This window comes from Gluconacetobacter takamatsuzukensis, assembly GCF_014174275.1.
Classification (GTDB): Bacteria; Pseudomonadota; Alphaproteobacteria; order Acetobacterales; family Acetobacteraceae; genus Gluconacetobacter; species Gluconacetobacter takamatsuzukensis.
Genome location: NZ_JABEQK010000002.1, coordinates 343,269 through 398,305, shown reverse-complemented (window position 1 = coordinate 398,305; position 55,037 = coordinate 343,269). Strand labels below are relative to the sequence as shown.

General features: G+C 67.9%; 56 protein-coding genes and 3 tRNA genes (2 of these 59 cut by a window edge). 24 read left to right on the top strand and 35 right to left on the bottom strand.

Features of this window, described 5'->3' with window-relative positions; translation table 11 throughout:
* The 4 genes from HLH27_RS04160 to HLH27_RS04145 all read right to left on the bottom strand — a co-directional run.
* Nucleotides 1-123 carry the 5' end (the start) of an HPr family phosphocarrier protein gene (locus tag HLH27_RS04160; RefSeq protein WP_182948031.1) on the bottom strand. The gene continues 195 nt to the left of window position 1, outside the view, so the window shows 123 of its 318 coding nt (coding positions 1-123); its start codon is at nt 121-123; its stop codon lies beyond the left edge, outside the window.
* Nucleotides 124-129: 6 nt separating this feature from the next.
* On the bottom strand, nt 130-585 hold the full coding sequence (locus HLH27_RS04155; RefSeq protein WP_182948029.1) for a PTS sugar transporter subunit IIA: 456 nt from the start codon (nt 583-585) through the stop codon (nt 130-132).
* A complete protein-coding gene (gene rapZ, locus HLH27_RS04150; RefSeq protein WP_182948027.1) occupies nt 582-1,637 on the bottom strand; it encodes an RNase adapter RapZ in 1,056 nt (351 codons plus the stop codon). Before rapZ ends, HLH27_RS04155 begins: the two co-directional genes overlap by 4 nt.
* A gap of 133 nt (nt 1,638-1,770) precedes the next feature.
* Nucleotides 1,771-2,223 (bottom strand): HPr kinase/phosphorylase, encoded by a 453-nt coding sequence (locus HLH27_RS04145; RefSeq protein ID WP_182948025.1) that lies wholly within the window; start codon nt 2,221-2,223, stop codon nt 1,771-1,773.
* 93 nt (nt 2,224-2,316) lie between these two features.
* On the opposite strand from HLH27_RS04145, the gene HLH27_RS04140 reads away from it, so the two are divergent.
* A complete protein-coding gene (locus HLH27_RS04140; RefSeq protein ID WP_182948023.1) occupies nt 2,317-2,640 on the top strand; it encodes a RidA family protein in 324 nt (107 codons plus the stop codon).
* Between the two features lie 44 nt (nt 2,641-2,684).
* Here HLH27_RS04140 and HLH27_RS04135 read toward each other — a convergent pair whose 3' ends face one another.
* From HLH27_RS04135 to HLH27_RS04120, 4 genes are all read right to left on the bottom strand, one after another.
* The gene (locus HLH27_RS04135) at nt 2,685-3,197 is read right to left on the bottom strand and encodes a UPF0262 family protein (RefSeq protein WP_338029835.1); all 513 of its coding nucleotides are present in this window, start codon (nt 3,195-3,197) and stop codon (nt 2,685-2,687) included.
* A 145-nt stretch (nt 3,198-3,342) separates the two neighbouring features.
* The gene (locus HLH27_RS04130; RefSeq protein ID WP_182948021.1) at nt 3,343-4,098 is read right to left on the bottom strand and encodes a 2-keto-4-pentenoate hydratase; all 756 of its coding nucleotides are present in this window, start codon (nt 4,096-4,098) and stop codon (nt 3,343-3,345) included.
* Between the two features lie 55 nt (nt 4,099-4,153).
* Nucleotides 4,154-4,585 (bottom strand): YjjA family protein, encoded by a 432-nt coding sequence (locus HLH27_RS04125; RefSeq protein ID WP_182948020.1) that lies wholly within the window; start codon nt 4,583-4,585, stop codon nt 4,154-4,156.
* Between the two features lie 104 nt (nt 4,586-4,689).
* Nucleotides 4,690-4,998 (bottom strand): YggT family protein, encoded by a 309-nt coding sequence (locus tag HLH27_RS04120; RefSeq protein WP_182948019.1) that lies wholly within the window; start codon nt 4,996-4,998, stop codon nt 4,690-4,692.
* Nucleotides 4,999-5,125: 127 nt separating this feature from the next.
* Here HLH27_RS04120 and HLH27_RS04115 point away from each other — a divergent pair.
* Together HLH27_RS04115 and HLH27_RS04110 are read left to right on the top strand one after the other, a co-directional pair.
* Nucleotides 5,126-5,201 (top strand) — tRNA-Ala (locus HLH27_RS04115).
* Nucleotides 5,202-5,714: 513 nt separating this feature from the next.
* Nucleotides 5,715-6,047, top strand: a complete 333-nt coding sequence (locus HLH27_RS04110; protein ID WP_182948018.1) for a hypothetical protein — start codon at nt 5,715-5,717, stop codon at nt 6,045-6,047.
* A 76-nt stretch (nt 6,048-6,123) separates the two neighbouring features.
* On the opposite strand, the gene HLH27_RS04105 is transcribed toward HLH27_RS04110, so the two are convergent.
* Genes HLH27_RS04105 through hemE form a run of 5 tightly spaced genes read right to left on the bottom strand, consistent with a single transcriptional unit; the run spans nt 6,124 to nt 9,959 of the window.
* Complete coding sequence (locus tag HLH27_RS04105; RefSeq protein ID WP_182948017.1) at nt 6,124-6,789, bottom strand: SOS response-associated peptidase; 666 nt, start codon at nt 6,787-6,789, stop codon at nt 6,124-6,126.
* 4 nt (nt 6,790-6,793) lie between these two features.
* Complete coding sequence (locus HLH27_RS04100) at nt 6,794-7,678, bottom strand: aldose 1-epimerase family protein (protein WP_182948016.1); 885 nt, start codon at nt 7,676-7,678, stop codon at nt 6,794-6,796.
* Between the two features lie 51 nt (nt 7,679-7,729).
* Nucleotides 7,730-8,179 (bottom strand): protoporphyrinogen oxidase HemJ, encoded by a 450-nt coding sequence (hemJ, locus tag HLH27_RS04095; protein ID WP_182948015.1) that lies wholly within the window; start codon nt 8,177-8,179, stop codon nt 7,730-7,732.
* Nucleotides 8,176-8,895: an HAD family hydrolase gene (locus tag HLH27_RS04090; protein WP_182948014.1), complete on the bottom strand. Its 720-nt coding sequence runs from the start codon at nt 8,893-8,895 to the stop codon at nt 8,176-8,178. The genes hemJ and HLH27_RS04090 overlap by 4 nt, the downstream gene beginning before the upstream one ends.
* On the bottom strand, nt 8,892-9,959 hold the full coding sequence (hemE, locus tag HLH27_RS04085; protein ID WP_182948013.1) for a uroporphyrinogen decarboxylase: 1,068 nt from the start codon (nt 9,957-9,959) through the stop codon (nt 8,892-8,894). The genes HLH27_RS04090 and hemE overlap by 4 nt, the downstream gene beginning before the upstream one ends.
* Nucleotides 9,960-10,390: 431 nt before the next feature.
* Here hemE and HLH27_RS04080 point away from each other — a divergent pair, with 431 nt between their 5' ends.
* Nucleotides 10,391-11,029 carry a Maf family protein gene (locus HLH27_RS04080; protein ID WP_182948011.1) on the top strand — a complete coding sequence of 213 codons (639 nt, stop codon included), beginning with the start codon at nt 10,391-10,393 and terminating at the stop codon, nt 11,027-11,029.
* A gap of 249 nt (nt 11,030-11,278) precedes the next feature.
* Nucleotides 11,279-11,354 (top strand) — tRNA-Ala (locus tag HLH27_RS04075).
* Between the two features lie 74 nt (nt 11,355-11,428).
* Here HLH27_RS04075 and HLH27_RS04070 read toward each other — a convergent pair.
* Together HLH27_RS04070 and HLH27_RS04065 are read right to left on the bottom strand one after the other, a co-directional pair.
* Nucleotides 11,429-14,008 (bottom strand): ABC transporter permease, encoded by a 2,580-nt coding sequence (locus HLH27_RS04070; protein WP_338029834.1) that lies wholly within the window; start codon nt 14,006-14,008, stop codon nt 11,429-11,431.
* Nucleotides 14,005-14,763: an ABC transporter ATP-binding protein gene (locus tag HLH27_RS04065; RefSeq protein ID WP_182948009.1), complete on the bottom strand. Its 759-nt coding sequence runs from the start codon at nt 14,761-14,763 to the stop codon at nt 14,005-14,007. The genes HLH27_RS04070 and HLH27_RS04065 overlap by 4 nt, the downstream gene beginning before the upstream one ends.
* A 109-nt stretch (nt 14,764-14,872) precedes the next feature.
* Between HLH27_RS04065 and HLH27_RS04060 the strand changes: the two genes are divergently transcribed.
* On the top strand, nt 14,873-15,448 hold the full coding sequence (locus tag HLH27_RS04060; RefSeq protein WP_182948007.1) for an arylesterase: 576 nt from the start codon (nt 14,873-14,875) through the stop codon (nt 15,446-15,448).
* Nucleotides 15,449-15,618: 170 nt separating this feature from the next.
* Here HLH27_RS04060 and HLH27_RS04055 read toward each other — a convergent pair.
* The 6 genes from HLH27_RS04055 to mnmE all read right to left on the bottom strand — a co-directional run bounded on the left by HLH27_RS04055 (nt 15,619) and on the right by mnmE (nt 21,283).
* Nucleotides 15,619-15,694, bottom strand: a tRNA-Lys gene (locus HLH27_RS04055).
* 85 nt (nt 15,695-15,779) lie between these two features.
* Nucleotides 15,780-16,673 (bottom strand): ParB/RepB/Spo0J family partition protein, encoded by an 894-nt coding sequence (locus HLH27_RS04050; protein ID WP_182948005.1) that lies wholly within the window; start codon nt 16,671-16,673, stop codon nt 15,780-15,782.
* Nucleotides 16,670-17,551, bottom strand: coding sequence for a ParA family protein (locus tag HLH27_RS04045; protein WP_182948003.1), 882 nt, complete (start codon nt 17,549-17,551; stop codon nt 16,670-16,672). The genes HLH27_RS04050 and HLH27_RS04045 overlap by 4 nt, the downstream gene beginning before the upstream one ends.
* Nucleotides 17,478-18,098, bottom strand: coding sequence for a 16S rRNA (guanine(527)-N(7))-methyltransferase RsmG (gene rsmG / locus HLH27_RS04040; RefSeq protein WP_182948001.1), 621 nt, complete (start codon nt 18,096-18,098; stop codon nt 17,478-17,480). Before rsmG ends, HLH27_RS04045 begins: the two co-directional genes overlap by 74 nt.
* Nucleotides 18,098-19,960: a tRNA uridine-5-carboxymethylaminomethyl(34) synthesis enzyme MnmG gene (gene mnmG / locus HLH27_RS04035; RefSeq protein WP_182947999.1), complete on the bottom strand. Its 1,863-nt coding sequence runs from the start codon at nt 19,958-19,960 to the stop codon at nt 18,098-18,100. Before mnmG ends, rsmG begins: the two co-directional genes overlap by 1 nt.
* Nucleotides 19,961-19,975: 15 nt before the next feature.
* A complete protein-coding gene (mnmE, locus tag HLH27_RS04030; protein WP_182948156.1) occupies nt 19,976-21,283 on the bottom strand; it encodes a tRNA uridine-5-carboxymethylaminomethyl(34) synthesis GTPase MnmE in 1,308 nt (435 codons plus the stop codon).
* A 132-nt stretch (nt 21,284-21,415) separates the two neighbouring features.
* Between mnmE and HLH27_RS04025 the strand changes: the two genes are divergently transcribed.
* Both HLH27_RS04025 and HLH27_RS04020 read left to right on the top strand, forming a co-directional pair.
* Nucleotides 21,416-21,889 carry a methylated-DNA--[protein]-cysteine S-methyltransferase gene (locus HLH27_RS04025; protein ID WP_182947997.1) on the top strand — a complete coding sequence of 158 codons (474 nt, stop codon included), beginning with the start codon at nt 21,416-21,418 and terminating at the stop codon, nt 21,887-21,889.
* A gap of 35 nt (nt 21,890-21,924) precedes the next feature.
* Nucleotides 21,925-22,896, top strand: coding sequence for a quinone oxidoreductase family protein (locus tag HLH27_RS04020; RefSeq protein ID WP_182947996.1), 972 nt, complete (start codon nt 21,925-21,927; stop codon nt 22,894-22,896).
* A gap of 177 nt (nt 22,897-23,073) precedes the next feature.
* On the opposite strand, the gene rho is transcribed toward HLH27_RS04020, so the two are convergent.
* Nucleotides 23,074-24,375, bottom strand: a complete 1,302-nt coding sequence (rho, locus tag HLH27_RS04015) for a transcription termination factor Rho (RefSeq protein WP_182947994.1) — start codon at nt 24,373-24,375, stop codon at nt 23,074-23,076.
* A gap of 241 nt (nt 24,376-24,616) precedes the next feature.
* Nucleotides 24,617-25,591 (bottom strand): magnesium/cobalt transporter CorA, encoded by a 975-nt coding sequence (gene corA, locus HLH27_RS04010; protein WP_182947992.1) that lies wholly within the window; start codon nt 25,589-25,591, stop codon nt 24,617-24,619.
* Nucleotides 25,592-25,753: 162 nt separating this feature from the next.
* Between corA and trpB the strand changes: the two genes are divergently transcribed.
* From trpB to HLH27_RS03975, 7 genes are all read left to right on the top strand, one after another.
* A complete protein-coding gene (gene trpB, locus HLH27_RS04005; RefSeq protein WP_338029833.1) occupies nt 25,754-27,007 on the top strand; it encodes a tryptophan synthase subunit beta in 1,254 nt (417 codons plus the stop codon).
* Nucleotides 27,004-27,825, top strand: coding sequence for a tryptophan synthase subunit alpha (gene trpA / locus HLH27_RS04000; RefSeq protein ID WP_182947991.1), 822 nt, complete (start codon nt 27,004-27,006; stop codon nt 27,823-27,825). Before trpB ends, trpA begins: the two co-directional genes overlap by 4 nt.
* Before the next feature lie 159 nt (nt 27,826-27,984).
* Nucleotides 27,985-28,860, top strand: coding sequence for an acetyl-CoA carboxylase, carboxyltransferase subunit beta (gene accD, locus HLH27_RS03995; protein ID WP_182947989.1), 876 nt, complete (start codon nt 27,985-27,987; stop codon nt 28,858-28,860).
* Between the two features lie 9 nt (nt 28,861-28,869).
* The gene (locus tag HLH27_RS03990; protein WP_182947987.1) at nt 28,870-30,183 is read left to right on the top strand and encodes a bifunctional folylpolyglutamate synthase/dihydrofolate synthase; all 1,314 of its coding nucleotides are present in this window, start codon (nt 28,870-28,872) and stop codon (nt 30,181-30,183) included.
* 148 nt (nt 30,184-30,331) lie between these two features.
* Nucleotides 30,332-31,297 (top strand): nucleoside hydrolase, encoded by a 966-nt coding sequence (locus HLH27_RS03985; protein WP_182947985.1) that lies wholly within the window; start codon nt 30,332-30,334, stop codon nt 31,295-31,297.
* Nucleotides 31,298-31,434: 137 nt separating this feature from the next.
* On the top strand, nt 31,435-31,893 hold the full coding sequence (locus tag HLH27_RS03980; RefSeq protein WP_182947983.1) for a carboxymuconolactone decarboxylase family protein: 459 nt from the start codon (nt 31,435-31,437) through the stop codon (nt 31,891-31,893).
* Nucleotides 31,886-32,770 carry a sigma-70 family RNA polymerase sigma factor gene (locus tag HLH27_RS03975; RefSeq protein ID WP_182947981.1) on the top strand — a complete coding sequence of 295 codons (885 nt, stop codon included), beginning with the start codon at nt 31,886-31,888 and terminating at the stop codon, nt 32,768-32,770. The genes HLH27_RS03980 and HLH27_RS03975 overlap by 8 nt, the downstream gene beginning before the upstream one ends.
* 134 nt (nt 32,771-32,904) lie before the next feature.
* Here the strand turns inward: HLH27_RS03975 and HLH27_RS03970 are convergent, their stop codons facing one another.
* The 4 genes from HLH27_RS03970 to HLH27_RS03955 all read right to left on the bottom strand — a co-directional run bounded on the left by HLH27_RS03970 (nt 32,905) and on the right by HLH27_RS03955 (nt 35,801).
* Nucleotides 32,905-33,411 (bottom strand): peptide deformylase, encoded by a 507-nt coding sequence (locus HLH27_RS03970; protein ID WP_182947979.1) that lies wholly within the window; start codon nt 33,409-33,411, stop codon nt 32,905-32,907.
* Nucleotides 33,412-33,427: 16 nt separating this feature from the next.
* Nucleotides 33,428-34,426 carry an asparaginase gene (locus HLH27_RS03965; RefSeq protein WP_182947978.1) on the bottom strand — a complete coding sequence of 333 codons (999 nt, stop codon included), beginning with the start codon at nt 34,424-34,426 and terminating at the stop codon, nt 33,428-33,430.
* 22 nt (nt 34,427-34,448) lie between these two features.
* A complete protein-coding gene (locus HLH27_RS03960; protein ID WP_182947976.1) occupies nt 34,449-35,234 on the bottom strand; it encodes a hypothetical protein in 786 nt (261 codons plus the stop codon).
* Between the two features lie 75 nt (nt 35,235-35,309).
* On the bottom strand, nt 35,310-35,801 hold the full coding sequence (locus HLH27_RS03955) for a transcriptional repressor (RefSeq protein WP_246375418.1): 492 nt from the start codon (nt 35,799-35,801) through the stop codon (nt 35,310-35,312).
* Nucleotides 35,802-36,034: 233 nt separating this feature from the next.
* Between HLH27_RS03955 and HLH27_RS03950 the strand changes: the two genes are divergently transcribed.
* The 4 genes from HLH27_RS03950 (at nt 36,035) to HLH27_RS03935 (ending at nt 40,216) form a co-directional block, all read left to right on the top strand.
* On the top strand, nt 36,035-36,889 hold the full coding sequence (locus HLH27_RS03950; protein WP_246375416.1) for a metal ABC transporter solute-binding protein, Zn/Mn family: 855 nt from the start codon (nt 36,035-36,037) through the stop codon (nt 36,887-36,889).
* Entirely contained in the window at nt 36,886-37,734 is an 849-nt protein-coding gene (locus HLH27_RS03945) for a metal ABC transporter ATP-binding protein (RefSeq protein ID WP_182947972.1), read from the top strand. Before HLH27_RS03950 ends, HLH27_RS03945 begins: the two co-directional genes overlap by 4 nt.
* Before the next feature lie 50 nt (nt 37,735-37,784).
* A complete protein-coding gene (locus tag HLH27_RS03940) occupies nt 37,785-38,600 on the top strand; it encodes a metal ABC transporter permease (protein ID WP_182947971.1) in 816 nt (271 codons plus the stop codon).
* Nucleotides 38,601-38,833: 233 nt separating this feature from the next.
* On the top strand, nt 38,834-40,216 hold the full coding sequence (locus tag HLH27_RS03935; RefSeq protein ID WP_182947969.1) for a methyl-accepting chemotaxis protein: 1,383 nt from the start codon (nt 38,834-38,836) through the stop codon (nt 40,214-40,216).
* 52 nt (nt 40,217-40,268) lie between these two features.
* Here HLH27_RS03935 and HLH27_RS17185 read toward each other — a convergent pair whose 3' ends face one another.
* Together HLH27_RS17185 and HLH27_RS03930 are read right to left on the bottom strand one after the other, a co-directional pair.
* Entirely contained in the window at nt 40,269-40,394 is a 126-nt protein-coding gene (locus HLH27_RS17185; protein WP_275943885.1) for a hypothetical protein, read from the bottom strand.
* 23 nt (nt 40,395-40,417) lie between these two features.
* Nucleotides 40,418-40,915 carry a flavin reductase gene (locus HLH27_RS03930; RefSeq protein WP_182947967.1) on the bottom strand — a complete coding sequence of 166 codons (498 nt, stop codon included), beginning with the start codon at nt 40,913-40,915 and terminating at the stop codon, nt 40,418-40,420.
* 105 nt (nt 40,916-41,020) lie between these two features.
* Between HLH27_RS03930 and HLH27_RS03925 the strand changes: the two genes are divergently transcribed.
* From HLH27_RS03925 to HLH27_RS03915, 3 genes are all read left to right on the top strand, one after another.
* Complete coding sequence (locus HLH27_RS03925) at nt 41,021-42,076, top strand: enoyl-CoA hydratase/isomerase family protein (protein WP_182947965.1); 1,056 nt, start codon at nt 41,021-41,023, stop codon at nt 42,074-42,076.
* Between the two features lie 70 nt (nt 42,077-42,146).
* The gene (locus HLH27_RS03920) at nt 42,147-43,565 is read left to right on the top strand and encodes a protein adenylyltransferase SelO (protein ID WP_182947963.1); all 1,419 of its coding nucleotides are present in this window, start codon (nt 42,147-42,149) and stop codon (nt 43,563-43,565) included.
* 171 nt (nt 43,566-43,736) lie between these two features.
* Nucleotides 43,737-45,185, top strand: coding sequence for a sugar porter family MFS transporter (locus HLH27_RS03915; protein WP_182947961.1), 1,449 nt, complete (start codon nt 43,737-43,739; stop codon nt 45,183-45,185).
* Between the two features lie 123 nt (nt 45,186-45,308).
* Here HLH27_RS03915 and HLH27_RS03910 read toward each other — a convergent pair whose 3' ends face one another.
* A complete protein-coding gene (locus HLH27_RS03910) occupies nt 45,309-47,282 on the bottom strand; it encodes an alpha/beta hydrolase family protein (protein ID WP_182947959.1) in 1,974 nt (657 codons plus the stop codon).
* 164 nt (nt 47,283-47,446) lie between these two features.
* On the opposite strand from HLH27_RS03910, the gene HLH27_RS03905 reads away from it, so the two are divergent.
* Nucleotides 47,447-48,028, top strand: coding sequence for a DedA family protein (locus HLH27_RS03905; RefSeq protein WP_182948151.1), 582 nt, complete (start codon nt 47,447-47,449; stop codon nt 48,026-48,028).
* A complete protein-coding gene (locus tag HLH27_RS03900) occupies nt 48,025-48,969 on the top strand; it encodes an SDR family oxidoreductase (protein WP_182947957.1) in 945 nt (314 codons plus the stop codon). The genes HLH27_RS03905 and HLH27_RS03900 overlap by 4 nt, the downstream gene beginning before the upstream one ends.
* A gap of 42 nt (nt 48,970-49,011) precedes the next feature.
* On the opposite strand, the gene trmB is transcribed toward HLH27_RS03900, so the two are convergent.
* The 5 genes from trmB to dnaK all read right to left on the bottom strand — a co-directional run.
* Nucleotides 49,012-49,746, bottom strand: a complete 735-nt coding sequence (gene trmB, locus HLH27_RS03895) for a tRNA (guanine(46)-N(7))-methyltransferase TrmB (RefSeq protein ID WP_182948149.1) — start codon at nt 49,744-49,746, stop codon at nt 49,012-49,014.
* Nucleotides 49,747-49,780: 34 nt separating this feature from the next.
* Nucleotides 49,781-50,968, bottom strand: a complete 1,188-nt coding sequence (metK, locus tag HLH27_RS03890; RefSeq protein WP_182947955.1) for a methionine adenosyltransferase — start codon at nt 50,966-50,968, stop codon at nt 49,781-49,783.
* Nucleotides 50,969-51,134: 166 nt separating this feature from the next.
* On the bottom strand, nt 51,135-51,911 hold the full coding sequence (gene dapB, locus HLH27_RS03885; protein ID WP_182947952.1) for a 4-hydroxy-tetrahydrodipicolinate reductase: 777 nt from the start codon (nt 51,909-51,911) through the stop codon (nt 51,135-51,137).
* Nucleotides 51,912-52,067: 156 nt separating this feature from the next.
* Nucleotides 52,068-53,192, bottom strand: coding sequence for a molecular chaperone DnaJ (gene dnaJ / locus HLH27_RS03880; RefSeq protein ID WP_182947950.1), 1,125 nt, complete (start codon nt 53,190-53,192; stop codon nt 52,068-52,070).
* Nucleotides 53,193-53,383: 191 nt separating this feature from the next.
* Nucleotides 53,384-55,037, bottom strand: partial view of a molecular chaperone DnaK gene (dnaK, locus tag HLH27_RS03875; RefSeq protein ID WP_182947948.1) — the 3' portion only. The gene runs 251 nt beyond the window's last position; 1,654 of the gene's 1,905 nt are visible here — the last part of the coding sequence; its start codon lies off the right edge, out of view; the stop codon is at nt 53,384-53,386.

Below are 55,037 nucleotides of genomic sequence, written 5' to 3'. Positions count from 1 at the left end.
CACCGTCACCAGCCGGGCCGCCGCGCGGGCGTGCAGGCCCCGGCGATTGACCATGGTCGCGGTCACGGACAGGACGTCGGGGTCCTGCGGGTCGAGCCCGGGGGACGTGTCGGTGCCGGACATGCGGCCTCAGCCGACCGCAGCCGCCCGCTGCTCGCCCAGCAGGCAGCTGCGGGCGCCGCCCAGGCATTGCGGCGGCAGGTGCGAGGCGGTGGAGATATATTTGCGGCCCGCGCCCTCGGCCAGGTCGGCGCATTCTTCCAGCGTGTGGGCGTTGCGGATCTGCGCCAGCTTGACCAGCATGGGCACGTTGACGCCGGCCAGGACCTCGACCCGCGCGTTTTCCATCATGGAAATGGCCAGGTTGGAGGGGGTGCTGCCGAACATGTCGGTCAGCAGCAGGACGCCGTCGCCCGTGTCGACGCCGGCAATCATCTTTTGCAGATCCACGCGGCGCAGGACCGGGTCGTCCCCGGCTTCGACATTCAGCGTTGCGAGCTGTTCCTGCGGTCCGACCACATGTTCCATCGCGCGCCTGAGTGTTTCGCCCAGCGCGCCGTGGGTAACGAGGACCATACCGATCATGAAGAATATCGCCCTTCCACGACGTCCGTCACAGGCTCCTTCGGCCGGCTGGCCCATCGCCAACGATATCTGCCCTGCCGCGCCAGTTCGCGATGCATGACGATGACCGACCATGCACCCTGTTCGTCCGTCCCTGATGAGGGGAGATCGGACGGCACCGCACCAATGTCAATACGAGGCGCCTTTCCCGGCCTGTCGCATGTTCCCGCGCATTCCGCAAGCCGTTCGGCCAGGGCCTCGACGATCGTGACCGAGCGGTGGCGGCCGCCGGAGCAGCCGATGGCGATGGTGGCGTATTTCTTGCCCTCGCGCACGAAGCGGGGCAGCACCAGCCCCAGCATGCCGTCGATCTGGTCCAGGAAGCGCGGATAGTCCGGGTCGGCGGCCACGTAATCGGCGACCTCGGGGTCGAGGCCGGTCATGGCCGCCAGTTCGGGGACGTAATAGGGGTTACGGAGGAACCGGGCGTCGAACACCATGTCGGCCTCGCGCGGGAGACCGGCGGGAAAGGCGAAGGACATCAGCGCCACCGTCAGCCCGCCGCCCCGATGGTCGCTGCGGGGGGCGAAGCGGGTTTCGATGACCTGCCGCAATTCGGGCGGCGGGAGGTCGGACGTGTCGATCACCATGTCGGCCGCCGCGCGCAGGCGGGCCGTAAGTTCGATTTCCGCCTCGATCCCGTCCTTGACCGCGCCGCGCATCGCCAGCGGGTGGCGGCGGCGGGTGGCGGTGTAGCGGCGCAGCAGCACGCTTTCCTCGGCCGTCGCGTAGATGAGTTCGGCCTGGAGGGCGGGGTTGACGCGCAGGCGGCCCACCGCCGCCAGGACCGCCGCCGCGTCGAACCCCCTGGTGCGGGAGTCCACGCCGATGGCCACCGGCTGTTCGGCGCGGGTCACGATTTCGTCCAGCATGCCCAGGGGGGGATTATCGATGACCTCGTACCCCAGATCTTCCAGGATGCGCAGGATCGACGATTTTCCCGCGCCCGACAGGCCGGTGACCAGCAGGATGCGGCGTGGCGCCGGTGCTCCGTCGAGTGAAGAATCCGTCACGGGAAATCCTGGCTGAACAAAGGGCCGGACACCTTCGGGCCTCGGAGCGGCCTGCCTGTCAGGCGGGGCTTCCGACACCGCGTCCCCCACGCATGGGACACCGAAAGAACCGACATGGGAAGAGGCGTATGGATTACAATTGCTCGAAGGTTAAAATCTTGCAACGACCGGCCAACCCGTCAAGGGCCAGGTTGATCCGTGCCACGGCCGAGGGCAATGCCGGGTCCAGCCGGATTTCCGGCAGGCCGGTCAGGGAATCCTGCGCCGAGGCGGGCAGCCGGTCGGGCCTGTCCTGCGGCCGGACCAGCCGCACCGCCAGCACCGCCCGCGCATCGGCCAGGAAGGGCAGGCGCGCCAGACCCATGCCCCGGACCTCGATCAACCCCGCAAGCGCCGGGGGCGCCGAGGCGCGGCCGCCCTCCAGCACCACGCGGTCGTCGGCCACCAGGTCGTAGCCGGCATCGAGCAGGCGCAGCAGCAGGTCCGACTTGCCGATGCCCGATGGGCCCAGCAGCAGCACGCCCTGCCCGTCGCGCGCGGCACAGCTTGCGTGAACCTGAACCTTTGGCGAGCGTAATTGTTCCATATCCGGTAAAATGCCCCCCCAGGGTTGAAATTCACCCTGAACTGAATATGACGTTTTCGTTATCAATGTCCGAGGTGGGAGATCACGCACGGCATGACGGACCGGGAGATCCATGTGCGACACCTGACCGGAATCGATCCGCGAACCGAGGGAAAGCCGCCCGGCCTGATGGAACAGTGCCGCGTGGCCCTGGACCGGGGGGCCCTGGCCCTGGCCCGCGACGGATACCGGCTGGAGGATGTGACGCGCATTGTCTTCCTGATGCGTGACACGGATGGTTTTCCATCCTGCTTTCCGCTGTTGCGCGATGCGTTCGGCGCGGGGCGGCCCGGTACCACGCTGCGGCTGGTCCCGGGATTCGACACGCCCGGCACGCGGATCGAGATCGAGCTGGTGGTCGGCCCCGCGCAATTCTGAGATCCTGCCTGGCAAGATACCCGTTCGGCAGGTCCTGAACCGTGTCAGCGCCGTTGCTGGAGGATGCTGGCCAGCGTGAACAGGCGGCGGGCGGTTTCGTCATCCATGTCGATCTTGCCGCGCAGGCGCTCGACCATCAGCGCCGCGCCGTCATTATGCAGGCCGCGGCGGCCCATATCGATGGCGCGGACGCGCATCGTGTTTCCCTCGCGCACGGCCTCGTCGAAACTGTCGACCAGCAGGACGTAATCCTTGATCAGGCGGCGGAAGGGCGTCAGCGAAATGCGGTAGATGCGCAGCGGCTGGTCGCGCGCGTCGCGCACGTCGAAGACCAGCCCGTTGGTCTGGACCGACAGGTGCAGGATGAAGGGGCCGACCAGCCCCTCGGGCAGGAAGCGGGCCGTCTGTTGCAGGTCGGCGATGGCCTGGTTGACGTCGTTCTGCCGCGCCCGGCTGGTTGTCAGCGCATTCTCGACGTCTTCGAGCACCACGCGCGCCAGCACCGTGGAGCCGGCCGGCCCGCCCGCATGCGGTGGGTTGTCGGGTAATGGATGCACTGACCCCCCTTTACTGCCCCGGTCTGCTCCCGCCTCGGGAGCCATGGACGGCGCCATATTACACATCGTGCGCGGCGCCGGCACGCGGGGCGACAGGACAACGCCCCGGTCGCAGTCCGGCTTCCGGCCCGCCCTGTTTCAGATTTCAGTCACAGGTCAGTGAGAGCGAACCCAGATGAGTGAATGCGGCACGGACCCGGGTGCCGGGTTCGACGAAGATCGTCCCCGATGTCGACCCTGTCGTGACGACGGTGCCGGCGGCCAGGCCCCCGGCGTGACGGGCGGCGTGCGCCGCCAGCCACACCAGCATGCGGATGGGGTCGCCGGCCGAGTTGCCGCCGACATGGTCGACCGCCACGCGGCCGTCGATGGTGAGGGTCACGCGCTCCTGCGTCGGTACCAGGGCGTGCCAGTCGGTAAGGGCCGGGCCGACGAACAGGGCGCCGTGGCTCTGCTGGTCGGCCAGATGGTCGAACGGGGGCTGGCTGCCGGGGGTGGCGAAACGGGTGTCGAGGATTTCGATGGCCGGATGTACGGAGGCGATCGCGTCACGCACATCGTCCGCCGTGTACGGCGTTTCGCGCGGCGGCAAAGCGCGGCCGAAACGATAGGCGATCTCGGCCTCCACCCCGATCAGGCGGCACAGGCCGCGCGGCAGGATTGTCGCCGTGTCGAACAGGGTCGCGTCCAGGATCGGGGCGGTCGCCGGTTCGGAATCCGGCGAGCGGGCCCCGACCTTCCACCCGGCGATCCGGCCGCCCAGCGCGCGGAGCGTGGCATGCTGGATGCGATAGGCTTCGTCCGGCGATGCGACATGGTCGTGATCGGGGAGGTTTTGCAGCGGCGGGGCCCCGGCGCGGACCCGGAGGAAGGCCTGGGCCGTCCGTTCGACGGAGGCCATTACGGCCGGGCCGCCCGGTGGCCGGAACGGGCCCGGCGCTGGTGATCGGGGCCGGTCACAGCAAGGACTGCGACCGGCTGAGCACCATGTTGCAGACTTTCTGCGTCATCTGCTGCTTGACGCCCTGCCCGGCCGACGCCAGCGAGAAGCTCTTGCCGTTTCCGGTATCCAGCAGGCCGCGCTGGCCGGCCTGGTAGGCGCTGTCGCCCTGGCCGCTGATGCCGGCCTTCTGGCCCAGGGCGCTCATGACCGGCGAGGCGGTGCTGGCGCCCAGGTAATTGTTCTGCACGCAATAGCCGAGCAGCCCGACCAGGTTGCTGGACCCGGCGGAGGAAACCGACGGCAGGCCCATCGACCCCATCATGCCCTGCCCCATGTCCGACATGCCGGGCATCGACGGCATCTGGGCATGCGCCGGGCGGGCGCCGGAGAGCGATACGGCCGCCATGACGGCCGCAAACGACAAGGGAACGAAATGACGGTTCATGCATCACATCCTTATGTCTGGCGGTCCGACGATCATAACCTGTCCATATGGCCAGAATATGAATAACGACGTCGTGGCAGGCGAATAAAATCCGACCGGCCGGTTCAGAACCCCGGATTGAAGGCCATCGTGTAGTAAAGCTGGCGGACCAGCGGCGTGAGCAGGTACTGGATGGCCAGCAGCAGCACCAGCGGGCTGAAATCCATGTTGCCGGTGGCGGGGAGGATGCGGCGGATCGGCCGCAATGCGGGCTCGGTCAGCCGATCGAGGAACCGGCCGATCGACCAGACCATCTGGCTGCGGGTATCCAGGACGCCGAATGCGTACAGGAAGCTGAACACGCAGGAGATGATGACCACCCAGGTATAGAGCCTGATGAGATTGAGCAGCAGGCCGAAGATAAGCGTGAGCAACGTGTTGATCCCTGCATTGGACGGGCGGGGAGTCTATCGAAGCCTACCAGCGCATACAACACCGGCAGGGGCCAATCGCGCTTGACAAACATCCTGCACCCGCTATTTATCCACCCCGTCAGGCAGTGGGGCTGTAGCTCAGTTGGGAGAGCGCCTCGTTCGCAATGAGGAGGTCAGGGGTTCGATTCCCCTCAGCTCCACCACTTGCCTCGATATTTCAAGATAAAAATCAGTATGTTGGCTTCCTGCCGTCGGCACGATCGAGGATCGACTTGCCGGCCCCCCGAAGCATGCCCGGATGGTGTTCATCGTCGAGATGTCGGGCCGAGGGGAAGAGGGATTTCCCTAATCGGGCGCGCCGGCCTATTTTCCTGATGCGGTATAGGGCGGACCGGAATGGGGCCGGCCGATTGCGACGAACGGGAAAGGGTTGGGTGGTGAGAATAGGTTTCCTGTCTGCGGCACTGGCCATTCTGCTCGCTGGGTGTAACGGGATGACGCATAGCAGTTGCCCGAACGATATTCCGAACCAGAGCGCCGATCGTACGGGCGCCAAGGCCGTTTTCCAGACGTGCAACTGAGGCCGGAGATAGCCGGTTTGCTCGGCGGCCCGGTGCGGCGCCAAGCAGTATAGCCGCTTTCCTGCCCCCTGCCCCATTATCGACGCGATCGGGTGGCATGGAAAATGGGACTGAAACACACAGGGAGCCGTTAGGGTGAGACGTGGATTTTTCAGCGGGGTCAGTGCGTTCGTGATTGCGGGTGTGCTGGCGGTAGGGATGTCGGGGGCGATGGCGGCGGATTCGTCGTCGTGCCGGTCGGGGACCTGTCAGGCGGCTGCGAAAGACTGGCGGACGGTGCGGAACGGGACGGTCGGCGCGGCCCATGACACGGCGCGGTGGAGCAGGAATAGCTGGCACACGGTGCGCAACGGCACGGTGGATGCGGCCCACGCCACCGGACAATGGACGAAGAAGACCGGCCACAAGGTCGGCAACTGGGGATCGAGCGCCGCAAAGGAAACCGGCGACTTCTTCACGGGCCACTGACGCACTGAGCTGCCCCAGCAAAAAGCCCTGAACGAATCAAGGTTTTTTTGTTCTTTTTTTCAAAAAAGAACGTCTTCTACGCCTCGTCCACCGGCACCAGCAGATCCGGCCCGTCATGCCCCACCTTGTTGACCCGTGTCCCGACACGCCATGCGCGAAGCATGTCGACGGGCGCCGGGGCCAGCAATTGTTCCGCGATGGCGGGTGGGGCGTTGAACCAGATGTCGCGGTCCTGGTCGGCGATGAGGACGGGCATCCGGTCGTGAATGGCGCGGGTGGCGGCGTTGGCCTGGGTGGTCACGATGGCGAAGCTGCGCAGGATATCGCCTTCATATTCCCAGGATTCCCAGATTGCGGCCAGTGCCAGCGGCTGGCCGTCCTGCCGGGCGAAGGCCCAGGGCTGGCGGGGTGGGGGGCCGGCCTGCCATTCGTAATAGGCGGTTGCGGGCACCAGGCAGCGGCGGGAGCGAAAGGCGGCGCGGAACATGCCGGAGGTGGCGACGGTTTCCGCCCGGGCGTTGATCGGCTGGCGGCCCATATCGTGGGCCCAGTTGGGCACCAGCCCCCATAACAGCAGGTCCAGCCGGAGATCGTGACTGACCGGGTGGCGGCGCACCACCGCCGTCGGCTGGCGGGGTGCGATGTTCCATGAGGGCATCCAGTCGGGCGTGGGGCCGGCGGCGATATGGAAAGCCTGGCGCATCTGTTCCAGCGACAGGGTGTTGGCGAAGCGCCCGCACATGGGGTCAGGCGGGTATGGCGGGAGAGTCGACCGTGACCGACCAGGAGGCGTGCCATTCCTCGCCCGGGGCGAGATGCAGCAGGCCGGGCTTGTTTGTGAATTCGCCCGAGAAACCCTGGGGGGTTGCGAAACCGTACCAGGGTTCGATGCACAGGAAATCGGCCCCCGGCTTGGTCCAGAGGCCCAGTTCGCGGAATCCTTCCCACGCCACCGTGACACCTGTGCCGTCCGGGGCGTGAAAGCGGACGCTGCGGCTGGCGGGAGCGTCCATGATGATGGCATCGTCGACGAACAAGGCGTCGGACAAGGCCAGCGTGCGCCCCTCGATCGGGGTGGGAAAGGATTCGGGCTGGAGCAGGCCGCCGGCGACCCGGCGGATGGGGGCGGGTTCGGGCCGTTCGAATGTCAGCACATGGTCGGTCTTTGCGGAACCTTGCTGCTGCGGCCACGCAAAGGCGGGATGGGCGCCCAGCGAGGCCGGCAGGGTGCGCGCCGGGTCGGGATTGTGCAGGCGGTAGCGCACGTGCAGCGTATCGCCCTCGGCCTGGTAATCGAGCGTCAGGGCGAAGCGGTACGGAAAAATCGTGTGGGAGTCCGCATCGTCGGTCAGGGTGAGGGTGCAGCCGTCGGGGCGGCGGTCGTGCCATGCGAAGGCGCGGTCCCGGGCGAAACCGTGCTGGGTTATGTGGAAAGGCTGGCCGTCGATGCGGGCCGTGTCGTCGGGCAGGCGGCCGACGATGGGAAACAGGACCGGGGAGCGCCGGGGCCAGGCCGGCAGGCCCGCCCACAGGCGATCTTGCCCTGCCCCGTCGGCCAGCGACTGCAATTCCGCGCCCTGTGCGGCGACGCGGGCCTTGATCCGGCCCGAACCGAAGACGTGATCCGTCATTCGCATGTCCTCCGTATACCGGCCCGTTTTTCTGATCAGAACGGTTTCTGGTCAGAACGGGCGGACGATCACCATGATCACCACGACAGCCATCAGGATGGTCGGAATTTCGTTTGCTGCACGATAGAAATTTTCCGGCCGGGTGTTTCGGTCCTCGGCGAAGGCGCGGCGCCAGCGGGCGCAGGCACCGTGGAAGCCGGCCAGGCCCAGCACTGCCGCAATCTTGAGATACCACCAGCCGGCATGCCAATCGACGGTGCCGGGGGTCAGCACCAGCAGGGTGCCGAACAGGAAGGTGCAGATCATGGCCGGGTTCATGATCTGGCGCAGCAATTTGCGCTCCATCACCTTGAAGCGCGCGCTTTCGGCCGAGCCGGGTGTCGTCTGGCAATGATAGACGAACAGGCGCGGCAGGTAGAACATGCCCGACATCCACGCGATCAGCGACATGACGTGCAGCGCCTTGAACCATGCCAGCCAGGGCAGGAAACCCAGGATCACGACCGGGCTCCATGGGCTGACTGGGCCGCCTGGATCCGCTCCAGGAACGGGGCGAATTCCGACAGATGGCCGATGCGGAACAGGCCCGGCCAGTCGGGTGCCGGCAGGTCGAGCGGGCGCAGCAGCACGCAGGCCATGCCGGCGGCCCGTGCGGCGCTGGCGCCGGTATCGGTATCTTCCAGCACCACACATTCCTCGGCCGGCACGCCTTCGGTCTGGGCGGCGTGCAGGTAGACGGCCGGATCGGGCTTGGGCTTGCCCATGTCGCGCGCCGAGTGGACGCGGTCGGCCACGAACCGGTCGAGGCCGGTGCGGGCGAATTTGACGTCCATTTCGGCGATCGAGGAATTGGAGCCGACCCGGACCGGCAGGTCGAGCCCAATGACGGCCGTGAGCATGTCGTGCGCACCGTCGATGACGCGGGCTTCGGCGCGCATCAGGTCGACCAGCTTGTATTGTACCACCGTTGCCCAGTCGTCGGGCAGCTTGCGGCCGGTTTCCGCCTCGGCCTCGACCTTGATGCGGGTCAGGGCGCGTCCGGCCAGGCGACGCACCGCTTCCTCGTCGTCATATTCCACGCCGATCTGGCGCAGTTCCTGCGCCACCAGCCGGCAGGACGGGCCCTCGCTGTCGATCAGCACGCCGTCGCAATCGAAGATCACCAGCCGGAGCTGGCCGTCGGGACGGACGGCCCTGGGCAGCGCGGGGGCGGTCATGGCCCGATGTCCCGGACCGCGCGCACCAGTTCGCCCACATGTTCGGGCGGTGTGGCCGGAACCACGCCGTGGCCGAGATTGAAGACGTGCGGCCGGCCTTTCATCGCATCGCGGATCGCCTGGGCTTCCCGCGTCATCGCCTCGCCGCCCGCCAGCAGCAGCAGCGGGTCGAGATTGCCCTGGAGCGCGATGTCGCCGGGCAGCAGGCGCTGCATCGCCGTCATGTCCGCGCCGGTGTCGAGCGCGAGGACGCGGACCCCGGTTTCGCGCGCATATTCGGTGGCCATCACCCCGGCCAGGCGCGGGAAGCCGATGACCGGAACGCCCGGCCGGCGGGCATGGATTTCCTGCACGATGGCGCGGGTGGGGGCGATGACGTGGCGGCGGAACTGGCTGGGGGGCAGCAGGCCGGACCAGCTGTCGAACAGCATCACCGCCTCGGCCCCCGCATCGATCTGCGCCACCAGCATGTCGGCCGTGGCCTGGGTCAGGCGGGCCATCAGCCGGTCGAACAGCAGCGGGTCGGCATAGGCCATGCCGCGCGTGGCATCGAATTCCCGCGAGCCGTGGCCTTCGACCATATAGCACGCCACCGTGAAGGGGGCGCCGGCGAAGCCCAGCAGGGTGGTGCGGCCGCCCTGGGCCGCGCCGATCGGATCCGGGCCGTCGAGGATGGCGCGCAGGCGGGTCAGGGTTTCCATCACCGGAGCCGTGGCGTCGGGCACCCGCTTCGGGTCCAGCCGGTCGAGATCGGCCTGGCTGCGGATCGGCCCCAGCACCGGGCCGGTGCCGTGCACGAATTCCAGCGACTGGCCCATCGCCCACGGCAGGATCAGGATGTCGGAAAACAGGATCGCCCCGTCCATGGCGTAGCGCCGGATCGGTTGCAGGGTGATCTCGGTCGCCAGGTCGGGCGTCATGCAGCGGGTGATGAAATCCGCCTGGTCGCGCAGGGCGCGGAATTCCGGCAGGTAGCGCCCGGCCTGGCGCATCAGCCAGAGCGGCGGCGGCCAGACGGCCTCGCCCTGCAGGACCCGCAGAAGGGGTTTGGTTGTATCCGTCATCGCCTGTCCGCCGTCACATCGTTCATCACGGGACTATCCCGTACTTTTTCCGGGGATGACAGGACCGCGAGGGAAGGTGCGGTACGTCGTCACCAGATTTCCGGACCAACCTCTAAACATGAAATAAGAAGAAAGAAACGCTGAGGAGGTAGATAGGGCCTGTGGATGACGGGGTACCCGCATTTCCAAAAACGTACCCCGTCTTTCCCACAAGGTGTACAGTTCCATTCACACGGGGATTCATAAGGTTAGATGAGTTATCCCGAATGTGCCGACATGGGGCTGTGTACAACCCACCGTGTCGGCGGCTGTGAGGGTTGTCCACGGTACTCGGTACGATCAAGAAGCGTGTGGAGTACTATCCCCATGTACCCCAGTACTCGTTCGGCCCGATCACAGGGTTTCTTTTTTTCAGTACGGAGAGCCTGCGCATGAGCGACTCGTCATTAGTACTAATCGCGACTCTTCTACAGGCCGAGTCGCCCCGGATAGTACTGGCCAGCCAGTCCGTCACCCGGCGCAACCTGCTGGAACAGGCGGGAATCCGCCCCGAAACGCGCCCTGCGCGCATCGACGAGGCCGCCGTGCGGGAGTCGGCGCATGCCGAGGGCCTGTCGGCCGGCGATTGCGCGCTGATGCTGGCCGAGCTGAAGGCGCGGCGCATCCAGGAGCCCGATTGCGTGGTGATCGGCGCCGACCAGATCCTGGAATGCGACGGCGTGTGGTTCGAGAAGCCCGCCGACCGGGCGGCGGCGCGTGCCCAGTTGCTGGAACTGCGCGGGCGGGCCCATGTGCTGCACAGCGCGGTGGTGGTGATGCGCGACGGACAGGTGATCTGGCAGCATGTCGCCCGGCCGGAACTGACCATGCGCCGGTTTTCGGAATCCTTCCTCGATGCCTATCTGGATCTGGAAGGGGATGCCGTCCTGTCCTCGGTCGGGGCCTATCGGCTGGAGGGGGTGGGGATTCATCTGTTCGAGCGGGTGGTGGGCGAGCATGCGGCCATTCTGGGGCTGCCCTTGCTGCCGCTGCTGGGGTTTTTGCGCCAGCATGGGGTGGTTCTTGCGTAGGGAAGGATGTTCTTTTTTGAAAAAAAGAACCAAAAAACCTTGATTCGGTCGGGAGCCTTGTGCTGGGGCACGCGATTGTCCTGAACGGATCGAAAGTCTTTTTGCTTCTTTTTCTTCAGAAAAAGAAGGGACTTCCCTTTCGCCATGCGGGGCGGAAAAAATATCGAGGGACGGGCTTGCCAAGGAAACAGGGCACGGCTATACCCCGCCCACCCGCACGTCATCACTGACGGCGCGGGCCGGTTGGACGGGGCCATAGCTCAGTTGGGAGAGCGCCTGAATGGCATTCAGGAGGTCGTCGGTTCGATTCCGATTGGCTCCACCAATCCTTCCGGCCCCTTTTTTCCAGACAATTCGAATGGCCGCCGGGCTGGGAAAACACTGTGTTTTCCTTGCCCCTTATCGTGTCCTGCCCCGTAGCGGGCGCAGGGCGCGATGCCAGACCAGCATGGCGCACAGGGTCGTGGCCGCCAGCGTGCCGGCCATCATGCCGCCCACCGCCGGCCAGTCCGCCGTCCAGGGCAGGTGCAGGAACTGGCGCATGACCAGCCATGCGGCCGATGCGCCCAGCAGGATGGCCGATAGACCGGCCGTGAGCCCCAGCAGCGTGAATTCGATCAGCCAGATCGTGCGGATCTGGCGCGGGCCGGCGCCCACCGCCTGCAGGATGGCGGCGTTGGCGACCCGCTGGCGCCAGCCGGCGGCCAGGGTGGCCGCCAGGACCAGCGCACCCGAGGCCATGATGATGGAGGCCGCGACGCCGAGTGCCGTGGCGATCTGGCCGGCTAGCGCGGTCAGGCGGGCCAGTACGTCGGCGACCCGGATGCCGGTGACGCCCGGCAGGGCGTCGGTGATGGCGGCGAGCGTGGCGGCATCCTGATCGGCTCGGCCGTCGGTGGCCAGCGTGGCGACGAAGGTGTGGGGGGCGTGCGACAGCAGCCCCGGTGACACGACGAAGGCGAAATTGAGCTGGAGCGACCGCCACGCGACGGTGCGCAGGCTGGCCACCCGGACATCGATCGCGCGGCCCAGCACGTTCAGCCGGATGGTCGAGCCGACATGCACGCCCCACCCTTCGGCCAGCCCGGCATCCAGCGACAGCAGGGGCGACCCGGCATAATCGGCCGGCCACCATGTGCCCTCGGCCAGCCTGGTGCCGGGCGGCGGTGTGGCCGCCACCGTCAGCCCGTGATCGCCGCGCAGGGCCCAGCTTGTCTGCGGCGTCGCCTTGACCCGTTCGGCCGGCACGCCGTCGACCGCGACGACGCGGGTGCGCATGGAGGGCAGTTGCTGGACCGCGCGGACCGAGGGCTGGGCCCGGGCCAGGCTGTCGAACCGGTCGAGGTCCGTGGGCTGGATGTCGATGAAATAGAAGGCGGGGGCGTTCTGCGGCATCTGGTCGCGCAATTGGGCCATCATCGCGCCCTCGGTCAGCAGGATGGCGGCCATGGCGGCCAGTCCGGCACCCAGCGCGACGACCATCCGCGTGGTCGCCGCATTGCGATGGGCGAACAGGGCCAGGGCCAGCCTGGGCACGCCGCGCGCCGTATCGAGCCGTGCCAGCAGCATGGACACGGCCCCGCGCAGCATCGTGCCGGCCAGGAGCAGGATGCCGGCGGCGAACAGGACGACGCCGAGGAAGCCGGCCGCGAAGAGGGGGCTGTCGGCCAGCCGGATCGTGAGCAGGGCCGACAGGATCGCGCACAGGACCAGGGCTGCGCCGACGCGCCAGGACCGCACGCGGGCAGCGCCGTGTGGGGTCTGGTCGCGGAACAGGGAGGCCGGGCTGGTCGTGCAGGCGCGTGCCAGCGGCAGGATGACCGACAGGAGGGCGACCAGCACGCCGAACAGGCCGGCCGTCAGCACCGGAAGCAGCGGGGGAATCGGTGTCGTCTCGATGGGCAGCAGGCCGCCGAGCATCCGCGCGGCCAGCGGGGGCAGCAGCAGGGCGGGCACCATGCCGGCGCCGATGCCGATGCCGCACAGGGCGGCGATCTGGAGGCCGAAGGTGCGGCGGATCAGCGGCCCCGAGGCGCCGAGGCAGCGCAGGATGGCGATGGTCCGGCCGCGCCCCTCCAGCCACGAGGTGACGCCGGTCGAGACGCCCAGCCCGCCCAGAAGCAGGGCGCATAATCCGATCAGGGCCAGGAAGCGGGCCATCTGGTCGACGGTGCGGGTCAGGGCGGGGGCGGCGTCGGCTTCGCCGCGGATTCGCCAGCCCTGGTCGGGGAAGCGGGCGGCGATCGCGATTGCCAGCGCATGGGCGCGGGCGGGACGGTCTGCCGCCGGGCCGCCCAGTGCCAGGCGCATCATGTGCGTGACCAGGGCGCCCGGCTGCATCAGACCGGCTGCGTCCAGTGCCGGGAGGGTGGTCATGACCGTGGGGGCCAGCGTGACCGTGCCGGCGCCGTCCGGCGCGCGGTCGAGGCTGCCGGCGACGTGGAAGCGGGCGGTGCCGATCCGCACGGTCGTGCCCACCTTGAGCCCCAGCCGGTCGATGACCAGCGGGTCGGCCAGCAGGGCGGGCAGGCCGTGCTCGGGCGCCAGGGCCCGGTCGAGCGGCGCCTGGGGGGTAAGGGCCATGGTGCCGACCAGCGGGTAGGCGTGATCGACCGCCGAGAGTTCGACCAGCATTCTTGCATCGGTCTGGGCATCTGTCCGGGCATCTGCCTGGCCCGTGCCGCGCGGGGCGTAGAGCATCGAGCGCATGCGCAGCACCTGCGATACCCGGGCCCCGTGCGCGGCGGCGAAATCGGCCAGGTCGACGGGGAGCGGGTCGCTGCTTTCGATCGACAGGTCGCCGCCCAGCAGGGTCCGCTGCTCGCCCGCGATGCCGTCGCGGATCATGTCGCGCAGGCTGCCCACCCCGCCGATGGTGGCCACCCCCAGCGCCAGGCAGGCCAGCACGATGCGCATGCCGCCGATTCCGCCGCGCAGGTCGCGCCAGGCCAGGCGGGCGGCCAGGCGCCACAGGCTCACGATGCGGGCTCCCGCACCGGGTGGTCGGCCAGCACGCGGCCGTCATCGACCCGCAGGCGGCGGTCGCAGCGGGCCGCCAGGGCGGGGTCGTGGGTGATGAGGACGAGCGTGGTGCCGTATTGCCGTTGCAGGCTGAACATCAGGTCCATCACCGCCGCGCCGGTGCGGCTGTCGAGATTGCCTGTCGGTTCGTCGGCCAGCAGCAGGCGCGGCCGGGTGACGAAGGCGCGGGCCAGGGCCACGCGCTGCTGTTCGCCGCCCGAAAGCTCGCCCGGCAGGTGATCCAGCCTGTGGCCCAGCCCCACCGCGTCCAGCGCCGCGCGGGCGGCGGCGGCACCGTCGGGGCGGCCTGCCAGTTCGAGCGGCACCAGCACGTTTTCCAGCGCCGTCATGGTGGGGATCAGCTGGAAGGACTGGAAGACGATGCCCATCGTCTGGCGCCGGAAACGGGCCAGCGCGTCTTCGTCCAGCGCGCCCAGCGTGGTGCCGGCGATGCGGATCGTGCCGCGGGTCGGGCGTTCCAGCCCCGCCAGCAGCATCAGCAGGGATGTCTTGCCCGAGCCGGAGGGGCCGACGATGCCCAATGCCTCGCCCTCGGCCACGCGCAGGCCGACATCGTGCAGGATCGTCAATGCCCCCTGCCCTGCATCGCCCCGGCGCGGATTGACCGCGCCGGCACGGGTCGGCACTGTCAGCCACAGATCCTGTGCCTCGACCAGCGTCGTCCGTCCATTCGGGAGCCCGTCGCCGTCCATGCGTTTTCCTTCCCACAGGGTATGGTCCTGCCTGCACGCTACACGCCGCCTGCACCGGGCCCGAACGGTTTTTGGCTTTCTGGTCGCCTGTGTGTGGGCGGGTTTCGCCATGTCGGTCCATGCGGCCGACCGGCCGGTGCGGATTCTGGCGCTGGGGGATTCCCTGACCGCCGGATATGGGCTGGCACATGCGGACGGTTTCGTGCCGCGCCTTCAGGCCGCGCTGGATGCGCGCGGCGATGCGATCACGATCCTGGATGGCGGCGTGTCGGGCGATACCAGCATCGATGCGCTGGCGCGGCTGGACTGGGCGCTGGGCGATAATCCGGACGCGGTGATCGTGGAACTGGGCGGCAATGACGGGTTGCGCGGGCTGGACCCGGCGCGGATGGAACAGAACCTGACGGCGATCCTGGACCGGTTGCAGCAGGCGCATCTGCCGGTGCTGCTGTCGGGCATGTATGCGCCGCCCAATATGGGCGCGGGCTATGGCCAGGCCTTTCGCGCCGTGTTCGAGCGGCTGTCGCACCGGCCGGGTATTTTATGGGATCCGTTCTTCCTTGACGGCGTGGCGGCGCATCCGGAGCTGGAACAGGCGGATCATATTCATCCCAACCCTGCCGGGGTCGCCGTCATCGTGGCGCGGATGGTGCCGTTGGTGGAGCGGCTGGCGCGTCGGCCTTGAGGGGGTTGTGTGCTTTTTTGCAAAAAAGCACCAAAAAACCCTGATTCGTTCAGGAGCTTTGTGCTGGGGACACGCGATGGTCCTGAACGGATGGAAGTCTTTTTGCTTCTTTTTCTTCAGAAAAAGAAGGGAAGACGCTTTGCCTTGTGAGGAATTTCCGAAAGGCTCCATGGTGGGCGCACAAGGACTCGAACCTTGGACCCGCTGATTAAGAGTCAGCTGCTCTACCAACTGAGCTATGCGCCCATGGAGTGTCCCTCTCGGGTGACGCGCTTCTAACAGCGTCGGGTGAGGAGGGCAAGCGGTTTTATCGAAAAAATGTCCTGCATTCTCAGCCGTTCAGACGTGCAAGCACGGTATCGAACTGATCGAGCGACTGATAGAGGATGCGGATGGCCCCGCCGCGCCCGTCGAACGAGATTTGGACTTTCAGGCCCAGCCGGGCGGTGAGGTCGCGTTCCAGGACCTGGATTTCGGGGTTCTTGCGTTCGGCGGCTTCGGCCGGGGCCGGCTTGGCGGGCTGGCGGACGGCTTTCTGGACCAGGGCTTCGGTCTGGCGGACGTTCAGCCCCTGCTCCAGCACCGTCTTGAGGGCCGCGACCGGGTCGGGGTGGGCCAGCAGCGCGCGGGCGTGGCCGGCCGTCAGCCGGCCGTCGCGCAGGGCCGCGCGCACCGGTTGAGGCAGGTTGAGAAGGCGCACCATGTTGGCGACGTGGGAGCGCGACTTGCCCAATGCGCCGGCCAGTTCCTCCTGCGTCAGGCCGTAATCCTGTAACAGCCGTTGCAGACCCTCGGCCTCTTCGACCGCGTTGAGGTCGGCGCGTTGCAGGTTTTCGACCAGGGCGGCGGCCATGGCGTCGCCGTCATCGAGGGCGCGGATATGGACCGGGACCTCGTGCAACGAGGCGAGTTGTGCCGCGCGCCAGCGGCGTTCGCCGGCGATGATCTGGTAATGTCCTTCGCGCCCCGGATGCGGGCGGACCAGGATCGGTTGCAGGATGCCGCGCGTGCGGATGGAATCGGCCAGTTCGGACAGGGCTTCGGGCTCCATCACCTGGCGGGGCTGGAACGGCCCGGGTTCGAGCTGGTCGACGCCCAGCGTGCCGGTGCGGTCCTGCTCTGTCCGGCCCGAGACGCGGGCGATGGCGGCGGGGGCCTGGTCGCCCAGCAGGGCGGCGAGGCCGCGACCGAGGCGGGGACGTGACTGCTCTTTCTTCGTGCTCATGCCCGCGCCTTCTTCTTTCTGGGTGTCTTCAGGCCGCTCCGGGCGATGACCTCGTCCGCCAGGGCCTGGTAGGCCATGGCACCGCTGGACCGGCCGTCATAGGCCATGACCGAGCGGCCATGGCTCTGGGCCTCGGAGATGCGGATATTGCGCGGAATCAGCGTTTCCATCACCTGTTCGCCGAAGAAGCTGCGCGCGTCGGCGGCAACCAGTTCAGACAGGTTGTTGCGCCGGTCGTACATCGTCAGCACGATGCCGGCCACATGCAGGTCGGAATTGAAGGCCCGGCGCACCCGGTCGACGGTGCGGACCAACTGGCTGATGCCCTCCAGCGCAAAAAATTCGCATTGCAGGGGCACGATGACGCCGTCGGACGCGACCAGCGCGTTCAGCGTCAGCAGGCCCAGGCTGGGCGGGCAGTCGATCAGGACCACGTCGAAATGGCTGCCCGCACGGGTGACGGCATCGCGCAGGCGGAATTCGCGCCGGTCGGTCATGACCAGTTCCAGCTCGGCGCCGGCCAGTTCGGTATCGGCGGCGATGATCTTGAGGCCGGGAATTTCGGTGTCCTGGGCCAGGTCGGCCATCGGGACATCGTCCATCAGCAGGGCGTAGGTGCCCTGTCGTCTTGCATCGTAGCCGATGCCCAGGCCAGTCGAGGCGTTGCCCTGCGGGTCGAGGTCGATCAGCAGGACGGACAGGCCGCGTTCGGCCAGTCCGGCGGCCAGGTTGATGGCCGTCGTTGTCTTGCCCACCCCGCCTTTCTGGTTGGCGAGGGCGAGAATGCAGGAAGCGCGCGCGGCGTCAGGGGCCCGTTGCGCGTTCTGAGTGTCTGGCACGCGTGATTTCACCCAGTTTGAGAATGGTACCGTCCGCATTGGTGCGGCTAGGCAATCGGGATACCGCCATGTGCCAGTCGGCGGCGGCCGAGGTCAACTCATCGTCGACATTTCTGCCTTTCAGGAACAGGCAGAACCCGTCGGGCGCCAGCAGGCGGCTGCTCCATTCCAGCAATTGCGGCAGGGCGGCCAGCGCGCGGGCGGTGACGATGTGCACCGGCGCGATGTCGACATCCTCGATCCTGCGCGCCAGCACGGTGACGCGGGCGCCGGCGGCCCGCGCGGCCTCGCGCAGGAAGGCGGCCTTGCGCTGGTCGGATTCGATCAGCGTGACGTCGGCGTCGGTCGCGATGGCGATGATCAGGCCGGGGAAGCCGCCGCCCGACCCGAGATCGGCCAGGCGGATGCCGGGCGGGATCAGCGAGGCCAGTTGCAGCGAGTCCGCGATATGGCGGTCCCATAGATGGGGGAGATCGCGGGGGGAGACCAGGTTGATGCGGCTGTTCCAGCGGGTAAGGATTTCGGCGAAGCGGTCCAGGCGCTGGGCGAGATCGGCGGGGAGAGTGTCGGGTTTCACGTGAAACATCAGGCCACCTGACGGATGTGGGCGAGCAGCGCCGTCAGCGCCGAGGGGGTGATGCCGGGGATGCGTTGGGCGGCGCTGAAGCTGGCGGGGCGGGCCGTGGCCAGGCGTTCCTGCATCTCGCTGCTCAGGCCGCCGATATGGCGGTAGTCGAGATCGGGCGGGAGGGCGATGCGGGTTTCGGCCTCCAATTGCCGGATCTCGCGCGCTTGGCGGGCCAGATAGCCGCTATAGCGGGCTTCGGTTTCGACATGGCGGCGGATGCGGGGTGCGAGGTCGGCGAACCAGGGGGCGATCTGTGCCACCTGCCCTGGCGTGGCGGCGGTGGCCAGGACGTCGAGCAGGGTGCGGCGCCGCCCGTCGGCGGAGACCGTGATGCCGGCCTGTTGCAGGCTGTCGGGCAGGAAGTTCTCCTGGGCCGCACGTTGCATGGCCGTGTCGATGGCGGTGCGGTCGGCGGTGAACAGGCGGGTGCGTTCGGCGCCGATGCAGCCCCAGTCGATGCCCAGGCCGGTCAGGCGCAGATCGGCATTGTCGGCCCGCAGGCTGAGCCGGTATTCGGAGCGCGAAGTGAACATCCGATAGGGTTCGGACACGCCCTGCGTGGTCAGGTCGTCGATCATCACGCCCAGATAGGCGGTGCCGCGATCGATGCTGACCCCCTGCCCGCCCCCGGCGCGGCGGGCGGCGTTGAGGCCGGCGAGGAGGCCTTGCGCGCCGGCTTCCTCGTAGCCTGTCGTGCCGTTGATCTGGCCGGCGAGGAACAGGCGCGGGAGGGCTGTCAGTTCCAGCGTCGGGCTGAGGGCGCGGGGATCGACGTAATCATATTCCACCGCGTAGCCGGGGCGCACGATGCGGCATTGTTCCAGGCCGGGGATGGAATGGATCATCCGTTCCTGGATATCGGCCGGCAGGCTGGTCGAGATGCCGTTGGGGTAGACCAGGTCGCCGCCCTCGTTGCCCGGCAGGGCCTCGGGCTCGAGGAAGATCTGGTGACTGTCGCGTTCGGCGAACCGGACCACCTTGTCCTCGATCGAGGGGCAGTAGCGCGGGCCGCGCCCGGCGATGGCGCCGCCATAGACGGCGGAGAGATGCAGGTGCTCGCGGATCAGCGCATGGGTCCGTGCCGTGGTGGCGGTGATGCGGCAGGAGAGTTGCGGATTGTCGAGCGTGGCGGTCAGGCGGCTGAAGGGTTCGGGTTCGGCGTCGCCTTTGTCTTCGGCCAGATTGTCCCAGTCGATCGTCGTGCGGTCCAGCCGGGCCGGTGTGCCGGTCTTGAGGCGGGCCATTGGCAGGCCCAGCGCCTGCAACCGCTCGCCCAGTGCCTGGGCCGGGGCTTCGCCCACCCGGCCGGCCGGGTGGCTGTCATGGCCGATATGGATCACGCCGCGCAGGAAGGTGCCGGCGGTCAGCACCACGGCGCCCGCCGCGATGCGGCGCCCGTCTTCGCACACCACGCCGGCGACCTGGCCGGCGGGATCGATGATCAGGTCCCCTGTCCCGCCTTCCGCAATGTCCAGATTCGGGGTTTCGGCCAGCAGGTCCTGGATGGCGCGCCGGTAGAGCGAGCGGTCGGCCTGGGCGCGCGGGCCGTGGACGGCCGGGCCCTTGGAGCGGTTCAGCAGCTTGAAGTGAATTCCGGCCCGGTCGGCGGCGCGGCCCATCAGCCCGTCCAGCGCGTCGATCTCGCGCACCAGATGGCCCTTGCCGATGCCGCCGATGGCCGGGTTGCAGGACATGGCGCCGATCGTGTCCCGACGATGCGTCAGCAGGAGCGTGCGCGCGCCGCACCGGGCCGATGCCGCCGCGGCCTCGCACCCCGCATGCCCCCCGCCAATGACGATGACGTCGTATTCGCCAGCCACGCTTGTCCGCTCCCCTTACTTGCCGATGCAGAACTGGCCGAAGACAGTGTCCAGCAGATCCTCGACCCCGACCGCGCCGGTCAGCCGGCCCAGGGCGCGCATCGCCAGGCGCATCTCCTCGCCCCGCATCTCTGGCCAGTGCATATCGAGTGCGGCGGCCAGATGGCCAGCGCTTTCTTCGATCGCGGCGCGATGGCGTGCACGCGTCAGGGGCGGGCCGGCCTGTGCGGCGGTCAGGGCGCGGGCGCGGTCGGCCAGCGCTTCGGTCAGGCTTGGCAGGCCGGTGCCCTGCTGGACGCTGATGGCGATGGTGTCGGGGGGGCCGTCTGCCGGGGGTGCGAGGTCGATCTTGTTGCGGACCAGGATGGCGTTTTGGGGGAGATCGGCTGGCGGGGTGTCGCCGTCGAACATGCCGATGACGCAGTCGGCCTGTTTCACGTGAAACAGGGCGCGGCGGACGCCCTCGGCCTCGATCTCGTCCTCGGTTTCGCGCAGGCCGGCGGTGTCGATCAGGGTGACGGGGACGTCGCCCAGCACCACCCGCACCTCGATTGCGTCGCGCGTGGTGCCGGCGCGGGGCGAGACGATGGCCACGTCGCGGTCGGCCAGCCGGTTCAGCAGGCTGGACTTGCCGACATTGGGGGCGCCGACGATGGCGAACAGCAGGCCCCGGCGCAGGCGCTCGCCCCGGCCGCCATCGTCGAGATGGGCGCGCATTTCGGCCGCCAGCGTGCGCAGTGCGTCGAGCAGCGCCTGTTCGATCGCGGGTGGAAGGTCTTCGTCGGGGAAGTCGATCAGGGCTTCCTGATGGGCCAGCACGGTGCGCAGGCGTGTGGCCCATCCGTCGTACAGGTGGCTCAGGCTGCCGTCGGCCTGTTCCAGCGCCTGGCGGCGCTGGGCTTCGGTTTCGGCGTCGATCAGGTCGGCGATGCCTTCGGCCTCGATCAGGTCCAGCCGTCCGTTCATGAAGGCGCGGCGGGTGAACTCGCCCGGTTCGGCCGGGCGGGCGCCCAGGGCCACCAGCGCGTCGGCCACGGCGGCGATGACGGCAGGCCCGGCATGGAGGTGGAGTTCCGCGCTGTCTTCGCCGGTATAGCTGTTGGGGCCGGGAAACCACAGTACCAGCGCGCGGTCCAGCAGCATGGACCCGTGGCGCAATCCGCGCAGGGTGGCCCGGCGCGGGGCCGGCAGCGTGCCGCACAGATGGCGGAGGATCGCGCCGCATCCCGCCCCGGTCAGGCGCATGACCGCGATGGCCGCGCGCCCTGCCCCGCTGGCCAGGGCAAAGATCGGTGCGTCGGGTTGGGTCCGTTCGGGGGGCATCGTGTCGGGTCCTGTCGTCATCTCGCGCCTGCTTGCCGCTCTTGCATGTCGCAACCTGTGGCGGAAGGGTACAGAATACCAGACAGTCCCGATATGGTGCGGGATACAGGATCAAGGGAACGGACGACCGGTATGCCGCAGCTTTCGATGCACTCGCCCATCGGGGATCTGACCCTGACCGAGGAAGACGGCGCGATCGTCGCCCTGGACTGGGGCTGGGGGCGCGATCAGGACGAGACGCCGTTGCTGCGGCAGGCCTGCGACCGGCTCGACGCCTATTTCGACGGGGTAGCGGACGATTTCGCGGACCTGCCGCTGGCGCCGTACGGCACGCCCTATCGGCAGGCAGTGTGGCAGGCGCTGCGCGGAATCCCGCTGGGTGAGACCCGGACCTATCGCGACCTGGCCCTGCAGGTCGGCGGGTCGCCCCGGTCCATCGGGCAGGCCAACGGGGCCAACCCGATTCCGATCCTGATTCCGTGCCATCGTGTCGTCTCGACCCAGGGGTTGGGCGGGTATTCCGGGGACGGTGGGCTGACGGACAAGATCTATCTTCTGGAACTGGAGCGGGCGCCGATCCCCGCGCTGGCGAACCAGGACGCCTGATACGGCCGGGCAGAACAGGAAAAGGGATACAGGCGATGTACAGGGCAATCCGCATCCACGGCTATGGCGGCCCCGAGGTTCTGCAACTGGAGACGCTGCCCACGCCCGTTCCCGGCCGGGGTGAAATCCTGATCCGGCAGGAGGCGATCGGCGTCAATTACATCGACATCTATTTCCGCACCGGCCTGTACAAGGTGCCCGCCCTGCCGGCCATCCTGGGGATGGAGGGGGCCGGCGTGGTCATGGCCGCCGGGGCGGGCGTGACCGATTTCGAGCCTGGGGATCGGGTGGCCTATCCCACGGCGCTGGGCGGCTATGGCGAATGCCGCACCATCGCGGCCGATCGGGTTGTGCCGCTGCCGCCGGATATTCCCTTCGATATCGCCGCCGGCTGCATGTTGCGGGGCCTGACGGCCCACATGCTGTTGCGCGAAGTCCGTGAGGTGCGCGCCGGCGAGACGATTCTGGTCCACGCGGCGGCCGGTGGGGTCGGGCTGCTGCTGTGCCAGTGGGCGCGGCATCTGGGCGTGCGTGTGATCGGCGTGGTTTCGACCGAGGAAAAGGGCGAACTGGCGCGGCAGAACGGCGCGGCCGAGATCCTGGTCGGGCATGACAATCTGGCCGCGCGCGTGCGCAAGCTGACCGACGGCGCCATGGTGCCGGTGGTCTATGACAGCGTGGGCAAGGATACATTCGTCGCCAGCCTCGATTGTCTTGCGCCGCGCGGGCTGATGGTCAGCTACGGCAATGCGTCGGGCGAGGTTACGGGCGTTTCGGTGGGCATGCTGGCGACGCGCGGCAGCCTGTATCTGACGCGGCCGGGGTTGACGACTTATCTCGCCCAGCGTTCGGCCCTGCTGGCCGGGTCCAAGGAATTGTTCGACCTGATCATTCAGGGGGTGCTGAGCGTGCGCATCGGGCAGCGGTTTGCGCTGGCGGATGCTGGGGCGGCGCAGACGGCTTTGGAGTCTCGGGGGACGACAGGGAGCACGATCCTGTTGCCGTGAAAATCTTCTTTTGTCTTACGAAAAAGAAGCCAAAAGACTTTTATTCGTTTTGGATCGGTGTGGTGGGAAGGGCTTCGTTTCGGGACGAAACCTAATAGATCAGAAGTTTTTTGGTTCTTTTTTTCAAAAAAGAACGGAAACAGGGGCCGGATCGCTCCGGCCCCTGCCCCATTGTCTTCAGGTATTCATCGCGTCGAAGAAATCCCTGTTGGTCTTGCTGTATTTCAGCTTGTCCAGCAGGAAGTCCATCGCGTCCATGGTGCCCATCGGCGCCAGGATGCGGCGCAGGACCCACATCTTCGACAATTCCGAGCGTTCGACCAGCAATTCTTCCTTGCGGGTGCCGCTCTTGGTGATGTCGATGGCCGGGAAGGTGCGCTTGTCGGCCAGCTTGCGGTCGAGGATGAGCTCCGAGTTGCCAGTGCCCTTGAATTCCTCGAAAATCACCTCGTCCATGCGGCTGCCGGTATCGATCAGCGCGGTGGCGATGATGGTCAGCGAGCCGCCTTCCTCGATGTTGCGCGCCGCGCCGAAGAAGCGCTTGGGGCGCTGCAGGGCGTTGGCGTCCACGCCGCCGGTCAGCACCTTGCCCGATGACGGGACCACGGTGTTGTAGGCGCGGGCCAGGCGGGTGATGGAATCGAGCAGGATGACCACGTCGCGCTTGTGCTCGACCAGCCGTTTCGCCTTCTCCAGCACCATTTCCGTGACCTGGACGTGCCGGGTCGCGGGTTCGTCGAAGGTCGAGGATACGACCTCGCCCCGTACCGAACGCGCCATGTCGGTGACTTCCTCGGGCCGCTCGTCGATCAGCAGCACGATCAGGAAGACTTCCGGATGGTTGGCCGAGATGGACGAGGCGATGCTTTGCAGCATCACGGTCTTGCCGGTGCGCGGCGGGGCGACGATCAGCGCGCGCTGGCCCATGCCGATCGGCGACACCAGGTCGATCACCCGGGGGGTGAAATCCTTGGTCTGGCCCTTGCTGCCCTTGGTGCCCTTTTCGGGCTCGCCGCCCACCGCGTTGCTCTCGACTTCCATCTTCAGCCTGCGCTCGGGGTAGAGCGGCGTCAGATTGTCGAAATTGATGCGATGACGGACCGCCTCGGGCGGCTCGAAATTGATGGTGTTGACCTTCAGCAGCGCGAAATAGCGCTCACCGTCGCGCGGGGCGCGGATCTGCCCCTCGACCGTGTCGCCCGTCCGCAGCCCGAAACGCCGCACCTGGCTGGGGGAAATGTAGATATCGTCCGGCCCGGGCAGGTAGTTCGCCTCGGGCGAGCGCAGGAAACCGAACCCGTCGGGCAGGATTTCCAGCGTTCCCTCGCCATGAATGGCCTGGTCGTTGTCGGCGAGGGTCTTGAGGATGGCGAACATCATGTCCTGCTTGCGCAGGGACGATGCGTTCTCGATCTGCAGGCTTTCGGCGTACGCCAGAAGGTCCGCGGGGGTTTTGGCCTTGAGTTCGGCGAGATGCATTCAGGTTGCCTTGAATGGGCAGGTCATAGAAGGGGGGGAAACGATCGGCCTGGACATCGGCGCATCAGGTGCGCCTGCCAGAAAGAACCGGATAAACCGGAAAGTGGCCAGCAACGTTCCATACGGAGGGAGCAACCGGCGGACGAAAGCCCGCCAGAGACAGCGAAATCATAAGGAAATCGGCGCCGATCGTCAAGGCCGCGCGCCGGATCGCCGGCAGGGCGGCTTTGCAAGCTGCCTTTTAGCGGCCTCGGGCCAGCCAGCCTCGGTGCCAGAACCACAGGAGGGGGACGATGATCGTCGCGGCCATCAGGGCCAGGGAATACCAGTAGCCGTATTTCCAGTTCAGTTCCGGAATATCGTGGAAATTCATGCCGTAGATGCCGGCGACCAGCGTCGGTGCGACGCCGATGAAGCTGACCACGGTCAGGATCTTCATGCCGTTATTCTGCTCGATGCTGATGAAGCCGAGCGTAGCGTCGAGCAGGAACTGGACCTTGTTGGAGATCTGGGACACGAAATCGTTCAGGGACACGATGTCGCGCGCGACCGTGCTCATGCGGTCGCGCAGTTTTTCCGACAGGTCGTGCTTCTTGTTTTCGCTGACGAAGATCGCGATCCGCTCCATGCCCAGCAGGCTGTCGCGGACCGACGAAGCCAGGTCGCCCGAGCGGCCGACCCGGCGCAGCAGCGTGCGCAGCATCTGGTCGGCGCGGCCGGCCTGGCGCGGCTGGTCGGCCTGGAAGACGTCGCGCGACAGCGTATCCAGCGACTGGCCCAGATGTTCCAGAATATCAGCCATGCGATCGACCACCGCTTCCAGCAGCAGGACCGAGACCTCGTCGCCGCTGTAGCTCTCCTTGGTGCCGGTGATCTGCTTGGCGATCAGGTCGAAGGAGGAGAATTCGGTGAAGCGGATGGTCAGCAGCCGGTCGCGCATCAGCACGAAGCCGACCGGCGAGACGAAGAAATCGTCCTGCACGCGGCGCACCAGCGGCGTGGAGAGGTAGACGGCGTCGTCTTCCATGAACAGGCGCGAAGAACTCTCGATTTCCTCGAGGTCGGCGCGGGTGGGGATGCGCTGGCCCGTGATCCTGGCGGCCAGGGCCTGCTCGTCGGCTGTCGGGTCCAGCAGGTCCAGCCAGGCGATGCCCGTGGCGTCGGCCTCGGTGGCGATCGGCCGGGGGGGCTGACCGGGACAATGGGCAACAAACATGGATGCTGTCTTTCTCCGCTTCCCCTTCCTATCGGGGGACCTACGGCGCCTGTCAAATCGGCCGGGGCCCCGGCCGGGCGGCGGCGAGACGAGGCTGGTAATTTTTCGCCGTGCGGTCCAGAACACCCGATATCCTGCATCTAATCGGGTCCGGAGAACGACGTGAGCGCAGCAGACACCAGCGGAGCGGAACGCGGCGTGGCAGGAGCGCTGCCCAACAGCCTGCGGACCGGGCCGGACCCGCGCGGCCGCTTCGGCATCTTCGGCGGCCGGTTCGTGGCCGAGACGCTGATGCCGCTGGTCCTGGAACTGGACGCGGCCTATGCCGCGGCCAAGGCCGACCCGGCCTTTCGCAGCGAGCTGGATTATTACCTGAAGGATTATGTGGGCCGGCCCAGCCCGCTGTGGTTCGCCCGGCGCCTGACCGAGGAACTGGGCGGCGCGCGCATCTACATGAAGCGCGAGGAGTTGAACCATACCGGCTCGCACAAGCTCAACAACGTCATGGGCCAGATCCTGCTGGCCCGGCGGATGGGACGCAGCCGGATCGTGGCCGAGACCGGGGCCGGGCAGCATGGCGTGGCCACCGCCACCGTCTGCGCGCTGTTCGGGCTGAAATGCACCATCTACATGGGTGCCACCGACGTCGAGCGGCAGAAGCCCAACGTGTTTCGCATGCGTCTGCTGGGGGCCGAGGTCGTGCCCGTGACCTCCGGCGCCGGGACGCTGAAGGATGCGATGAACGAGGCGATGCGCGACTGGGTGACCAATGTCCGCGACACGTATTTCCTGGTCGGGACCGTGGCCGGGCCCCACCCCTATCCGCAGATGGTCCGCGATTTCCAGTCGGTGATCGGCGACGAGACCCGCGTGCAGATGCAGGAGGCCGAGGGGCGCCTGCCGGATGTGATCGTGGCGGCCATCGGCGGCGGGTCGAACGCCATGGGGATCTTTCACCCCTTCCTCGACGACCCGTCGGTGCGGCTGATCGGGGTCGAGGCCGCCGGGCGGGGGCTGGACAGCGGCGAGACGGCGGCATCGATCCTGCGCGGGCGGCCGGGCGTGCTGCATGGCAACCGGACCTATCTGTTGCAGGACGCGGACGGGCAGATCGACGAGGCGCATTCGATCAGCGCCGGGCTGGATTATCCGGGCATCGGGCCGGAACATTCCTGGCTGGCCGATATCGGGCGCGTGGACTATGTCGGCGCCACCGACGACCAGGCGCTGGCGGCCTTTCAGCTGTGCACGCGGACCGAGGGGATTATCCCGGCGCTGGAAGCGGCCCATGCGCTGGCGCATGTGGCCGTGATCGCCCCCACGCTCAGCCCCGAGACGCTGCTGGTGGTGAATATCTCCGGCCGTGGGGACAAGGACATCTTTACCGTCGCCGCACATCTGGGAGTGACATTGTGAGCCGCATCGCCCGCCGCTTCGCGGCCCTGAAGGAGCAGGGGCGCGGTGCCCTGATCCCATACCTGCAGGCCTGCGATCCGGATTACGATACCTCGCTGGCGCTTCTGCGCGCCATGCCGGGGGCGGGTGCCGACCTGATCGAGATCGGCGTGCCGTTCAGCGACCCCAGCGCCGACGGGCCGACCATCCAGATGGCGGCGCGCCGGGGGCTGAAGGCGGGGTCGAGCATGGTGCGGGTGCTGGAGATGGTGGCCCGCTTCCGCGAGGACGATGCCGAGACGCCGATCATATTGATGGGGTATCTGAACCCCATCGAGGCCTATGGCCATGCCCGCTTCTGCGCCGATGCCGCCCGCGCCGGGGTGGATGGGCTGATCATCGTCGACATGCCGCCCGAGGAAGCCGACCTGCTGGACAGACCTGCGGTCGAGGCCGGGCTGGACATCATCCGGCTGGTGGCGCCCACCACCGACGATGCGCGCCTGCCCCTGGTGTGCGGCAGTGCGTCGGGCTTTATCTATTATGTCAGCATTACCGGTGTGACCGGCACGCGCACCGCCAGCAGCGACGAGCTGGCGGCCGCCATGCCGCGCCTGCGCGCCGTGACCGACCTGCCGGTGGCCATCGGCTTCGGCATCCGCTCGCCCGAACAGGCTGCCGCCGCCGTCCGCGCCGCCGATGGGGCCGTGGTGGCCTCGGCGCTGATCAAGACGCTGGAAGAGTCGCTGGACGAAGAAGGCCGCGCCACGCCGGACACCCTGCCCCGCGTCCTGACCCAGCTTTCGGACCTGGCAAAGGCCGTGCGCGCAGCCCGCTGACCGGGGAAACGCGTTCAACACTGAACGACCACAGCGCCGTTCCGGAGGTCGCTGGCCTTGCCCGGCGTTACCCCGAGAACCATCTGGCCTTTCCGGCACCCTGCTTGTAAGAAGGCGGGTTTCCGGGGCCGGTGTCGCCCTGTGTGATGGAGTGATGTGATGAGCTGGCTGACCGATTACGTTCGCCCCAAGATCCGCGGTCTGCTCAAGCGCGAGGTGCCGGACAATCTGTGGACCAACTGTGAATCCTGCAGCCAGATGATCCTGGTGAAGGATCTGCGGAAGGGCCTGAATGTCTGCCCGCATTGCGGCCATCACATGCGCGCGACCGTGGCCGAGCGTTTTGCCTGGACGTTCGACGAGGGTGTGTGCACGCGCATCGACCTGCCCAAGGTCGTGGTCGATCCGCTCTCGTTCCGCGACCGCAAGCGCTATACCGACCGGCTGAAGGACGAGCGCGCGAAGTCGCAGCTCGACGAGTCCATGGCCGTGGCGCATGGCAAGATCGGCGGGCATGACGCGGTCGTGGCCGTGATGGCGTTCGAATTCATCGCCGGGACGATGGGGGCCGCGCTGGGCGAGGCCTTTGTGGCGGCGGCGCGGCTGGCGATCTTGCAGAAGGCGCCGCTGGTCGTCTTTACCGCCTCGGGCGGGGCGCGGATGCAGGAAGGCATGATCAGCCTGATGCAGATGCCGCGCACCACGGTGGCGGTGCAGATGCTGCGCGATGCCGGCCTGCCCTATATCGTCGTGCTGACCAACCCGACCACGGGTGGCGTCACGGCCTCGTTCGCCATGCTGGGCGACGTGCAGATCAGCGAGCCCAATGCGCTGATCGGCTTTGCCGGGCCGCGCGTGATCGAGGATACGGTGCGCGAGAAGCTGCCCGAGGGCTTCCAGCGCGCGGAATATCTGCTGGATCACGGCATGATCGACATGGTGACCAAGCGTGCCGACCTGCCGGCGATGCTGGGCCGCCTGATCGGGCTGCTGAACCATCGGCAGGCCGCCGCGCCGCTGCGCCCGGCGGCCTGATCCGGGCCGATGACGACCTCGCCCACGGCGCTGGGGCCGGAATTCGTCGGCCGGGCCGGCGCGGTGCTGGAGAGGCTGAACCGGCTCTATCCGGCCCTGATCGACCTGTCGCTGGGCCGGCTGGAGGCCCTGCTGGGGCGGCTGGGCCACCCGGAAGAGCATCTGCCGCCGGTGATCCATGTCGCCGGCACCAACGGCAAGGGCAGCACCTGCGCCAATCTGCGCGCCATCGGCGAGGCCGCCGGCTGGCCGGTGCATGTCATGACCTCGCCGCATCTGGTGGACGTGACGGAGCGCTTCCGCGTTTCCGGCCGCATCGTTTCGACCGACGAACTGGTGGCGGTGCTGGAGGAGGTCGAGCGCGTCAATGACGGGGCGCCGATCACGGTGTTCGAGGTGCTGACCGCCGCCGGTTTCGTGCTGTTTGCCCGTCACCCTGCCCGTCTGGCGGTGATCGAGGTCGGGCTGGGCGGGCGGTGTGACGCCACCAATGTTCTTGCGCGGCCGGCCGCCTGCGCCATTGCCTCGATTTCCATGGATCATGAGGCTTTCCTTGGCGACAGCATCGCCGCCATTGCCGCCGAGAAGGCCGGGATCATGAAGCCGGGCGTGCCCGTGGTGACCGGGCATCAGGCGCCCGAGGCCATGGCGGTGCTGCGTGCCCGGGCGGCGGAATGCGGGGCGCGGCTGCTGGTGCGCGACGTGGACTGGGAGATTGCGGCGGTGCCCGGCGGCGTGCGCTATACGGACGCGCAGGGCGTGCTGGACCTGCCGGCGCCGGGCCTGCCGGGCGCGCACCAGGTGGATAATGCCGGGCTGGCGGTGGCGGCGCTGCGGGCCAGCGGGCTGGCCGTGCCGGAGGCCGCATGGGCGGGTATCGGCCGTACCGAATGGCCCGCGCGCCTGCAACGGCTGGATGGCGCGCTGGCGGCCCTGCTGCCGGCGGGTTGGGAATTGTGGCTGGATGGCGGGCATAATCCGGGTGCGGGCCACGCGCTGGCGGAGATGCTGGGTGGCTGGTCGGACCGGCCGGTGCATCTGGTGGTCGGCATGAAGCAGACCAAGGATGCCGGCGGCTTTTTGGCCCCGTTGCTGGAGCGCGCGGCCAGCGTGCAGGCGGTGGCCGAGCCGGGGCAGCATCTGGCGCTGCCGGTCGAGGCGATCGTGGCCGCGTCGGGCGGCCGGGCCGTTGCGGGCCCGACCGTGGAGGCGGCGCTGGCGCGGCTGGCTGACGGGGCAGTGGGTCCCGGGCGGGTGGTGATTTGCGGCAGCCTTTATCTGGCGGGGGTTGTGCTGGCGCGGGACGGGTGGGTCGCGTGTTGAGTTAAAGCCTTCTTTTTCTGAAGAAAAAGAAGCAAAAAGACTTTTATCCGTTCGGGAATCTTGTGCTGGGGACACGCGATGTCCCTGACCGAATCAAAGTTTTTTGGTTCTTTTTTTCAAAAAAGAACATCCTTGAGGGGCTCCCCCGATGACGCATCGCCACAAGATCCTCTTCGATACCGACCCCGGCGTGGACGACGCGATGGCGTTGTATTTCCTGACCCGGCGGCCGGAATGCGAATTGCTGGCCGTGACCACGGTGCATGGCAACCTGGATATCGACACCGTCACCCGCAACGCGCTGTGGCTGGCCGAGCGGCTGGGGCTGGATGTGCCGGTGGCCATGGGGGCGGCCACGCCGCTGGTGCGGCCGGCGGGGGCCGGCGTGCCGCATGTGCATGGGGCAAGCGGGCTGGGCGACCTGACGCCGCCCGCGCAACTGGCCCGGGCGGTCGATCCGCGACCCGCGTGGCAGGTGATCGTCGATACGGTGCGGGCCCATCCGCATGAGGTGACGCTGGTTGCCATCGGGCCGCTGACCAATCTGGCGCTGGCGCTGCGGCATGACCCTGCCATTGCCGGGCTTGTGGCCGGGGTGAGCCTGATGGGCGGGGCGTTCGGCACCCATGGGCATTGCGGCAATGTGTCGCCGGTGGCCGAAGCCAATATCCGGTCGGACCCCGAGGCGGCGGACCTGGTGATGACCGCGCCGTGGAAGGTCACGATCCTGGGGCTGGATGTGACGCAGCAGGTGGTGATGGATGCCGCCTATCTGGACCGGCTGGAAGAGCGGGGCGGTGCGGATGGGGCCTTTCTGCGGGCGGTGTCGCGGTTTTACCAGGGGTTTCACGAGCGGTCGCGCGGGTTGGCCGGGATTTTTGCCCATGACAGTCTGGCGGTGATCCAGGTTCTGGCGCCGCATCTGTTTACCCTGCGGCACGGGCCGGTGCGGGTGGTGTGCGGCGGGCTGGCGGATGGGCAGACGATCCAGAAGCCTGCGGGCCTGCCCGGGCCGCCGGCGCCGGCCTGGGACGACGCGCCCTCGCGCGCCGTGGCGGTGGATGTCGATGTGGGCGGCGTGCTGGCCCTGTATGCGGGTACGTTCATCGCCTGACGGTATTCGGGGCGGGGCGTGTCACAAACCCGCCTGCTGTTTCGTCTTAAAGGCGGTTTGAAAAGTCGTGTCGGATCGCCGGCAGGGTGACTTTGCAAGCCGACTCTTACGGCAAACAGTATGCAGGGATGATGATCATGACACCCCGAATGGACTATCTGGCGACCGCTCCCGCTCTTCTGGGCAAGATGATGGAGCTTGAGGAGGCTCTTGCATCCTCGGGCCTCGATCTTGGCCTGATCGAACTGGTCAAGATGCGGGTTTCGCAGATCAACGGCTGTGCGTTCTGCCTCGACATGCATGCCGCGATCATGAAAAAATCGGGCGAGGACATGCGGCGGATCGTGCTGCTGCCGGCGTGGCGGGAAACGGCATTTTATACGCCCCGGGAACGCGCGGCGCTGGCTTGGGCCGAGGCGCTGACGCTGGTGGCCGATACCCATGCGCCGGATGCGGATTACGATGGGCTGCGCGGCCATTTTACGGATCAGGAGATCGTGCAGCTTACGCTCGTCATCGGCATGATCAATCACTGGAACCGGATTGCCATCGGCTTCCGCGCCCAGCCGCGCCGGCCATCCGGCCCGCATGCCTGACGCCGCCGACGCGACGGCCCGCTTTCTTGCCGTCAGGCCGGACCTGATCGGCATTGCCTATCGCATGACCGGATCGCTGGCGGTTGCGGAGGACCTGGCGCAGGAGGCCTTCCTGCGCTGGCATGCCGCCGCACGCGGCACGATCGACCACCCCCGGGCCTGGCTTGCCCGGGTGGTGACGCGGCTGTGCCTGGACTGGCTGCGTTCGTCCGCGCACCGATACGAGCATTATGTCGGGCCGTGGCTGCCGGAACCCGTTCTGGACACGCAGGATGCGCCCCAGATCCGGCAGCATGTGTGGGAACAGGATCTGTCCATGGCGTTTCTCTCCGCGCTTCAGGCCCTGTCGCCGGCCGAGCGTGCGGCCTTTATCCTGCACGATCTTTTCGAAATGCCGTTCGATGAGCTGGCGGAACTGTTGCAGCGGAGCGAGGCCGCCTGCCGCCAGATGGCGTCTCGTGCCCGCAAGCATCTCCGGCAACCCGGCCCCCGGCACCCCATGGATCGGGAAGCGGGCCGGAAACTGACCGAGGCGTTCTTGCAGGCATCGCGGCTGGGGGACGAGACGGCCCTGCGGACCTTGCTGAGCCAGGATGTCCGCTTTGTGTCGGATGGCGGCGGCGTTCGGCCTGCTGCCCGGAAAATCATCGAAGGGATCGGGAAAGTCAGCCGCCTGCTGGCCGGGCTGGCCCGCAAGCGGCAGTATCGGGCTCCGCCGGTTCTGTACCAGGGGCTGGTCAACGGGGAGCCGGGGTTTGTGACCCTGGAGGAGGATGGGTTGCCGCAGGTCACGACCCTGAGCTGCTATGAGGGGCGGGTTGTTGCGGTTTATGTCGTGCGGAATCCCGGGAAGTTGCGGGGGATGTTGCCTGGGTGAAGGGATTCGTTCTTTTTTGAAAAAAAGAACCAAAAAACTTTTGATCTGTTCTGGAGTTTTTTGCTGGGACAGGCGATGGCCCAAAAACGAATGAAAGTCTTTTTGCTTCTTTTTCTTCAGAAAAAGAAGATTCTTTACCTTCCTTCTGTACGCCTAAGCTTTTCATAGCGGGCCACCAGCCGGTTGCGACGCAGGGCAGAGAGGCGCTGGATCCAGAATATGCCGTCGAGCTGGTCGATTTCGTGCTGGTGGCAGATGGCGCGCAGGCCATCGGAGTCCTCGACATGGCCGGTGCCGTCGAGATCCTGGTAGCGCAGGCGCAGTCTGGCCGGGCGTTCGATCTGCTCGATGACGCCCGGCATGGAGACGCTGCCTTCCTCGTGGCGGAGTGTCTCGTCGGAGGTCCAGAGGATTTCGGGATTGATGTAGGTCTGGGGGGCCGGGGCGTCGGGCAGGTTGAGGACCACGACGCGCAGGGCGACGCCGATATGCGGCGCGGTGATGCCGATGCCGGGGGCGGCGCGCATCGTGTCGAGCAGGTCGGCGGCCAGGGTGCGCAGGGCCGCGTCGAAATGCGTGACCGGGGCGGCCGGCCGGCGCAGGCGCTGGTCGGGGAACCGGACGATGGGGCGGACGGTCATTCCAGCGGCTGCGGGATCAGAGGAAGGGGGCGGCGCGGACGCGGCCGACCGTCATGCCGTTCCAGTTGCGTATATCGTGGGTTGCCAGGTCGCGCAGCACCGTGTGGTCGCGGGTTTCGGGGCCGAGGAAGCGCATCAGCAGGGCGGCCATGGCGACCTCGGCCGCGCGCGGGGCGCCGTCATGGCATTTGATCGCGATGCCCAGCCCCTGCTGTGGCAGGCTGGCGGCCATGATGCCTTCGGCGCCCATCTTGCTGAACACGGCCGGGCCCAGCGCCTGCATCAGCACCGTGTCGAAGCGTGCGCTGCCGCCGACCATGAAGGGGGCGTTGGCCACGGCGGTGCGCAGCCGGGCCGCCGCGCGGGCGCGTTGCGGCCCCAGCCCGTGGCCGGTGCCGAAGCGGGCGAAACCGTGGGCCAAGGCGCGCATCGGGATGGCGTAGGTGGGGATGGAACAGCCGTCGATGCCGCGATTGTCTTCGCCGTGGGCGGCGCCGGTCACGTCGGCCAGTGCGGCTGTGACCTCGCGCATGATCGGATGGGTGGGCTGGATATAGCCGGCGAGGTCCTGATCCTGGTCGCAGGCCAGGCAGACGAAGCCGGCATGCTTGCCGGAGCAATTGTTGTGCAGCGCGTTGGGGGCGCCGCCGGAGCGGGCCAGCGCGTGGGCGGCGTCGGCGTTCGTCGGCCAGTGGGTGCCGCATTCGAGGCACGCGACGTCGCGCCCTGCCCGGCCCAGCATCCGCGCCGCCACCGCGACATGCGCGGGCTCGCCATTATGCGAGGCGCAGGCCAGGGCCAGTTCCTCGTCATCCAGGCCCAGCCGGTCGGCGGCGCCGCTTTCGACCAGCGGCAGGGCCAGGAAGGCCTTGACCGCCGAGCGCGGATAGGTCGGCTGCGCGATGTCGCCCAGCGCGAACAGCACGTCGCCATCGGCATCGACCACCACGGCGGTGCCGGCATGGCGGGATTCGACGCGGCCGCCGCGTTCGATCTCGGCGATTGCTGTGTCCATTGGGGGGCGTCGTCCTTGGAAGTCAGGTGTTGCCGGTGAGGAAGTAGCTGGGGCTGCCCGAACTGCGGGTCGAGTCCGGGTCGTCCTCGATCAGGTCGTCGATCATGAAGCGCTTCATGCGCAGCACGGCGATGTCGGCTTCGCTGGCATCGTCGTCGTCGGCCACCAGCGACAGCCAGTAGGGCACGCCGCCGCGCTCGGTCAGCAGCAGGGGGTGGCGGCGGCTCATGGTCAGGCCGTCGCGCAGCATGGCCTCGGCGTTCTCGTCGGTCGTGATGTGGTACAGGTAGCTGTCGGCGGGGTCGGATGCCTGGAGGCCGCGATAATGGACGCGCGCCAGTTGCAGGGTCTCGGCATCCAGCGACGCCACCTGGCGCCGGGGCGGCGGGGGCTCGGCCTTCGGCGGTTCGGCGGGCGGCTCCGCCGTGGGGAGCGGCGAGGCGAACAGGTCGTTCTGTCCCTGCCCGGTTGCCTCGCGCACCGGGCGGGGCGTGCGGGGACGGCGGGGCGCGGGCTGGGCGGCCGTGCGGACCGGCTCGGGCAGCGGTAGTTCGGCGGTATCCGGGCGGATGCGTGCCATGTCGAAATTCCGGCGCAGGGTGGCTACGGGGTCGGGGTCGGGCAGGCTTTCCGCCATGATCTGCCGGCCGCGCCGGCGCCAGAACAGCATCAGGGCCTGGGGGGCGTCCTGCGCTGCGATCCGTGCGCGCGGCTGCCCCCGCATGTCGTCGATCCGGAAGATCATGTGCCCCGAATTCCGGGTCGTCAGGCCGGTCGGCCTGACCTTGTAGCCGTTTCTCACCATCATCCTCAGTCGTGCCGTTCTCAGTCGTGCCGTTCGCCGTGAAGTCCGAAGTCGCCTGCCGTCATGGCCGGCCGTGGCTCATGCCGTTGCCGCGTCGCGGCAGAGGATGCACAGCCCCTCGGCCTCGACGGTCGAGTGGCGCACCGTGAAACCGATATGTCGCGTGGCGTCGATCAATGCGTGCAGGATGCCGTGATCGTCGAGTTCGGTCACCTGCCCGCAGCCGGTGCAGATCAGGAATTGCGCCGCATGGGGATGGCCGGCCTCGGCATGGCTGCCGTCCAGCGTATGGGTGCAGCCCACGAAGGCCGAGAGGCGTTCGATCTTGTGGATCAACCCCTCTTCCAGCAGGAAATCGAGGGCGCGATAGACCGTGGGCGGGGCGGCGCCCTTCTTGTCGGCGCGCAATCCGTCCAGCAGGTCGTAGGCGCCGACCGGGCGCGCGGCCTCGAGCACCAGGCCCAGCACCTGGCGCCGCAGGTCGGTCAGCCGCGAACCGTGCGCGGCGCACAAGCGCTCGGCATTATCCAGCCGAGTCTCGGTCTTTTCGGCGAAAGTCGTTGCCGCCATGCCTGCCGCGCCATGCCCCCGGTCTGTCCAGTGATGCCGCCCCGGCGGCTCCCTGGTTTCCATACGCCGGAAAGCGCGTTATATGAAGGCTTCAAATATGTTACATTATAACGTATTTTGACCTGCCAACCCTCCTGCTGACGGCCTGTTGCGTGTCTGCTGACCTTGTATCCCCTCTTCGTGCCGTCCGTTCGGGCCTGGTGCGCCTGACCTGCGTATGGCTGATGGCTGTCATGCCGGTGCTGTCCGCGGCGTGGCCGGCCCGGGCCGACGGCCCCATTGCCGTCGTTGCCGCCGAGGCGGTCTGGGGCGATGTCGCGCGCCAGGTCGGGGGGGCGGACGTGGCCGTGACCAGCATCCTGACCAACCCCGCCGCCGACCCGCATGCGTTCGAGGCCAGCCCGATGGATGGGCGGATGCTGGGCGCCGCGCGGATCGTGATCGCCAATGGCGGGGGGTACGATGGCTGGATCGACCGGCTGATGGAGGGAAGCGGGGCCACCGGGCGGCCGGTGGTGCTGGATGTTGCCGCGCTGGTGGGCTGGCGGGATGGGGACAACGCCCATTTCTGGTACGACCTGTCGATGGTCCGCGCCGTCGCGACGGCGTTTGCCGCCGATTGCGGGGCGATCCGCCCCGAGCGGCGGGCGGCGTTCGAGGCGCGGCTGCGACAGTTCCTGGATGCGCTGGCGCCGCTTCAGCAGCGGATCGACGGGTTGCGGGCGCGGTATCATGGTGTGCCGGTTGCGGCGTCGGAACCGATCTTCGGCCTGATGACGCGGCAGGTCGGGCTGGCGATGCATGACGGGGACTTTCAGCGCGCGGTCATGAACGGCACCGATCCGGGCCCGTTCGAGGTTGCGGGGTTCGAGCAGGACCTGACGGCGCGGCGGGTGCGGATATTGATCCTGAACGAGCAGACGACGGGGCCGGCCACCGAGCGGCTGGAGCAGCTGGCGCGTGGGGCCGGCATCCCGGTGCTGCATGTCGGCGAGAGCCTGCCGCCGGGGACGCGCTACCAGGACTGGATCGCCGGGGTGCTGGATCGGCTGGACCGGGCGCTGGCCCAGGGCGGGGGGCCGACATGAGCGGTCATGACGGACATGCGTGCTGCGGCGGGCCCGTGGCCGCGCCGGGTGCCGCCGCGCTGCCGCCGATCGACATGGCGCATGTCACGCTGCGCATCGGGGACCGCACGATCCTGTCGGATGTCGGCCTGACGGTGCCTGCCGGGGCCTTTGTCGGCATGCTGGGGCCGAACGGGGCGGGCAAGAGCAGCCTGATCCGCGCCATTCTGGGCGTGGTGCCGGTTGCGGCCGGGCGGATTTCGGTCTTCGGGCGGCCGGTGGGGCGGGGCAATCACGATATCGGCTACCTGCCGCAGTTTCCGGCGCGATCCGCGCCGCGCCTGGACGGGCGCAGCTTCATTGCCGCCGCCCTGCATGGGGAACGCTGGGGCCTGCCCTGCGACTGGCGCCCCGGGCGGCATCGGCGCCACGATGCGATGGAGATCGACCGGGTGCTGGACCTGGTCGGGGCCACGCATCTGGCGCATCGGCCGATCGACCATCTTTCGGGCGGCGAGCGGCAGCGGCTGCTGCTGGCGCAGGCCCTGCTGGGGCGGCCCCGGCTGCTGCTGCTGGACGAACCGCTGGCCAGCCTGGACCCCCATCGGGCGCGCGAGGTGGTGGCGCTGGTGGATACGATCCGCCGGCAGCTTGGGATTGCGGTGCTGTTTTCGACCCATGACCTCAACCCGCTGCTGGGGGTGATGGACCGGGTGCTGTATGTGGGGCGCGGGGCGGCGCGGCTGGGCACGGTGGACGAGGTCGTGACCGACCCGGTGCTGAGCACGCTGTACGGCATGCCGGTCGAGGTGATCCGGGCGAACGGGCGCATCTTCGTCGTGGCCGACGGGGTGGTGCAGTCGTGACCGGGCGGCAGCTTTTCTTCTTTCTTGTGCGGGGCCGGTAGCATCCGATCATGTTCGCGTTCGAATTCATGCGCCATGCCTTTGCCGCGACGGGGATCGTCGCGATCCTGTCCGGGCTGGTCGGGTATTTCATGGTGCTGCGGGGCGAGAGCTTTGCCGGGCATGCGCTGTCGCACGTAGGCTTCGCGGGGGCGACCGGGGCGCTGCTGGTGGGCATGCCGCCCTTTTGGGGGCTGATGGGTGCCACGGTGCTGGCCGGGGTGGCCATGGGGCTGGGCGGGCGCGGCACCACCCAGGGGCGGGATGTCACGATCGGGCTGGTCCTGTCGTGCATGCTGGGCTGCGGGCTGCTGTTCCTGCATTTCCTGACCACATCGGCCACCCGTGCCACGGCGCTGCTGTTCGGCAACGTGCTGGGGGTGGACCGGTCGATGCTGGGGTGGCTGCTGGTGCTGGGCGTGGGCTGCGTGCTGGCCATGGCGGCGCTGTCGCGGCCGCTGCTGTTCGCCAGCCTCCAGCCCGAGACGGCGGAGGCGCGGGGCGTGAAGCTGCGCCTGGTCTCGACCATCTTCCTGGCCATCGTCGCCGTCGTGACGGCGGAATGCGTGCAGATTACCGGCGTGTTGCTGGTCTTTGCGCTGATGGTGGGGCCGGCGGCGACGGCGCAGCGGCTGACGGCCACGCCGGGCTGGGGGATCGTGCTGTCCGTGCTGCTGGCGGTTGGGGCGGGCTGGGGGGGGCTGGCCCTGTCCTGGTGGACCGACTGCCCGGCCTCGTTCTGGATCAGCGTGCTCAGCACCGGCTTTTATCTGGCTGCCGGCATCCGGCGGGCGGTCGAGGGGCGTGCGCGCGCCGGGGAATGCTGAGGGCGTGGTTTTCCGGGCTGTGCATCATAATATTTCATATCGTATCGGCGGCAGCGACTTTGCGGACAGTCTCTTAATTATCGTGAGGAATCATGGTATCGGGGGCATAACGCAGTAATAGTCGATGTCCGGTTTTCCGATGAACGGTGGTCGTCGGGGGTGGCGCTTTCGTATGAATATTCGATGAAGCGTCGATTGCAGCAGGCCGGATTTCAAGAGAAGGATATATTTCGATGTTCTCTTTTCGCCAGCGTCAATCCGACGAATCTTCGGAACAGAGCATGCGGATGATGCTGGCCGAGGCGATCTTCGAACATTCGCTGAGTGCGTGCTTTCTGCTGCGCGGCGGAAAGATCGCGGAATGCAATCCGGCGCTGATCGCGCTGGTCGGCGGGACGCGGGAGAAGCTGATCGGCATGGGGCCGGACCAGATTTCGCCCAGAGTGCAGCCGGATGGGCAGGAATCGGCCGTGGGCGTGCAGAAGCGGCTGGAAGAGCTGTTCCGCACCAATCGGCCGGTCTGTTTCGACTGGATGCACCAGGCGCTGGACGGCAGCCCGCTGCCGGTGCGGGTCACGCTGTTCACGGTGGTGCTCGCGGGCCGGAAGGAGGTTGCCTCGGTCTGGGAGGATCGGCGCGACCAGCATGCCGCGCAGCAGCGGCAGAAGGAAGTGGACGAGGCGGTGCGGCATGTCCGCCATTCCTTCAGCCAGGCGCTGGCCGAGGTCAGCGAGGGGAACCTGGGCGTGCGGATTTCCGAGGCGTTTCCGAAAGACTATGAGGAGATGAGGCAGGATTTCAACCAGGGGATTGCCCGGCTGCACGACGCGATGCTGAACGTGACCGACCATACGCGCAAGGTGCGCGATACCTCGGCGGAAGTCGTGATGGCGTCGGACGATCTGGCGCGGCGGACCGAGGAACAGGCGGCCAGCCTGGCGCAGGCCGTGGCGACGATCGGCACGATCGCGGCCGGCGTGCGCGGCATGGCGCGGGATGTGAAATCGGCCAGCGAGGCGGCGCTGTCGTCGCATGACAGTGCGGAGAAATCGAAGCTTGTCGTGTCCGAAGCCATGAATGCGATGACGAAGATTGCCGATTCCTCCAGGCAGATCGCGAGCATCGTCGGCATGATCGAGAAGATCGCGTTCCAGACCAATATCCTGGCGCTCAACGCGTCGGTGGAGGCCGCGCGCGCCGGGGAGACGGGGCGCGGCTTTGCCGTGGTGGCCAATGAGGTGCGGGTGCTGGCGCAGCAATCGTCGGAGGCGGTCAAGAACATCCGCGATGTGATCGCCGTGTCGCGGCGGACGGTGGATGACGGCGTGACGCTGGTCAACAATACCGGCGAGATGCTGGCCGATATCGTCAGGAACGTTGCCGTTCTCAACGCCACGGTCGGGAATATCTCGGTCCTGTCGCACCAGCAGGCGGACGGGTTGAACGAGGTCAACCAGACGATGGGGCAGATCGACGATATCACCCAGAAGAATGCCGCGATGGTCGAGGAGACCACGGCGGCCAGTCACAGCCTGGCGCAGGAAGCCAGTTCGCTGAACCGGATCGTGTCGCGTTTCGAGACCCGGAAGCAGGGGACGCTCGCGAAGGCGGGCTGACTTTTCAAGCCGCCTTGGGTGGCCGAATGGGCAGGCGTGCCGGGGCGGCCCGTCAGGATGGCAGGGCCCAGCACCACCATGCCATCAGGGCCAGCACGGTGCCCAGACCGGCATGCAGGGCGAGCAGCATGCGGCCGTCGATGACCGGGGGGTGGTCCAGGCGGCGGCGTGTGGGCATCGCGCGGGTCTCCGGCTGTGGGGTCAGTGGTCGTGGCCGCCGTGGGGCAGCACATGGTAGGCGCGGTTGAAATAGACCAGGCCGCCCACCGGCGCGCCGATGCGGATGGCCTCGACCACGCCGAACATGACGCTGTGGGTGCCGACCTCGACGATCCGGTCGATCCGGCAGTCGAAGGAGGCGACGGCTTCCTCCAGCGCCGGTGCGCCGGTGGCCAGCGTCGTCCAGTGGCCGACGGTGAAGCGTTCGTACATGTCCATCGGCCCGGCGAAGGTGCCTGAGATGTCGCGCTGGCCGGCGGACAGGACGTTGATGCAGATCGCCCCGCCGGTGTGAAAGGCGTCGCGCGCGCGCGAGGCGCGGTTCATGCACACCAGCAGCGTGGGCGGTGCGTCGCTGACCGAGCAGACCGCCGAGGCGGTGAAGCCCACCGGGTCGTCCAGCGTGCCGGTCGTGACCACGTTTACGGCCGCGCCCAGCCGCGCCATCGCGTCCCGATAGGTCTGGGAGTCCACACTCATGCCCGCGCCCTTCCTGCCGTCGTCCATTCCTGTAGGGGCGACATCTTCATCATTGATCGTTCTGGCATAGTATCACGACAGGGAAAACGGAAGGAACGCATCATCATGCAGGCCGACGCGACGGACGGGACTTTGCTGATCTCGCGCCAGGGGCGCCTGGGGCGATTGACGGTCAATCGGCCCAAGGCACTGAATGCACTGGATATTACGCTCTATCGCGGGATTTCGGCCGCGCTTGCGGCGTGGCGGGACGACCCGTCGGTGGAGACCGTGCTGATCGACAGTACCAGCCCCCGGGCATTTTCGGCCGGCGGGGACCTGCGCGCGCTCTATACACTGGCGCTGGAGGCGGGGCCGGGGGCGGCCGCGGCGGTCTTTCGTGCCGGATATCGGCTGGTTTCGGTGCTGGCGGGGTATCCCAAGCCCGTGGTCTCGTTCATGGACGGGATCACGATGGGGGGCGGGATCGGGCTGGGGGCGCATGTCCGTCACCGGATCGTGACCGAGCGCAGCGTCCTGGCGATGCCCGAGGTTGCGATCGGGCTGACGCCCGATGCGGGCGGGTCGTACCTGCTGTCGCGCGCGCCGGGGCTGTCCGGGCTGCGCCTGGCCCTGACCGGGGGGCGGATGAAGGGTGGGCAGGCGGTGGCCGCGGGGTTTGCCGACCGGATGCTGGCGGCGGCGGACCTGCCGGAGCTGGCGGCCGCGCTGGCCGGGCGGCCAGCGGGGGAGGTGGTGGACCTGGCCCCTGCCGCGCCCCGTGCGGCGCAGGGGGACCTGGCGGCGATCGACGCGCTGTACGACGCGCCGGACCTGGAGACGATCCGCGCGCGGCTGGCGGAGAGCGACGCGCCCTGGGCGGCGGAGGATCGGGCGGCGATGGAGCAGGCCTCGCCGCTGTCGCTGCGGGTGACGTTCCGTGCCTGGCATGCCGCGCGGCGCTTGCCCGACCTGAACACGGTGCTGGAGCAGGAATATCGCCTGATCGGCAACCTGATCCGCCAGCCCGATTTCACCGAGGGGGTGCGGGCCAAGATCGTCGACAAGGACAATGCGCCGCGCTGGCTGGAGGGCGGGGCGCTGGGCGATGCGGCGATCGAGGCGTGCTTCGCGCCGCGTCCCGATACGCTGGACCTGCCCGTCTTTCCCGAACCCGTGTGACCGCGCGCCGTTTCGTCCCTGTGCGCCTTCGGGCTATTGCCCCCTTTCCCTCGATCCGAGGTTTCGATCCATGCCGTTCTCTGCCGCCTATCATCCCGCCCGTGAGCACCTGACGCTGGGGGAGGCGTTCTACGACCCTGTGGAAGCGGCGCGCTTTCCCGAGCATATCCTGCGCTTCCGCAACCAGGAGGCGGCGGCGCGGATCGGGCTGGACACGCTGACCGATGCGGAATGGATCGCGCATCTGGGGCGTTTCGTCCCGCTGCCCGACGGGCTGCCGACGCCGCTGGCGCTGCGCTATCACGGCCACCAGTTCCGCCAGTACAATCCCGACCTGGGCGACGGGCGGGGATTCCTGTTCGCACAGATGCGCGATGCGCGGGACGGCAGGCTGCTGGATATCGGCACCAAGGGCAGCGGCCGCACGCCCTGGTCGCGCGGGGGGGACGGGCGGCTGACCCTGAAGGGCGGGGTGCGCGAGATCCTGGCCAGCGAAATGCTGGATGCGCTGGGGGTGGAGACCTCGCGGACGCTGAGCGTGATCGAGACCGGCGAGCGGTTGCAGCGGGGGGACGAGCCCTCGCCCACCCGGTCGTGCGTGCTGGCGCGGCTGAGCCATTCGCATATCCGGGTGGGAACTTTCCAGCGCCTTGCCGCGCTGGAAGACCAGGCCAGCCTGGCGCGGCTGGTGGATTATGTCATGGCCACCTATTTCCCCGACCGCCATGGCGGGGGCAATGCGGCGACGTCGCTGTTCGACATCGTCTGCACGCGCACGGCCCGTCTGGCGGCCCAGTGGATGGGGGCAGGATTCGTGCATGGTGTGCTGAATACCGACAATATCAACATCACCGGCGAAAGCTTCGATTACGGTCCGTGGCGTTTCCTGCCCCGGTACGACCCTGCGTTCGTTGCCGCCTATTTCGACCAGTCGGGCCTGTATGCGTTCGCGCGCCAGCCCGAGGCCGTGCTGTGGACGCTGGCGCGGCTGGCGGAATGCCTGATCCCGCTGACGGAAATCGAAGAGCTGCAGAAGATCTTCGACGATTTTCCGGATCGTTATGAAGTGGAGATGAATGGCTTCATCGTGAAGCGCCTTGGTTTGTCTTCCCTTTCCAGAAATGAAGACCGCGCGCTGTCGGCGGCGACATGGACGTTTCTGGAACGATCGGGAATAGGATTTGAAAATTTGTTCTTCGATTGGTATGGTGGGGCACAGAGCAGGCATCGGGCGCTGAATGGGCCCAATGCCCATTTTTATGCGAGTGCGGATTTCGAGCCGTTGCGTCAGCGGATCGAAGCCCATCCTTCGCGACCGGACCTGGATCTTTCCAGTCCGTATTTTTCCCGATCCGCCCCCTGCACCATGCTGATCGATGCAGTGGAGCGGATATGGCAGCCGATCGCGGACCGGGATGACTGGAGCATGCTCGATGACACGCTCGCGTCGATCCGGGACATGAAGGCTGCCCTGTCGCCCGCCGCCTGACGGCGGGCGCGGTGGGGAGACCGGCGTGGCAATCGGGCCCGCCGGGGCGTCTGTGGAGCAAGGAGTTCCAGGACAGTTTTTGCCGGAGCCTGTCGGGACATGCGGGTTGTCGGGCGGCGGCCCGCCGTCGGCGCGCATATCCTGACAGGCTTCGGGACAGGGAGATATGGAATGCAGAATTTCTCACCGCAATCGACGAGTCTGGCCCACATATCCGAATACGAGATTTCGGATAATGCGCGGCTGACCCTCTGGCTCGCAGCCGCCGTGGCCGCCATCTGTGGCGGCCTCTACGGCTACGACACCGGCATCATTTCAGGTGCCCTGCTGCTGATTACGCGGGATTTTCATCTGGGCAGCACCGACCAGGAATTCGTGGCCTCGGCGATCCTGGCCGGTGCCGTGATCGGTGCCGTGGGCACCGGCTGGCTGTCGGAGCGTTTCGGCCGCCGCACCACCGTCATGATCGTGACCGCCGTGTTCGTGACCGGGGCGCTGGCCTGTTCGATGGCGCCCGATGTGGGCACGCTGATCGCGGCCCGTATCTATCTGGGCCTGGGTGTCGGCGGATCGACGCAGGTCGTGCCGATGTATATCTCGGAACTGGCGCCTGCGGCGCGGCGGGGGCGGCTGGTCACGCTGTTCAACGTGGCGATCGGGGTCGGCATCTTTCTTGCCAATATCGTCGGGTTTGCGATGCGCGATGCGTGGGGCTGGCGGCCGATGATCGCGATCGCGGCGGGGCCGGCGCTGTTCGTGTTCATAGCCATGTTCTTCATGCCGCGCAGCCCGCGCTGGACGGCCGAGAACCAGGGGCTGGACGCCGCGATCGGCGAACTGACCAAGGTGCGGACCAGCCATCGGGAAATCCACAAGGAAATAAAGAAGATTCACGCGGCGTCCTCGAACGTTTCCGAGGATCAGCGGGGGTGGCGCGGCCTGTCGCAGCCCTGGGTGCGCCCTGCCCTGATCGCGGCGTTCGGCGTGGCCTTCTTCACCCAGTGCGGCGGGCTGGAGATGATGATCTATTATGCGCCCACCTTCCTGTCGGATGCCGGGTTCGGCCATTCGGCGGCGCTGCTGGCCAGCGTTGGGGTGGCGGTCGTGTATCTGGCGATGACGCTGACCGGTTCGCTGGTCGTCGACCGGATCGGCCGGCGGCGGCTGATGCTGATCATGGGGCCGGGGTCGGTTCTGAGCCTGATCGGGCTGGGGCTGATGTTCATGCTGCATCCCGACAAGGGCAGTGTCGGGAGCTGGATGATCATCGTCTTCCTGCTGCTGTTCATGATGTTCAACTCGGGCGGCATCCAGGTCGTCGGCTGGCTGCTGGGGGCCGAGATGTTCCCGCTGCCGATGCGCGGCACCGCCACCAGCCTGCATGCGGCCACCCTGTGGGGCAGCAACCTGCTGGTGACGAGCACGGCGCTGACGCTGGTGCAGACGATCTCGCTGGGTGGGACGATGTGGTTCTATGCCGGGGTCAACCTGGCGTCGGTTCTGTTCGTCTATTTCCTGGTGCCGGAAACGCGGGGGGCCTCGCTGGAGGATATCGAGAAAGCGCTCCAGGAAGGGCGTTTTCGCCCGCGTCGCGGCCAGACCGCCATCGTGGAGCAGTAAAGGGGGCTTTGCCCCCGACCCCCACCAAAGGCCGGCGCCCCTTGGAAACCATTCTGCATTAATGATTGGGTTTCCAAAGGGCGACTGCCCTTTGGTGGGTCAAGGGCCAAGCCCTTGCCTTGCTTACTCCCCCGCCAGCACCACCCGTTCCCCCACATCGGGAACGGTAAAACCGAAGATCCGCCCATAGAAATCCAGTTCCAGTTCCAGTGCGCGGCGCACCGTCTCCTCGCGCCGGAAGCCGTGGGCTTCGCCTTCGAACGTATAATGTGCGTGGGGAATGCCGCCGTCGGCCAGGGCATCGACCATGGCCTGTGCCTGCGCGGGGGGGACCACGGCGTCGGCCAGGCCGTGGAGGAACAGGACCGGGGTGCGGATGGCGTCGGCGCGGGTCAGGGGGGAGCGGGCCAGGTAGGTGGCTTCGGCCTCGGGCCAGGGGCCGACGAGGCTGTCGAGATAGCGGGATTCGAATTTATGGGTTTCCTGCGCCAGGGCGCGCAGGTCGGTGACGCCGTACAGGCTGGCGCCGGCGGCGAACAGGTCGGAGCCGGCGAGTGCCAGCAGCACGGTGAGGCCGCCGGCGCTGCTGCCGCGAATGGCGATGCGGGCGGCGTCGACGCGGCCGGTTGCGATCAGGTGGCGGCAGGCGGCGATGCAGTCCTCGACATCGGCGATGCCCCACTGCCCTTCCAACTGGCGGCGATAGGCGCGGCCGAAGCCGGTCGAGCCGCGATAATTGATGTCGACCACCGCGAAGCCCCGGCTGGTCCACCACTGGACCTTGAAGGCGAAGGCGCTGGCGGCCCGGCCGGTGGGGCCGCCATGGGCCATGACGATCAGGGGCGGTTTTTCGTCCGCCGGGCCACGGAAGCGGCTGTTGGCGGGGGGATAGAAGAAGGCGTGGCCGGTGTGCTGCCCGTCGGGCAATGGGAAGCGGATGGTCTCGGCATGGGCGATGTCGCCGGGTGCGAGGTCCAGCGTGGCGGCGGTGCGCAGGACGTATGATGGCGCGTCGATGCGGCCCACGCGCACGGCGGGGGCGCCGTCCGGCGGGGTGTCGAGCCAGGCGAGGGATCCGTCCGCCAGCAGGGCGAGACAGTTTGCCGGGTGGCCCAGCGCCACCGGGCGGGCGACCGGGCCGGTGAGGTGCAGGGTGCGGAGCTCGCCGTTTTCGATGGCGATGGCCAGGATCGTGCCGTCGGGTAGCGGCTGGTAGCTGCGCAGGCCGAAGACCCAGTGGGGCAGGCCGATTTCGGCCTCCATCGGTGCGATGGAGACGGCCGGCCCGTCGGGGATGGTCCAGCGGAGGAGGTTCCACCAGCCGTCGCGGTCGGAGGCGGCCAGCAGCGTTTCGGGGCCGGCCCATGCGGGTTCGATGACCGATGCGCCGTCATCGGCCACGGTGCGGAGATCGGTCAGGGTGGTGGTGCCGGGCGTGGGGGCCAGCCGGGCCAGCCGCAGGCGGGTGGCGTCCCACGGCATGGCGGGGTGGTCCCACTCGATCCAGGCCAGCCATGCGCCGTCGGGCGACGGGCGGGGGGAACTGACGAAATCGGGGCCGGAGACCAGCACCTGGCCGGCCTGTTCCGCCGGGTCGGCGTCGCTGTCGGTGGCGAAGGCGACCAGGGTGGAGAGGGGCTCGCCGGGCGCGCGATGGTCTTCGCGCACGCAGAACAGAAGGGTGCCGTCGGGGGAGAAGGCGAAATCGGCGAAGCGCAGGCCGGAGACCGTGCTCAGGGCCCGGGGGGCGGTGCCGGGGGTGAGGAGCCAAATGCTGCCGTCCGGCCGGTGGCTGAAGGCGATGCGGCCGGATGCCGCGACATAGGCGCCGCCGCCATATTCATGCGCCCGGGTGCCGATATCGAACGGGGGCGGGGTCATGTCGCGGATGCCGTCGGCGGCGGTCCAGCGTACCAGGACGGTGCGCCCGGCCTCGGAGGGCCGTGTTTCCAGCCAGTAGACTGCCTCGCCGTCCGCCTGCACGCTGCCCAGGCCCAGGGTCTTGCCGGCCACCAGGGCCGCCGTCACGGGGGATGGCCATGTGCCGTAGGGGCGGATGGCGGGTTCGGGGCCGGTCCCGGCGGTCGGGTCGGTCATGCGGTCCTCCAGTCATGGGTGCCGGTCTGTCGTATTGACTTGACAGCGGGCTGACCAGACGGTTCCTCACGCACTTGGTCTCATTGGACGGATCCGGTCCGCTGCTTCATTCCTTCGAATCTCTTTTCGTGCATTACGGCTATGGCGTGATCGCGGTCGTCGTCATGCTGGAAAGCATGGGGCTGCCCCTGCCGGCCGAAACGCTGATCATTTCCTCGGCGCTCTATTGCGCCGCGACGCACCGCCTGGACATTTCCTGGGTGGCGGTGGCGGCGATCGTCGGTGCCATCATGGGCGACAATTTCGGCTATCTGATCGGCCGGACCTTCGGCCATCGGCTGCTGGAGCGCCATGGCGGCAAGGTGGGCCTGAACGACAGCCGGCTGATGCTGGGGCGCTACCTGTTTCGCCGCCATGGCGGCAAGGTGGTATTCTTCGGCCGCTTCATCGCCGTGCTGCGCGTCTTTGTCGCGCTGCTGGCCGGGGCGAACCGCATGCCGTGGCATACGTTCCTGTTCTTCAATGCGTTGGGTGGTATCGGCTGGGCCGGCGGGTATGCGGTGGGGGCGTATTATCTGGGGCACAAGGTGCTCAGCCTTTCGGGGCCGGTTGGAATCACGCTTGGTATCGTCGCGGCCGTCGTCCTGGGCGGCAGCTTTCTTTTCCTGAAGAAGAACGAAGTGCGCCTGACCGCGGAAGCGACCCGTGCCGCCGAGCGTGAACAGCAAGGAGAATCCGCACCATGACCATCGCCGCGAAGTGGACCATCGACCGGGCGCCGGACCTGACCGGCCGGACCGCCGTCGTGACCGGGGCGACGGGTGGGCTGGGGTATGAGGTTGCGCGCGGCCTGGCGTCGCGCGGGGCGAGCGTGTTGCTGACGGGGCGCGATGCGGTGCGCGGCGCGCGGGCGCTGGATGCCCTGCGCGCGCAGCTGCCGGAGGCGCGGGCGGAGTTTCTGCCGCTGGACCTGGCCAGCCTGCGTTCGGTTGCCGATTTCGCTGCCGACCTGAAGGAGCGGACCGATACGCTGGATATCCTGGTGAACAATGCGGGGGTGATGGCCTCGCCCCGGCGGCAGGAGACGGCGGACGGGTTCGAATTGCAGTTCGGCACCAATTATCTGGGCCATTTTGCCCTGACCGGCCATCTGCGCCCGCTGCTGGTGCGCGCGACGGGTGGCGGGCGGGTGGTCAGCGTGGCCAGCCTGGCGGCGTGGCAGGGGCAGATCGTGTTCGACGATCTTCAGGGCCGACATCGCTATACGCCGTTCAGCGCCTATCAGCAGAGCAAGCTGGCCAATCTGATCTTTGCGCTGGAGCTGAACCGGGTGGCGCAATCCGCCGGGTGGCGGCTGCATTCGATTGCCGCCCATCCGGGCTGGGCGCGGACCGACATTGCCGTCAGCCGGTCGTCGGCCCCGCAGGGCATCGTGGAGCGGCTGATGCGGCGCATTGTCCGGGTGGGGTTTCGCTATCTGGGCCAGTCGGCCGAGGCCGGGGCGCGGCCGATCCTGTTTGCCGCCGCGGCGCCCGAGGCACGCGATGGCGGCTATTACGGGCCGGGCGGCCGGGGCGAGCGGCGCGGGCGGGTGACGGAAGCGCGGATTCCGCCGCAGGCGCTCAGCCTGTCGGTGGCGCGGCGGTTGTGGGCGGTGTCGGAGCGGTTGACCGGGGTGGCGCTTTAAGCTCGGGCTCTGCCCTTTGGTGGGTCAAGGGCAAAGCCCTTGTCACCGCCGCACGAAGGTCCAGTACAGCGGCTGGCGTCCGGCGAGCAGGGCCTTGGCCTCGTAGCGGGTAGGCGGCCAGCCTTCGGGACGAGTGGTGGCCGGAGGGGCGGTTTCGAACAGGTCCTGTGCGCCCATGACCTCTTCGACCCAGGCCTGGTAGGTCGGGTCGTCGCTGGCGACGCGCCAGATTGCGCCGGGTTTCAGGGCGCGGGCGACCAGGCCGATATTGCCGGGATGCACGAAGCGGCGCTTGGCGTGGCGGGCCTTGGGCCAGGGATCGGGGAACATCAGGAACATGCGGTCGAGCGAGCGCTCGGGCAGGGCGCGCAGCAGGACGCGCGCGTCTTCGTCCCAGATCCGCAGCAGGTCGGGCACAGGGGCGGTGGCTTCCTGGTCGTCGGGCACCAGGCGCGACAGCAGGGAGCACAGGCCGTTTTCGAAGACTTCGCTGGCGATGTAGCCGATATCGGGATGGGCTGCGTGCTGGGCCAGCGAATGTTCGCCGCCGCCGAAGCCGACCTCGAGCCAGATTTCCGCCGGGACGCGGCCGAAGGCGCGCGCCGGATCGTCCAGAAGGGCCTGGTCGAGTCGCAGGCGGGGCAGGGTTTCGTCCAGCAGGCGCTGCTGGCGGGGCCGCAGCGGATGGCCACGCTGGCGGCCATAGAGCCGGTCGGGCGAGGCCTTGACGGAAACGGCAGGGGCCCCGGCCTCGTCAGCCGAGGCCGGGGTTGCCATTTCGGGTACCGTCATGGGGTCCCCGCTCCTGCGATCAGCGGTTGAACGCACCACGCAGCGCGTCCACCAGATCGGTCTGTTCCCACGTGAAATTGTCGCGGGCAGCGTCGGGCGTGCGGCCGAAATGACCGTAGGCCGAGGTTTCGGTGTAGATCGGGCGGTTGAGGCGCAGGTGGCGGCGGATGCCGCGCGGCGTCAGGTTCATGACCTCGCGCAGGACGCGGCCCAGCTTTTCCTCGTCCACATCCTTGCCGGTGCCGTCCAGGTCGACATAGACCGAGAGCGGGTGCGACACGCCGATGGCGTAGGAGATCTGCAGCGTGCAGCGATCGGCCAGGCCGGCCGCGACCACGTTCTTGGCCAGGTAGCGGCAGGCATAGGCCGCCGAACGGTCGACCTTGGTCGGGTCCTTGCCGGAGAACGCGCCGCCGCCATGCGGGGCCGCGCCGCCGTAGGTGTCGACGATGATCTTGCGCCCGGTCAGGCCGCAATCGCCGTCGGGGCCGCCGACGACGAACACGCCGGTCGGGTTGGCGTAGAATTCGTCATCCGGGCACATCCAGCCTTCCGGCAGCACGTCCACCACGATCTCGCGCAGGGCGTCGCGGATGCCGGCCTGACTGGCGCCTTCGTCATGCTGGGTCGAGATGACGACCGAGGTCGCGCCGACCGGGCGGCCGTCGACATAGCGGAGCGTGACCTGGCTCTTGGCGTCGGGCTGGAGGTTGGCGACGCGGGCGTCGCCGGCCTTACGCAGGTCGCGGATGCGGTGCAGGATCGCGTGGGAATAGAAGAGCGGTGCCGGCATCAGCGTCTCGGTCTCGCGGGTCGCGAAGCCGAACATGATGCCCTGGTCGCCCGCGCCTTCATCCTTGTCGCCGGCGCTGTCGACGCCCACGGCGATGTCGGCGGACTGCGCATGCAGGAAGGATTCGATCGTGGCGTTCTTCCACGAGAAGCCGGACTGGTCGTAGCCGATGTCGCGGATCGCGGCGCGTGCGCCCTCGATCAGGGCCTCGGTCGTGACGGAGGCCGGGCCACGGACTTCGCCGGCCAGGACCACCCGATTGGTGGTGACGAGGGTCTCGCACGCAACACGGGATTCGCCATCGGCCGCCAGATAGGCGTCCAGCACCGTATCGCTGATCCGGTCGGCGACCTTGTCGGGATGGCCTTCGGATACCGATTCCGATGTGAACAGAAAATCACCTTTGTTACGCATGATGGTCCTGTCTGTCTCGTACGGGGATAGGGAACGACACCGCCACGCATGCGGGGTCCGGGCGGGTTCGTTTGGCCGACTACCTACAAATCGTCAAGTATTTTTGCGGGATACCACGGTCCCGCACGGGAATTGCCGGCACGATCGTTTCGGTGGGGAAAAATATTCAGTGAAGCCCCAGAACGTCTTCCATGCTGTACAGACCCGGCGCGCGGCCGCGCAGCCACAGGGCGGCGCGCACCGCGCCGGTGGCGAAGACCCTGCGGTCGAACGCGCGGTGGGTCAGGGCGATCTGCTCGGTGGCCGAGGTGAACAGCAGCGTATGCTCGCCCACGATCTGCCCGCCGCGCAGGACGGCGAAGCCGATCGCGTCGGCCTGGCGGGGGCCGGTATGGCCGGTGCGGCCGGATTCCATATGGGTGGAGAGGTCGATGCCCCGGCCGTCGGCGACCGCCTGGCCGATGGCGAGCGCGGTGCCGGAGGGGGCGTCGACCTTCTGCCGGTGGTGCATTTCCAGGATCTCGGCGTCGTAGACCGTGGATGGCAGCACTTCGGCCATCTGGCGTGCCAGCCGGGTGACGAGGGTGACGCCCGGCGAATAATTGGCGGCCTGGACCACGGGGATGGTGCGGGCGGCCGTGGCCACCGCATCCTGTTCCGCATCCGAAAGGCCGGTCGTGCCCAGGACCCAGGCCACGCCGGCTTTTGCCAGGGCGGCGGCGTGGGCGCGGACGGTGACGGCATGAGTGAAGTCGATCACCACGTCGCTCAGCGGGGCCAGTTCGGCGAGCGTGGCGAAGAGGCCCTGGGCGGGGTCGGCGTTCGGGTCGCGGCTGGTGCCGCCTGCGAGTTGCGCGCCGGCGGCCGTTACTTCCTCGCGCAGCAGGCGGCCGACGCGCCCGTTGATGCCGGCGATGCCGATCCGCATCCTGTCTGTCGTCATGTCACGGTCCGGGAAAATGGGTGGCGGCGCGACCGGGGGATCGCGCCGCCTGATTATCCATGGTGCGAGTTGGGGGGATCACCATGGATAGCGGGTTTTCTACCCCCAACCAAAAGGGGGTTCAACAGCGCGTATTGCCCGCCCGGCCGCCGGAGGTCAGAGCTTGCCTTCGAAGAAATCGCGGACCTTGCTGAAAAAGCCCGTGCTTTCCGGATTGGCGCGCGCGTGGTCGTCGGCCTCGGACTCGAACTCTTCGAGCAGTTCGCGCTGGCGCTTGGTGAGATGGTGCGGGGTTTCGACCGAGACCTGGATATACATGTCGCCGCGCGCCGACGAGCGCAGGACCGAGAAGCCCTTGCCGCGCAGGCGGAAATTCTCGCCCGTCTGGGTGCCGGCCGGCACCTTGACCTTGGCGCGGGAGCCGTCGACGACCGGGACCTCGATTTCGGTGCCCAGTGCCGCCTGGGTCATGCGCAGGGGGACCCGGCAATAGATGTTGGCCCCGTCGCGCTGGAAGATCGGATGCGGTTCGACCGCGACATGCACGTACAGGTCGCCCGGCTGCGCGCCCTTGCCGCCGGCCTCGCCCTCGCCCGACAGGCGGATGCGGGTGCCGTCCTCGACCCCGGCCGGGATCGCGATTTCCAGCGTGCGGTCGCGCTCGACCGTGCCGGTGCCGCGACAGACGGTGCAGGGGTTGCGCACTACCTTGCCCGCGCCGTGGCAGGTGGGGCACGCACGTTCGACCAGGAAGAAACCCTGCTGGGCGCGCACCTTGCCCGCGCCGTGGCAGGTCGGGCAGGTTTCGGCCCCCTGGTCGCGGTCGGCCGAGCCCGTGCCCTCGCAGGATTCGCATGCCACGCGGGTGGGGACGGTGATGGGCTTCCTGACGCCCGAGAAGGCCTCGGTGAACGAAATCGAGATCTGTACCTGGATGTCGCTGCCCGCGCGGCGGCCGCCGCGACGGCCGCCCATCATGTCGCCGAACATCTGCTCGAAGATGTCGCCCAGGCCGCCGCCGAAATCGAAGCCGCCGGCGCCGGGGCCGCCGCCCTCGAACGCCGCATGGCCGAACCGGTCGTAGGCGGCGCGCTTCTGGTCGTCCTTGAGGACGTCGTAGGCTTCGCTGATTTCCTTGAACCGGGCCTCGGCCGATGCGTCGCCGGGATTGCGGTCCGGATGGTACTGCATGGCCAGCCTGCGATACGCCTTCTTTACCTCGTCGCCATTCGCATCGCGGGAGACTTCGAGCACGGCGTAGTAATCAAGCTTCGTGGCCATCATGGTCCTCATTGGCGGGACCGCCTTGCGACGGACCGGCGCATCGTGGCACCGGCCGCAGGGCGGCCCTGTCAGTCATGTAACGGAAAAGCGCCCGCCTTCAGGGAAGGGGGCGCCTCGCTTGGGGCAGGGCGCCGGCCCGGGGGCCGGCGCATGCCGCGCGGTAAACGCCGGCCTGTGCGGCCGACCGCTTACTTCTTGTCGTCGACGTCTTCGAAATCGGCGTCGACGACCTTCTCGCCGTTCGGGCCGGTGGCACCGGCCGCGCCGGCACCCGGAGCGGCTTCGGCCTGGCCGGCCTTGTAGACGGCCTCGCCGATCTTCATCGCCGCCTTCGACAGCGTCTCGGACGCGCTGTTCAGCGCGGCCACGTCGCTGCCCTCGAGGGCCGTGCGCACCGAAGCGATGGCGGCCTCGGCCTCGGCCTTGTCGGCGGCGGGAACCTTGTCGCCGGCTTCGGCCAGCGACTTCTCGACCTGATGGGCCAGGCTTTCGGCCTGGTTACGGGCCTCGACCAGTTCCTTCTTGGCCTTGTCGGCCGTGGCGTTGGCCTCGGCGTCCTTGACCATCTTCTCGATGTCGGCATCGGACAGGCCGCCCGACGCCTGGATCTTGATCTGCTGTTCCTTGTTCGTCGCCTTGTCCTTGGCGGACACGGAGACGATGCCGTTGGCGTCGATGTCGAACGTCACCTCGATCTGCGGCATGCCGCGCGGGGCGGGGGCGATGCCGGTCAGGTCGAAATTGCCCAGCAGCTTGTTGTCGGCCGCCATCTCACGCTCGCCCTGGTAGACCTTGATGGTCACGGCGCTCTGATTGTCCTCGGCGGTCGAGAAGGTCTGGCTCTTCTTGGTCGGGATCGTGGTGTTGCGGTCGATCAGGCGGGTGAACACGCCACCCAGCGTCTCGATGCCCAGCGACAGCGGGGTCACGTCCAGCAGCAGCACGTCCTTGACGTCGCCCTTCAGAACCGCGCCCTGCACCGCGGCGCCGATGGCCACGACTTCGTCAGGGTTCACGTTGCGGGCAGGCTCCTTGCCGAAGAACTGCTTCACCGCCTCGATGACCTTGGGCATGCGGGTCATGCCGCCGACCAGGATCACTTCCTCGATTTCCGCCGCCGAGACCGACGCGTCCTTCAGGGCCGCGCGGCAGGGCTCCAGCGTGCGCTGGATCAGGTCGTCGACCAGGCTTTCCAGCTTGGCGCGGGTCAGCTTGAGCACCAGGTGCTTCGGGCCCGAGGCGTCGGCGGTGATGAAGGGCAGGTTGATCTCGGTCTCCTTGGAGGAGGAGAGCTCGATCTTCGCCTTTTCGGCCGCTTCCTTCAGGCGCTGCAGGGCCAGCTTGTCGGCGCGCAGGTCGATGCCCTGCTCGCGCTTGAACTCGTCGGCCAGGTAGCTGATGATCCGCGCGTCGAAATCCTCGCCGCCCAGGAACGTGTCGCCGTTGGTCGACTTGACCTCGATCACGCCGTCGGAGATCTCGAGGACCGACACGTCGAACGTGCCGCCGCCGAGGTCATAGACCGCGATCGTGCCGCCGTTGCGCTTCTGCAGGCCGTAGGCCAGCGCCGCCGCCGTCGGCTCGTTGATGATGCGCAGGACTTCCAGGCCCGCGATGCGGCCGGCATCCTTGGTCGCCTGGCGCTGCGCGTCGTTGAAGTAGGCCGGAACCGTGATGACGGCCTGCGTCACCGTCTCGCCCAGATAGGACTCGGCGGTTTCCTTCATCTTGCCCAGCACGAAGGCGGCGATCTGCGAGGGGGCGTATTTCTTGCCCTGGGCCTCGACCCACGCATCGCCATTGTCGCCGGGGACGATGTTGTAGGGCACCAGGCCCTTGTCC

Coding starts and splice junctions, on each gene's coding strand:
- HLH27_RS04155 (WP_182948029.1), bottom strand. CDS start 585: ATGATCGGTATGGTCCTCGTTACCCACGGCGCGCTGGGCGAAACACTC.
- HLH27_RS04145 (WP_182948025.1), bottom strand. CDS start 2,223: ATGGAACAATTACGCTCGCCAAAGGTTCAGGTTCACGCAAGCTGTGCC.
- HLH27_RS04140 (WP_182948023.1), top strand. CDS start 2,317: ATGACGGACCGGGAGATCCATGTGCGACACCTGACCGGAATCGATCCG.
- HLH27_RS04130 (WP_182948021.1), bottom strand. CDS start 4,098: ATGGCCTCCGTCGAACGGACGGCCCAGGCCTTCCTCCGGGTCCGCGCC.
- HLH27_RS04125 (WP_182948020.1), bottom strand. CDS start 4,585: ATGAACCGTCATTTCGTTCCCTTGTCGTTTGCGGCCGTCATGGCGGCC.
- HLH27_RS04105 (WP_182948017.1), bottom strand. CDS start 6,789: ATGTGCGGGCGCTTCGCCAACACCCTGTCGCTGGAACAGATGCGCCAG.
- HLH27_RS04100 (WP_182948016.1), bottom strand. CDS start 7,678: ATGACGGATCACGTCTTCGGTTCGGGCCGGATCAAGGCCCGCGTCGCC.
- HLH27_RS04090 (WP_182948014.1), bottom strand. CDS start 8,895: ATGACCGCCCCCGCGCTGCCCAGGGCCGTCCGTCCCGACGGCCAGCTC.
- hemE (WP_182948013.1), bottom strand. CDS start 9,959: ATGACGGATACAACCAAACCCCTTCTGCGGGTCCTGCAGGGCGAGGCC.
- HLH27_RS04080 (WP_182948011.1), top strand. CDS start 10,391: ATGAGCGACTCGTCATTAGTACTAATCGCGACTCTTCTACAGGCCGAG.
- HLH27_RS04065 (WP_182948009.1), bottom strand. CDS start 14,763: ATGGACGGCGACGGGCTCCCGAATGGACGGACGACGCTGGTCGAGGCA.
- HLH27_RS04060 (WP_182948007.1), top strand. CDS start 14,873: ATGTCGGTCCATGCGGCCGACCGGCCGGTGCGGATTCTGGCGCTGGGG.
- HLH27_RS04050 (WP_182948005.1), bottom strand. CDS start 16,673: ATGAGCACGAAGAAAGAGCAGTCACGTCCCCGCCTCGGTCGCGGCCTC.
- HLH27_RS04045 (WP_182948003.1), bottom strand. CDS start 17,551: ATGCGGACGGTACCATTCTCAAACTGGGTGAAATCACGCGTGCCAGAC.
- rsmG (WP_182948001.1), bottom strand. CDS start 18,098: ATGTTTCACGTGAAACCCGACACTCTCCCCGCCGATCTCGCCCAGCGC.
- mnmE (WP_182948156.1), bottom strand. CDS start 21,283: ATGCCCCCCGAACGGACCCAACCCGACGCACCGATCTTTGCCCTGGCC.
- HLH27_RS04025 (WP_182947997.1), top strand. CDS start 21,416: ATGCCGCAGCTTTCGATGCACTCGCCCATCGGGGATCTGACCCTGACC.
- HLH27_RS04020 (WP_182947996.1), top strand. CDS start 21,925: ATGTACAGGGCAATCCGCATCCACGGCTATGGCGGCCCCGAGGTTCTG.
- rho (WP_182947994.1), bottom strand. CDS start 24,375: ATGCATCTCGCCGAACTCAAGGCCAAAACCCCCGCGGACCTTCTGGCG.
- corA (WP_182947992.1), bottom strand. CDS start 25,591: ATGTTTGTTGCCCATTGTCCCGGTCAGCCCCCCCGGCCGATCGCCACC.
- accD (WP_182947989.1), top strand. CDS start 27,985: ATGAGCTGGCTGACCGATTACGTTCGCCCCAAGATCCGCGGTCTGCTC.
- HLH27_RS03990 (WP_182947987.1), top strand. CDS start 28,870: ATGACGACCTCGCCCACGGCGCTGGGGCCGGAATTCGTCGGCCGGGCC.
- HLH27_RS03985 (WP_182947985.1), top strand. CDS start 30,332: ATGACGCATCGCCACAAGATCCTCTTCGATACCGACCCCGGCGTGGAC.
- HLH27_RS03980 (WP_182947983.1), top strand. CDS start 31,435: ATGACACCCCGAATGGACTATCTGGCGACCGCTCCCGCTCTTCTGGGC.
- HLH27_RS03975 (WP_182947981.1), top strand. CDS start 31,886: ATGCCTGACGCCGCCGACGCGACGGCCCGCTTTCTTGCCGTCAGGCCG.
- HLH27_RS03970 (WP_182947979.1), bottom strand. CDS start 33,411: ATGACCGTCCGCCCCATCGTCCGGTTCCCCGACCAGCGCCTGCGCCGG.
- HLH27_RS03965 (WP_182947978.1), bottom strand. CDS start 34,426: ATGGACACAGCAATCGCCGAGATCGAACGCGGCGGCCGCGTCGAATCC.
- HLH27_RS03960 (WP_182947976.1), bottom strand. CDS start 35,234: ATGATGGTGAGAAACGGCTACAAGGTCAGGCCGACCGGCCTGACGACC.
- HLH27_RS03955 (WP_246375418.1), bottom strand. CDS start 35,801: ATGGCGGCAACGACTTTCGCCGAAAAGACCGAGACTCGGCTGGATAAT.
- HLH27_RS03950 (WP_246375416.1), top strand. CDS start 36,035: ATGCCGGTGCTGTCCGCGGCGTGGCCGGCCCGGGCCGACGGCCCCATT.
- HLH27_RS03945 (WP_182947972.1), top strand. CDS start 36,886: ATGAGCGGTCATGACGGACATGCGTGCTGCGGCGGGCCCGTGGCCGCG.
- HLH27_RS03940 (WP_182947971.1), top strand. CDS start 37,785: ATGTTCGCGTTCGAATTCATGCGCCATGCCTTTGCCGCGACGGGGATC.
- HLH27_RS03935 (WP_182947969.1), top strand. CDS start 38,834: ATGTTCTCTTTTCGCCAGCGTCAATCCGACGAATCTTCGGAACAGAGC.
- HLH27_RS17185 (WP_275943885.1), bottom strand. CDS start 40,394: ATGCCCACACGCCGCCGCCTGGACCACCCCCCGGTCATCGACGGCCGC.
- HLH27_RS03930 (WP_182947967.1), bottom strand. CDS start 40,915: ATGAGTGTGGACTCCCAGACCTATCGGGACGCGATGGCGCGGCTGGGC.
- HLH27_RS03925 (WP_182947965.1), top strand. CDS start 41,021: ATGCAGGCCGACGCGACGGACGGGACTTTGCTGATCTCGCGCCAGGGG.
- HLH27_RS03920 (WP_182947963.1), top strand. CDS start 42,147: ATGCCGTTCTCTGCCGCCTATCATCCCGCCCGTGAGCACCTGACGCTG.
- HLH27_RS03915 (WP_182947961.1), top strand. CDS start 43,737: ATGCAGAATTTCTCACCGCAATCGACGAGTCTGGCCCACATATCCGAA.
- HLH27_RS03910 (WP_182947959.1), bottom strand. CDS start 47,282: ATGACCGACCCGACCGCCGGGACCGGCCCCGAACCCGCCATCCGCCCC.
- HLH27_RS03905 (WP_182948151.1), top strand. CDS start 47,447: ATGCTGGAAAGCATGGGGCTGCCCCTGCCGGCCGAAACGCTGATCATT.
- HLH27_RS03900 (WP_182947957.1), top strand. CDS start 48,025: ATGACCATCGCCGCGAAGTGGACCATCGACCGGGCGCCGGACCTGACC.
- trmB (WP_182948149.1), bottom strand. CDS start 49,746: ATGGCAACCCCGGCCTCGGCTGACGAGGCCGGGGCCCCTGCCGTTTCC.
- metK (WP_182947955.1), bottom strand. CDS start 50,968: ATGCGTAACAAAGGTGATTTTCTGTTCACATCGGAATCGGTATCCGAA.
- dapB (WP_182947952.1), bottom strand. CDS start 51,911: ATGACGACAGACAGGATGCGGATCGGCATCGCCGGCATCAACGGGCGC.
- dnaJ (WP_182947950.1), bottom strand. CDS start 53,192: ATGGCCACGAAGCTTGATTACTACGCCGTGCTCGAAGTCTCCCGCGAT.